At 67.1% G+C, this 57,671-nt stretch carries 49 protein-coding genes, 4 tRNA genes and 2 pseudogenes (2 of these 55 cut by a window edge); 43 read left to right on the top strand and 12 right to left on the bottom strand.

The features are described from left to right. The 11 genes from SROT_RS00380 to SROT_RS00435 form a co-directional block, all read left to right on the top strand. Window positions 1-3,096: the 3' portion of a phage tail protein gene (locus SROT_RS00380; protein ID WP_013137024.1), read on the top strand. Its footprint begins 627 nt before the window's first position; only the last 3,096 of its 3,723 coding nucleotides appear in the window; the start codon falls outside the window, past its left edge; the stop codon is at window positions 3,094-3,096. Then, on the top strand, window positions 3,096-4,358 hold the full coding sequence (locus tag SROT_RS00385; protein WP_013137025.1) for a hypothetical protein: 1,263 nt from the start codon (window positions 3,096-3,098) through the stop codon (window positions 4,356-4,358). The genes SROT_RS00380 and SROT_RS00385 overlap by 1 nt, the downstream gene beginning before the upstream one ends. Further along, window positions 4,358-6,130 carry a Gp37-like protein gene (locus SROT_RS00390; protein WP_013137026.1) on the top strand — a complete coding sequence of 591 codons (1,773 nt, stop codon included), beginning with the start codon at window positions 4,358-4,360 and terminating at the stop codon, window positions 6,128-6,130. The genes SROT_RS00385 and SROT_RS00390 overlap by 1 nt, the downstream gene beginning before the upstream one ends. Further along, window positions 6,130-6,381 (top strand): hypothetical protein, encoded by a 252-nt coding sequence (locus SROT_RS00395; RefSeq protein ID WP_013137027.1) that lies wholly within the window; start codon window positions 6,130-6,132, stop codon window positions 6,379-6,381. Before SROT_RS00390 ends, SROT_RS00395 begins: the two co-directional genes overlap by 1 nt. Beyond that, window positions 6,381-7,442: a hypothetical protein gene (locus SROT_RS00400; protein ID WP_013137028.1), complete on the top strand. Its 1,062-nt coding sequence runs from the start codon at window positions 6,381-6,383 to the stop codon at window positions 7,440-7,442. Before SROT_RS00395 ends, SROT_RS00400 begins: the two co-directional genes overlap by 1 nt. 1 nt (window position 7,443) lies before the next feature. Further along, window positions 7,444-8,709 carry a hypothetical protein gene (locus SROT_RS16645; protein ID WP_013137029.1) on the top strand — a complete coding sequence of 422 codons (1,266 nt, stop codon included), beginning with the start codon at window positions 7,444-7,446 and terminating at the stop codon, window positions 8,707-8,709. A gap of 64 nt (window positions 8,710-8,773) precedes the next feature. Continuing rightward, entirely contained in the window at window positions 8,774-10,033 is a 1,260-nt protein-coding gene (locus SROT_RS15425; RefSeq protein WP_013137030.1) for a glycoside hydrolase family 25 protein, read from the top strand. After that, window positions 10,030-10,386, top strand: a complete 357-nt coding sequence (locus tag SROT_RS00420) for a hypothetical protein (RefSeq protein ID WP_013137031.1) — start codon at window positions 10,030-10,032, stop codon at window positions 10,384-10,386. The genes SROT_RS15425 and SROT_RS00420 overlap by 4 nt, the downstream gene beginning before the upstream one ends. Beyond that, on the top strand, window positions 10,386-10,661 hold the full coding sequence (locus SROT_RS00425; RefSeq protein ID WP_041406782.1) for a hypothetical protein: 276 nt from the start codon (window positions 10,386-10,388) through the stop codon (window positions 10,659-10,661). The genes SROT_RS00420 and SROT_RS00425 overlap by 1 nt, the downstream gene beginning before the upstream one ends. Beyond that, window positions 10,661-10,867, top strand: a complete 207-nt coding sequence (locus tag SROT_RS00430; RefSeq protein WP_013137032.1) for a DUF7620 family protein — start codon at window positions 10,661-10,663, stop codon at window positions 10,865-10,867. Before SROT_RS00425 ends, SROT_RS00430 begins: the two co-directional genes overlap by 1 nt. Then, the gene (locus SROT_RS00435) at window positions 10,860-11,219 is read left to right on the top strand and encodes a putative phage holin (protein ID WP_013137033.1); all 360 of its coding nucleotides are present in this window, start codon (window positions 10,860-10,862) and stop codon (window positions 11,217-11,219) included. The genes SROT_RS00430 and SROT_RS00435 overlap by 8 nt, the downstream gene beginning before the upstream one ends. Before the next feature lie 126 nt (window positions 11,220-11,345). Here the strand turns inward: SROT_RS00435 and SROT_RS00440 are convergent, their stop codons facing one another. The 4 genes from SROT_RS00440 to SROT_RS00465 all read right to left on the bottom strand — a co-directional run bounded on the left by SROT_RS00440 (window position 11,346) and on the right by SROT_RS00465 (window position 14,779). Then, entirely contained in the window at window positions 11,346-11,645 is a 300-nt protein-coding gene (locus tag SROT_RS00440) for a hypothetical protein (protein ID WP_013137034.1), read from the bottom strand. Between the two features lie 282 nt (window positions 11,646-11,927). Beyond that, on the bottom strand, window positions 11,928-12,275 hold the full coding sequence (locus tag SROT_RS00450; protein ID WP_148223283.1) for a hypothetical protein: 348 nt from the start codon (window positions 12,273-12,275) through the stop codon (window positions 11,928-11,930). A gap of 256 nt (window positions 12,276-12,531) precedes the next feature. Continuing rightward, the gene (locus SROT_RS00460; protein ID WP_013137038.1) at window positions 12,532-13,794 is read right to left on the bottom strand and encodes a hypothetical protein; all 1,263 of its coding nucleotides are present in this window, start codon (window positions 13,792-13,794) and stop codon (window positions 12,532-12,534) included. 82 nt (window positions 13,795-13,876) lie between these two features. Beyond that, window positions 13,877-14,779 (bottom strand): tyrosine-type recombinase/integrase, encoded by a 903-nt coding sequence (locus tag SROT_RS00465; protein WP_245535324.1) that lies wholly within the window; start codon window positions 14,777-14,779, stop codon window positions 13,877-13,879. A gap of 222 nt (window positions 14,780-15,001) precedes the next feature. Between SROT_RS00465 and SROT_RS00470 the strand changes: the two genes are divergently transcribed. The 8 genes from SROT_RS00470 to SROT_RS00505 all read left to right on the top strand — a co-directional run bounded on the left by SROT_RS00470 (window position 15,002) and on the right by SROT_RS00505 (window position 22,943). Beyond that, window positions 15,002-15,074 (top strand) — tRNA-Lys (locus tag SROT_RS00470). Window positions 15,075-15,185: 111 nt separating this feature from the next. Beyond that, window positions 15,186-15,261: transfer RNA gene (locus SROT_RS00475), tRNA-Thr, on the top strand. A gap of 802 nt (window positions 15,262-16,063) precedes the next feature. Next, complete coding sequence (locus tag SROT_RS00480) at window positions 16,064-17,350, top strand: MFS transporter (RefSeq protein WP_013137040.1); 1,287 nt, start codon at window positions 16,064-16,066, stop codon at window positions 17,348-17,350. A gap of 207 nt (window positions 17,351-17,557) precedes the next feature. After that, a complete protein-coding gene (locus SROT_RS00485) occupies window positions 17,558-18,832 on the top strand; it encodes an SLC13 family permease (protein ID WP_013137041.1) in 1,275 nt (424 codons plus the stop codon). Continuing rightward, window positions 18,829-20,025 (top strand): MFS transporter, encoded by a 1,197-nt coding sequence (locus SROT_RS00490; protein ID WP_013137042.1) that lies wholly within the window; start codon window positions 18,829-18,831, stop codon window positions 20,023-20,025. The genes SROT_RS00485 and SROT_RS00490 overlap by 4 nt, the downstream gene beginning before the upstream one ends. 922 nt (window positions 20,026-20,947) lie before the next feature. Beyond that, window positions 20,948-21,637, top strand: coding sequence for an MspA family porin (locus SROT_RS00495; RefSeq protein WP_245535325.1), 690 nt, complete (start codon window positions 20,948-20,950; stop codon window positions 21,635-21,637). A gap of 122 nt (window positions 21,638-21,759) precedes the next feature. Then, entirely contained in the window at window positions 21,760-22,320 is a 561-nt protein-coding gene (locus SROT_RS00500; RefSeq protein WP_245535326.1) for a hypothetical protein, read from the top strand. After that, entirely contained in the window at window positions 22,317-22,943 is a 627-nt protein-coding gene (locus tag SROT_RS00505; RefSeq protein WP_013137045.1) for a hypothetical protein, read from the top strand. Before SROT_RS00500 ends, SROT_RS00505 begins: the two co-directional genes overlap by 4 nt. Window positions 22,944-23,075: 132 nt before the next feature. Here the strand turns inward: SROT_RS00505 and SROT_RS00510 are convergent, their stop codons facing one another. The 7 genes from SROT_RS00510 to SROT_RS00540 form a co-directional block, all read right to left on the bottom strand. Next, window positions 23,076-24,785: a sensor histidine kinase gene (locus SROT_RS00510; RefSeq protein ID WP_013137046.1), complete on the bottom strand. Its 1,710-nt coding sequence runs from the start codon at window positions 24,783-24,785 to the stop codon at window positions 23,076-23,078. Next, complete coding sequence (locus SROT_RS00515) at window positions 24,772-25,494, bottom strand: response regulator transcription factor (RefSeq protein WP_013137047.1); 723 nt, start codon at window positions 25,492-25,494, stop codon at window positions 24,772-24,774. Before SROT_RS00515 ends, SROT_RS00510 begins: the two co-directional genes overlap by 14 nt. Before the next feature lie 168 nt (window positions 25,495-25,662). Beyond that, on the bottom strand, window positions 25,663-26,337 hold the full coding sequence (locus tag SROT_RS00520) for a hypothetical protein (RefSeq protein ID WP_013137048.1): 675 nt from the start codon (window positions 26,335-26,337) through the stop codon (window positions 25,663-25,665). Window positions 26,338-26,404: 67 nt separating this feature from the next. Beyond that, window positions 26,405-27,097, bottom strand: coding sequence for a methionine ABC transporter permease (locus SROT_RS00525; RefSeq protein ID WP_013137049.1), 693 nt, complete (start codon window positions 27,095-27,097; stop codon window positions 26,405-26,407). Next, complete coding sequence (locus SROT_RS00530) at window positions 27,094-28,149, bottom strand: methionine ABC transporter ATP-binding protein (RefSeq protein ID WP_013137050.1); 1,056 nt, start codon at window positions 28,147-28,149, stop codon at window positions 27,094-27,096. The genes SROT_RS00525 and SROT_RS00530 overlap by 4 nt, the downstream gene beginning before the upstream one ends. Continuing rightward, on the bottom strand, window positions 28,149-29,000 hold the full coding sequence (locus SROT_RS00535; RefSeq protein WP_148223482.1) for a MetQ/NlpA family ABC transporter substrate-binding protein: 852 nt from the start codon (window positions 28,998-29,000) through the stop codon (window positions 28,149-28,151). Before SROT_RS00535 ends, SROT_RS00530 begins: the two co-directional genes overlap by 1 nt. Window positions 29,001-29,243: 243 nt before the next feature. Beyond that, a complete protein-coding gene (locus SROT_RS00540; protein WP_245535327.1) occupies window positions 29,244-30,143 on the bottom strand; it encodes a MetQ/NlpA family ABC transporter substrate-binding protein in 900 nt (299 codons plus the stop codon). 90 nt (window positions 30,144-30,233) lie between these two features. On the opposite strand from SROT_RS00540, the gene SROT_RS00545 reads away from it, so the two are divergent. The 24 genes and pseudogenes from SROT_RS00545 to SROT_RS17390 all read left to right on the top strand — a co-directional run. Beyond that, on the top strand, window positions 30,234-31,178 hold the full coding sequence (locus SROT_RS00545; protein ID WP_013137053.1) for a DNA cytosine methyltransferase: 945 nt from the start codon (window positions 30,234-30,236) through the stop codon (window positions 31,176-31,178). Continuing rightward, the gene (locus SROT_RS00550) at window positions 31,169-31,759 is read left to right on the top strand and encodes a hypothetical protein (protein ID WP_041406789.1); all 591 of its coding nucleotides are present in this window, start codon (window positions 31,169-31,171) and stop codon (window positions 31,757-31,759) included. The genes SROT_RS00545 and SROT_RS00550 overlap by 10 nt, the downstream gene beginning before the upstream one ends. A gap of 174 nt (window positions 31,760-31,933) precedes the next feature. Then, window positions 31,934-33,955, top strand: coding sequence for a DNA topoisomerase (ATP-hydrolyzing) subunit B (gene gyrB, locus SROT_RS00555; RefSeq protein ID WP_013137055.1), 2,022 nt, complete (start codon window positions 31,934-31,936; stop codon window positions 33,953-33,955). A gap of 76 nt (window positions 33,956-34,031) precedes the next feature. Continuing rightward, window positions 34,032-36,512, top strand: coding sequence for a DNA gyrase subunit A (gene gyrA, locus SROT_RS00560; RefSeq protein WP_013137056.1), 2,481 nt, complete (start codon window positions 34,032-34,034; stop codon window positions 36,510-36,512). 39 nt (window positions 36,513-36,551) lie between these two features. After that, a complete protein-coding gene (locus SROT_RS16905) occupies window positions 36,552-37,151 on the top strand; it encodes a DUF3566 domain-containing protein (RefSeq protein WP_013137057.1) in 600 nt (199 codons plus the stop codon). A gap of 71 nt (window positions 37,152-37,222) precedes the next feature. Beyond that, a tRNA-Ile gene (locus SROT_RS00570) sits at window positions 37,223-37,296 on the top strand. 63 nt (window positions 37,297-37,359) lie between these two features. Beyond that, window positions 37,360-37,432 (top strand) — tRNA-Ala (locus tag SROT_RS00575). Between the two features lie 93 nt (window positions 37,433-37,525). Next, complete coding sequence (locus SROT_RS00580; protein WP_187288048.1) at window positions 37,526-38,668, top strand: FUSC family protein; 1,143 nt, start codon at window positions 37,526-37,528, stop codon at window positions 38,666-38,668. 215 nt (window positions 38,669-38,883) lie between these two features. Continuing rightward, window positions 38,884-39,840: an acyl-ACP desaturase gene (locus SROT_RS00585; RefSeq protein WP_013137059.1), complete on the top strand. Its 957-nt coding sequence runs from the start codon at window positions 38,884-38,886 to the stop codon at window positions 39,838-39,840. 77 nt (window positions 39,841-39,917) lie between these two features. Continuing rightward, entirely contained in the window at window positions 39,918-41,078 is a 1,161-nt protein-coding gene (gene dusB / locus SROT_RS00590; protein WP_013137060.1) for a tRNA dihydrouridine synthase DusB, read from the top strand. 164 nt (window positions 41,079-41,242) lie between these two features. Continuing rightward, window positions 41,243-42,997: an LCP family protein gene (locus tag SROT_RS00595; protein ID WP_013137061.1), complete on the top strand. Its 1,755-nt coding sequence runs from the start codon at window positions 41,243-41,245 to the stop codon at window positions 42,995-42,997. A gap of 106 nt (window positions 42,998-43,103) precedes the next feature. Beyond that, complete coding sequence (locus tag SROT_RS00600) at window positions 43,104-43,754, top strand: phosphate signaling complex PhoU family protein (protein WP_013137062.1); 651 nt, start codon at window positions 43,104-43,106, stop codon at window positions 43,752-43,754. Window positions 43,755-43,824: 70 nt separating this feature from the next. Next, on the top strand, window positions 43,825-46,008 hold the full coding sequence (locus SROT_RS00605) for a S9 family peptidase (RefSeq protein ID WP_041407468.1): 2,184 nt from the start codon (window positions 43,825-43,827) through the stop codon (window positions 46,006-46,008). A 31-nt stretch (window positions 46,009-46,039) separates the two neighbouring features. After that, window positions 46,040-46,753, top strand: a complete 714-nt coding sequence (locus SROT_RS00610; RefSeq protein ID WP_013137064.1) for a glycosyltransferase family 2 protein — start codon at window positions 46,040-46,042, stop codon at window positions 46,751-46,753. Beyond that, on the top strand, window positions 46,753-47,241 hold the full coding sequence (locus SROT_RS00615; protein ID WP_013137065.1) for a DUF2304 domain-containing protein: 489 nt from the start codon (window positions 46,753-46,755) through the stop codon (window positions 47,239-47,241). The genes SROT_RS00610 and SROT_RS00615 overlap by 1 nt, the downstream gene beginning before the upstream one ends. Further along, entirely contained in the window at window positions 47,238-48,455 is a 1,218-nt protein-coding gene (pgfA, locus tag SROT_RS00620; protein ID WP_013137066.1) for a cell envelope lipid trafficking protein PgfA, read from the top strand. Before SROT_RS00615 ends, pgfA begins: the two co-directional genes overlap by 4 nt. Before the next feature lie 3 nt (window positions 48,456-48,458). Beyond that, window positions 48,459-50,192, top strand: a complete 1,734-nt coding sequence (locus tag SROT_RS00625; RefSeq protein WP_013137067.1) for an MmpA family trehalose lipid delivery protein — start codon at window positions 48,459-48,461, stop codon at window positions 50,190-50,192. A gap of 67 nt (window positions 50,193-50,259) precedes the next feature. Continuing rightward, window positions 50,260-50,688: a hypothetical protein gene (locus tag SROT_RS00630; RefSeq protein ID WP_013137068.1), complete on the top strand. Its 429-nt coding sequence runs from the start codon at window positions 50,260-50,262 to the stop codon at window positions 50,686-50,688. A 102-nt stretch (window positions 50,689-50,790) separates the two neighbouring features. Next, the gene (locus SROT_RS00635) at window positions 50,791-52,926 is read left to right on the top strand and encodes a RecQ family ATP-dependent DNA helicase (RefSeq protein WP_013137069.1); all 2,136 of its coding nucleotides are present in this window, start codon (window positions 50,791-50,793) and stop codon (window positions 52,924-52,926) included. 667 nt (window positions 52,927-53,593) lie between these two features. After that, window positions 53,594-54,151 (top strand): hypothetical protein, encoded by a 558-nt coding sequence (locus tag SROT_RS15435; protein WP_049773242.1) that lies wholly within the window; start codon window positions 53,594-53,596, stop codon window positions 54,149-54,151. Continuing rightward, complete coding sequence (locus SROT_RS15440) at window positions 54,096-54,992, top strand: hypothetical protein (protein ID WP_148223286.1); 897 nt, start codon at window positions 54,096-54,098, stop codon at window positions 54,990-54,992. The genes SROT_RS15435 and SROT_RS15440 overlap by 56 nt, the downstream gene beginning before the upstream one ends. After that, on the top strand, window positions 54,926-55,639 hold the full coding sequence (locus tag SROT_RS16285) for a hypothetical protein (RefSeq protein ID WP_148223287.1): 714 nt from the start codon (window positions 54,926-54,928) through the stop codon (window positions 55,637-55,639). Before SROT_RS15440 ends, SROT_RS16285 begins: the two co-directional genes overlap by 67 nt. 66 nt (window positions 55,640-55,705) lie before the next feature. Further along, window positions 55,706-56,224, top strand: a pseudogene (locus SROT_RS17385) (carbonic anhydrase); the annotation flags it as partial. A 190-nt stretch (window positions 56,225-56,414) separates the two neighbouring features. Continuing rightward, window positions 56,415-56,534 (top strand): annotated as a pseudogene (locus SROT_RS17390) (phosphoribosyltransferase); the annotation flags it as partial. A 72-nt stretch (window positions 56,535-56,606) separates the two neighbouring features. On the opposite strand, the gene SROT_RS15450 reads toward SROT_RS17390, so the two are convergent. Further along, window positions 56,607-57,671: the end of a hypothetical protein gene (locus SROT_RS15450; protein WP_013137071.1), read on the bottom strand. Its footprint extends 1,071 nt past the window's final position; 1,065 of the gene's 2,136 nt are visible here — the last part of the coding sequence; the start codon falls outside the window, past its right edge; it ends in the stop codon at window positions 56,607-56,609.

Here is a 57,671-nt window from a genome sequence, read left to right on the forward strand (position 1 = left end):
TTCGCCGGTCTCGCCCCGCAAATCACCCAACTCGGGCGGACGTATCTGCCAGTGGTGCAGCAGGGGTTCGCGGGCGTGGCGGGGGCGGCGAACCAGGCGGGCAAGTCCGTGGCGGCGTGGGCGCAGACCCCTGAGGCGGTGGGGCAGGTCAACAAGCTTTTGGGCAACACCACGGCGGGCATGAACATCCTCGCGACCGCCGCGCGCCCAGCGGTTCAGGCGGTGCTGGGGCTCGGGGCCGCTGGCTCGGACTCCCTCCCGCGCCTCTCCCAGGCCGTCGCGGACGTGTCGAACAGGTTCGCGGGGTTCGTGAAAAACGCCTCGGAGTCGGGCCGGATCACCGAGTGGATCGACGCCGGGCTGACCTCGCTCACCCAATTGGGGCACGCCATCGGCGCGGTCGGCTCGGTGTTCGCCACCGTGTTCAAAGCGGGCTCGGCTGTGGGCGGCGGCATGCTCGGGACGATCACGCAGGTTGCCGACAAGTTCAACGACTTCCTCAAGAGCGCGGACGGGCAAGCAGCCCTGTCGGGGTTCTTCACCGGCATCAGCCAAGCCGCAGCGGCGCTCGCCCCGATCCTCGGCACGCTCGCGCAGATCGTCGGCACGACCATCGTCCCGGCCCTGTCGAATTTGGGCACCGCTGTGGCGCCCGCCCTGAACGGCATGCTGCAAGGCCTCGGGGCGGGGTTGAACGCGATCAAACCGGTGTTCGAGCAACTGTCGGGGCCGCTCTCGCAGATCGGGCAGGTCATCGGGGACGTGCTGGCGAAGACCCTCCCGATCCTCGCCCCGGCGCTGGTGCCGCTCGCGCAGGCGTTCGCGGACCTGCTCTCCGCTATCGCGCCGCTGATCCCGCCGATAGCGCAGCTCGCGTCCATGTTCGTCCAGGCCGTCGCGCCCGCGCTCTCTGTAGTCTTCCAAGCCCTCGCCCCGGTCATACAGCAGCTCATGGACGCGCTCAAGCCGGTCCTCGACCAGCTCGGCCCCGTCCTCGCGCAGGTGGCGCAGACGCTCGCGGGACTTTTGGTGCAGGCGATCCAGGAGCTTCTGCCGCCGCTGATGCCGTTGGTGAAGTCGTTCGCGGACTTCTTGGCGGCGGTCCTGCCGCTGCTGCCCGCCGTGGTGAAGGTCGCCGCCGTCATCGCGGGCGCGCTGGTCAAGGCGATGGCCGCGACCCTGCCGCTCGCGGTTTCGGTGGTCAAGGCGATGGTGGACTTCTCCACGAAGATCGCGAACTTCGTGGTGCCGTGGGTGAGCAAGCTCGCGGACGGCTTCGGGTGGCTCGGGGACAAGGTCAAATCCCTCATCGGCTGGTTCAGCGGCGTGAAGGACGCGGCGGGCGAGGCCTCGGGCTCGGTGAGCTCGTTCGCGTCCGCCACGCCCGCGCCTTTCGCGTTCCCGCAGACAAGCGGCGGGGTTCCGGGAGGCGGGGAGCCTTCCGCGCTCGCGAACCGCCTGCGCCGTTCGGCCGGAACGCCGGAGGGCATGGACCGCGCGGAGGCGGGGCGGTTGGGCCAGTCGCTCGCGGCATCGGCCACACCCGACGCCAACGGGTCGCTGCTGGCCGACGCTTCGCGCCTGCTGGCGGACTACGCGACAGGGAAGGGCGATCAGGACGCGGTGGCGCGGGCTGCGGAACTCATCGACCAGGCGTCCAAGGGCGGGGCGTATGTACCCGACTCGGACCCGCCGCCTCCTGCCGTCCCGCTGCCGCCTGTTCCGGCGCCGCTGCCGGTCCCTGCCGCCCCGGTCCTGCCTGCGCCGTCAGCGGGCAAGGGCGGCAAAGCGCCCGCGCTGGCGCCGATCACGATGGCGGATTTGGACAAGTACGACACGCCGGGGTTGGAGACCGGCGCCCCTGTGACCGTGGCGCCGGGTTCCCCGGCCCGCGCGGAACAGAGCGTGCCCGCGACGATGGGCGTGGACGTGTACACCGGCATGGGGCAGACCGGGGGCGGCTCGGGCGCTCAGCAGGGAATCGACTTCGCGCACTCCATGACCGGCACCGCGTACTCGCAGCAGGTGTTCGGGCGGATCGGCATCGACTGCTCGGGGATGGTGTCCGCGACGGTGAACGCCGCAGAAGGCAAAGACCCGTTCTCCTCGCGCATGTCCACCGTCAACGAGGGCGAATGGCTCAAGGCGCACGGCGCGGTGGAGGGGATGGGCGGTCCTGGGGATCTGAGCATCGGATGGTGGAACAAAGGCTCCTCTGGCGGCAACAACGGGCACACGGCGTTGACGCTCCCGAACGGGGAGAACGTGGAGTCCGGGGGCAGCCACGGCGTCGTTGCCGTGGGGGCGGGCGCGGCCGGTGCGGGCGACAAGCAGTTCGACCATCACATGCACATCCCGAAGGAGCTGTTGGGCTCCGTGCCCACCGCTGCGGGCTACGCGCCCGCGCTCTCGGGCGCTTCGGGGGATTGGCGCTCGCGCACCGCCGACCGCGCGGTGCAGAACGCGCAGGACTCGGTGAAAGACCACCAGTGGCGCGTGGACCAGGCCAAGCGGCGCATGATCGAGGCGAAGACGCAGCAGCAGCGCGACATGGCGGAGCACGCCCTGATCGTCGCGGAGCGCGAGCTGGCGAAGTCGCACGAGAAGCTGCGGGACGCGCAGGACAAGCGCGCGGAGACGATGGCGAAGGCGCGGCAGAAGGGGCAGCGGGGCGGTTCGGACGGCGCGGAGGACTTCGGGCACTCCCTGGTCTCGGGGGCGCTCTCCGGGCTCGGTTTGGACGGCTCGCTCTTGGACAACCCGTTGGAGTGGTCCGGGGTGAAGTGGCTCACGTCGATGGTGAACGGTTTCACCAAGCCCGCGCAGGGCCAGCAGGGCCGCTACGGCTCGGACGGGGCCGCTCTGCCCGGTTTCGGGCCCCCCGCGTCCGACCCCGCCCAACTCGCCTCGCTCGGCGCGCAGGGCCTCTCGCAAGGCTTCGGCGCCGATTCCGGCTCGCAGCCCTCCCCGGCCCAGGTGGACCAGTCGATCAACCTCACGGGCCAGTTCGGCAACCCGAACGACACGGCGCGGGCGATGCGCGCGGAGATGGACAACCGCAACCGGGCGTTCTCCATGAACGCGGGGAGGATGTGATGGCCTACCAGCGCACGGACATGACGCAGTACCCGAGCCAGCACCCGGACCTGCGGACCCCGCAAGGGGACTACCCGCCGTTCGGGCGCCCGCTCACCGAGTACTTCCAAAGCTGGGAGAACGTCCCGCCCGTGCTGCGCTCGGACCAGCTCACCGTGATCTACGTCGGTGTGCCCGACGAGCGCGGGGTGCGGGCGATGTGGCATTTGGCGGGGCCGCGCCGGGGCTTGGAGGGCGTCGCTTTGGCGACGGACCTCTCCGGGCTGGTCATGCCCGAGTTCGAGCGCGCGTGGCACGAGTCGGCGTGGATGACCGGCGCCGTGCCGGGGCATTTGTCGTGGCCCAAGCGGCTCTTGAACCTCGGCGTGCATATCAGCGCGCCGCGCCTGCCGAGGACGATTCTGGCGGCGGACGGGCGCCTGGAGCGGCTGGTGGCGTCGAGCAGCGCTGACCGCTACCGGTTGACGCACCAGTTGTGGTGGAACTCGTTCTCGATGGACGCGGACGGCGACCTTTTGTGCTTCACCCGCACGACGGGCTTCCGCAATCTCAAGGTCCGTCTCGCGAAAGCCCCTGCCGGGACGTTGGAGACGGACCCCGCCGCGTTCGGCAACAACCGGATCACCGTGGATCTGCCCTTGGTCGCCTCGGACCCGTTCTTCGCTTCGCCCGCCTCGATGGGGACGTGGCGCAACAACGAGGACACCGCCACGCCGCTGGACGCGTTGGAAGAATTGGTGCGAAAGGTGATCCCGGACGCGGACTTCACGTTCGCGAAGACCGCGCTGGCTCTGGTCGCGGAGGCGCTGGGCAACCTGATACCGGGCATCGACGTGGGGCAGGGGCATATCGCGGTTCGCAACGACGGCGACGTGCCGGCGTGGCCCGAATACGTGATCCACTCCGGGTCCGGGGGGTTCTGCTGGCTCCCGGACGGGGACCGGATGGTGATGCTGCCGAGGCTGTTGCCCACGGACGGGAAAGTGCTCGTGTCCACCGACCCCTCCAAGAAGACCTTCACCGCTGAGAACGAGCCGGTGGACATCGGGTTCTTGGGCGTGGTGGCCCGCTCGCAGTTGTTGGACCTGGTGCTCAAACCGTTCTTGGAGGCCACGGAGCCGTTGTGGCGGCGCGGCGCGGAAGTGTTTTTCACCAAACCGATCCCCCCGAAGACCACCGTGCAATTGCCGGTGCGGCACTCCAACGAGAACGCCGTCATCACCGCCCGCGTCCCGCAACGCCACTACGGGCCGGGGATCTGATGCCGTCCTGGGCCGTCTCCCCGGAGTCTCTGGCCTCCACGGCGCTCTCCGTGATGACCACGCTGGTGGTGGGACCGGAGGACGACGGGGCTCCCCGCTGCGATTATTTGAAGCTCTCGGCGCGCAGGGACGCGCGCCTGGCGCAGCTCTCGCAGGCGCCGATGGTGCGGATTTGGGACCACCAAATGCGTCTTGTGGGGCAGGTGCAGGTGGAGTCCTTGAGCGCGGACGAGCTGCTGCGCGACACCGGGACGTGCCAGTTCCGGTTCCCGTTGGACTCGCATGTGGCGCGGTGGCTTCGCAACGGTCGCCGCCCGGACTCGGACGTGCATGTGACCATCGACCCGATTCCCACGGAGCGGACGTGGCGGGACCGTTGGGGCGGCAAGGCGTCCTTGGTGTCGTTCATTCGCGCCGAGGACGGGCGGGAGTGGTGCGAGGTGAAAGCCGCGCACCACTTCGAACATTTGAAACATATTATCTATAGGAATAATCCAATTACCCCACCGGAGGCGCAGGGGGTCAGGTTTTGGCTTCTGCCTGGGCCGACCCGGAGCGTCGTGTACTGGACGACGCTGCTGGCATTGGCGCAACAGTTTTTTCCGCCCCTGACCTTGGTGGACTCGTTCGCGGACCCGCTGCGGTGGGCGACGATCAACCCCCTGGATCTCTCCCCGTTGAACTGGCCGGTGCAGCCGCAGTTCGTCAACCCCTTGCTGGATCAGTCGATGTTCACGGTGCTGACCGCCTCGTTCCAGAACGCGCACGCCGCCACCGCCGATGTGCTCAAGGCGTCGGGCTGCCACATCCGCGCCTACACCTGGCTCCCCGAGGACAAGGACTCCCCGCACCCGGAGCTGGAGGCGCTGATCGGACCCTTGGCGCGCCCGTCCCGCGCGTGCGTGGTGCTGGCCTGCGAGGATTTGTCCGGGGTGACGGGGCCGACCGGGACGATATTTGACTCGGTGCTCTCCTTCGGCGCGAAGCTCTTGGACGACTCGTTGACCGAGGTGCTGCTGCCGCTGGATCTGGACGGGGACGGGCGCACGGACCCGTTCTTCCGCGCGCTCACCCTCACCGCGCCCGCTCGCCCGAAGGTGGTGTTCCGCGACGGCGACCAGACGGGGGTGATCGAGTCCAGCTATTCGCACGCCCCCGCGACCGCGCACACCGTCTCGACTGGGAAGGGCTCGCCGCCGCTGCTGAACGACGGGATTTCGTTCGGGGTCAAATATGGCTTGAGCCGTTTGCAGGATCTTTTGCAGGGCGGGCAGCTCGGCGGCACCTGGCAGGTGCCCGGCACACCGGGTTTGGACGAGCTGTACCAGGGCCAGCTGAGCAACCGTTTTTTGACGCACAAGGCGTGGACGGACGCTCTGCGGGCGTTGCGCTCGGGGGACTACGCCTACATCGCCGCGCACGAGCAGTCCGCGGTCGGGTACAGCGTGGCGGGGGCCTTGGCGATCCAGTCCGGTCTGCACAAGAACCGGCCCCGCACCACCAAGCACGTCCGCGTCCGCAACGGCGCCCCGCACTGGGTGGGCCGGGACTACACGCTGGGCACGCGCGTGCTGCACGAGCACGGCGGGGTGCTGTTCGCGGACCAGACCGGCGCGTTGGGCATCCGCATGGACCCGGACGGGCTGGTGACCAGGCCGGTGCAGATCGGGGAGGACGACGACGAGGAGAACCCCGTGGCGTCGGCGTTGCGGGCGGTGCAAGGGATTTGGGGCGCCATCGGGGCGTTCGGCGGCGCGGACGGGGGCATTTAGTGGACGACGAGGAAGAGGTCAAGGCGCTTGAGGCCGCGTGCCGCGCGGTGCCGCTGGCGTCGGGGGCGGTGCTGGATCTGCGGCTGTTCGCGAAAGAGATAGCCGAGCATCTGTTCGCGGAGGGCTGCCGCAAGAGAGCCGAGCGGGTGGAGCGGGAGTTCCCGGAACGGTTCCTCGCGGTCCCGGACAAGTTGTTGGGCGGCTGGTCGCAGCCGTGCGAAGTGGTGGACAAGAGATCGGAGGAACGCTGATGGCCGATGTGCCGCAGCCGGGGGACAAGGTGTATATGTTCTCGGCGGACGCGAGGATGGACTTCCAGGGGATCGTGCTCGACCCGGACGTGCCGTTGAACATGGCCGCGACCATGCAGATGGTCGGCATGAACGGGGTGGTGACCTTCCCGGTGCTGGTGGGGCGGCAAGGCCCGCCCGGGGTGGACCGCCCGATCATCAAATTGATCTACGACCCGCAGATAGACGACGCCTCGAAGCTGCCGCAGCTGACGAACACCCCCGAGGACGTGCAGAAGGGGTATGTCATCGGTTCGCTCTGCCACTGGTGGGACGGGCGGCAGTGGCGGGGAATCCAACTGGGCGTGCCGGGGCCAAGTGGCCCGGTGCCGATCATCTCGTGGTCGGTGGTCTTGTTGGACCCGGACGGCTCCGAGGAGTCGAACGTGAAGGTCACGGGCTCGGACGCGGCTCCGGGGGTCCAGTTGCGCCTCAAGGTGCCCAAGGGTCCGAAAGGCGATTCGGGGAGCATCCGCCTTGCGAGCGACTACGACGACGCGACGCCGCCCGCTGTCGGGGACCTGCTCACGTGGACCCCGGAGAAGAAATGGGCGCCGCGATCTTTGGGCAAGGAGGACGTGGCCTATTACACGGTGCCGCAGAGCCAGTTCAAGGCGCAATCGCTGGTGGTGGGCGCGAACGTCCCGGTCGGGTCGTTCACGATCCCCAAGCAGTCCTTCGACTGGAAGCCGTGGGTGTCGGGGTGCGTGAAGATCACCGGGGCGGAACTGGACTTGGACCCGTTCTCCTCGCGCATCGAGGTCCGCAAGGACTCGATGGACGGCCCGTTGTGCGCGGTGGGGTTCGGGACGCCCACGACGATGACCGTGGTGTCGCCGCATTTCTCCTCGCCGGGCAACAAGACGGCGGCGGTGAACGCGAACAACGACGCGATGCGCTGCGAGGCGGGCAAAGACGCGGTGTTCCACGTCGTGATCGCGATGGATCAGGGCATCGGCGGGGTGTACTCGTACAACCCGGACTGGACGGAGTTCCATGTCGAGTGCAAGCGGGTGAACTAGGGTGCCGCGCGCGCATCAGACGGCCCCGGTGGAGATCGACAAGAACCCGGAGCACCGGCTGGGGGTGAACGCCCACAAAGACCCTGTCGATTTGCAGAAGATCGCGCAAATGCAAGTCCAAGGCTTGCTGAACGCGATCAAGCTGTTCACCGGGCTCGACCTCGCGGACCCCGGCAAGCTGTTGGAGTCCGTCGTCAGCGGCGCGGCGGGGTTCGCGGGCGCGGTCCTGAACGCTTTGACTTCGGCGCTCGGCTTCGATTTGTCGGCCAAGCTCCGCGAGTTCGAGCAGGCGCTTGAGGAAGTGCCGGTGCTCGGGGACATCGTGAAGGCCCTCACGGGCAAGGCCGGGGGCGCGGGGGATTTGGAGGCGTGGGCGCAGTCGTTGCCCGCGCAAGCGGAGCAGGCCGCGCACGACGCGATAGCGCAGGTGAACACGCTCGTGGGGGAGTTGGCGCACGGCGCGGAGACGGTCGGGCAGACCCTCGCGGACACCATCGGGTCGGTGGTGGACCTGCTCGCGGGCACGCACCAGCAGACCCAGGACAACACGGCCGCGATCACGGCTTTGTCAACTATCGCCCCGACGAACGTGGTCACCAGTTTGGCGTCTTCGACGGACCCGAACGACATCCCCGCCTTCGACCGGATCCTGATGGTCCCCATCGCGGCGACGGCCTCGGCGGGGGCGCACACCCACACGTACAGCAGCGGCGGCACGGGCCAAGGCACCACCTCCACGGCGGGGGCGCACACGCACGCCATCGGCTCCGACGCGTGGGGGTACGCCCCGGAGGACAAGGAGCTGGTGCTGGTCTTCATCCGCTCCGACCGCAAACAATCGGTGAACGCGGTCAAGGTCATCACCGCCGTGACGGGCTGGTCCCTCGGCGGCGTGAGCACCGTGCAGTTGAGCCTGCACGCCTACAGCCAGCCCGACGCGGCCCTGAAACTGTTGGCGACCACCAGCAACCAGAAAGACGTCATCACCACCGCCGCGCAGGAGTACGCCATCGGGCTCGGCAGCACCTTCGACGTGCTCCCCGGCCACGTCCTCGCGATCGGCGTGTGGCAGCAGGTCAACCTCTTCGGGGCCACGCGCAAGCTCGCCGGCATCCCGCAAGTGGGGGTCAAGCCCCGCACCGGGGCGCCGGTCAAAACGATCCTCGGCAAGATCACCGGGCAGTCGTCCATCCCGGCAACGATCAAGCTCTCCGACGTCGCGTGGAACTACAACGCCGCCGTGTGGGGGGCCTTGACGCTCGCCTGAGCGTGTGCGGCTCGCGCCGCAGACGGGCAATCGCCGCATCGCGGCGCGGAAGGAGAAAAAGATTATGACGGATCCGTATGGGCTGCCGGTCGGCTCGGACGTGCGCCAGGGCGCGCGGGGGTTCCCCGAATGGGTGTACGCGCTCGGCGCGGCGTTCGGTTTGGACGCCTCCACGTATCCGGGGCACCAGGAGCGCGCGGGCCTCAACCAGGGGATCGACTGGTGGCCGAAAGGCAGAGCGGACATGACGGGGGCCTCCTACACCCCGGCGCAGCGTTTGGCGTTGGGGCGGTTCGCCCTGTGGGCCGGGACTCAGCCGGGGGTGGAGCAGGTGATTTGGTGCGACCCGGTTTCCGGGGTGAAGACGGGGTTCTTCATGGGGGAGCGGGTGGGTCCGGGCACCGCGCAGCCGGGGTACTACCGCGACGACTGGTCCGGGCACACCGGGCACGTGCACACCAGGATTGTGCGGGCGCTCGCAGCGCCCGACGACATCGGACAGGAAGGGAACAGCATGCCTTTGTGGGGCGTGGACATCAGCAACAACAACGGGGCCGTTGATCTGGCGCAGGTCAAAGCGGAAGGCTTCGATTTCGTCGCGGCGAAGGTCACCGAAGGCACGGGGTTCAAGGACTCGTATTGGCCGCGCAACCGGGACGCCGCGCGCGCCAACGACCTGATCCTGATCGGCTACCACTACGTGCGGGACGGGGACGCGGAGGGTCAGGCCGCGAACCTCGCCGCGCACATCGGGGACACGAGCGTGCCGGTCGCCCTGGACTTCGAGTCCGGCTCCGGGGGGTACGCGAACTTCCAGGCGGTGAAATCAGCGGTGGAGCGGCGGGGGATGCGGGTCGCGCTCTCCTACATCCCGCGCTGGTACTGGCAGCGGATCGGCTCCCCGGACATCTCGGACGCGCCGGGGTTGTGGGCGTCGGCGTACGTGAACGGGACGGGCTACGCCTCCGTGCTGTATCCGGGCGACGAATGGTCGGGCTGGCAGCCCTACGGCGGGGGTGAGCCGAAAATCTTGCAGTTCAGCTCAAGCGCCCACGTCGCCGGGAAGAGCGTGGACGTGAACGCCTTCCGGGGCGCCCGTGAGGAGCTGCTGTCTTTGTTGGGCGCCACCGCTCCCGCGCAGCCCACAGCGAGCCTCGACCAGTTGGTGCTTGACCAGCTCGTCGGGCCGGGATTCCACGGTTGGCCGCAGCTCGACAACAAGTCCGTCGTGGACTTCCTCGCCTCGTGGCGCGAGGAGCAGCGCACAGCGAACAAAGCCATGGCGGACGCTTTGGCGCTTCTCCTGAAAGGAACAACCCAGTGAACGTGATATCCCTCCCCTACAAGTGGCGCGTCGCCCTCTACCAGGTGCTCAAACTCGCGAGCGCCGCTGTCGGCGCGTTGTTCGTGATCGCGCCCTTGTTCGGGTGGGAGCTGCCGAACACGAAACTCGACGCCCTCGACCAACTGGTATTCGCCGTCGTCAGCCTCTTGGGGCTCGGGGCGGGTTCGGTCGCTACAGAGCACGCGAAGATCTCCACGGACGGGCCGCTCCCGGACCCCCGCGCCCAGGCGCCGCAACCGGACCCTATGGCGGTCGCCGCGCAAACCGTCGCAATGACCATTGAGGGCGTGCTGGCACAGTTGGAGCGCTTGGCGAAGCCGCAGGGCGAGTGATGCTCAAACAGATCCTCGCGGACATCGCGCCTCTCGGGCCGACAGGGCTCCTCTCTGTCATGGTGGTGTTGATCATGACCGGGCGCATGCTGCCCTTGCGGGAGGTGCGGCGGATGGAGCAGATGCTCAGCGAGCACATCGCGCGGCTTGAGCGGGCCAACGCGATTCAGGCCGAGACCATCGAGCAGCAGCACGAGACGGTGCGGGAGCTGATGGAGGGAGCGCGCCTGTCCACGGATCTGGTGTCCGCGATGAAGACCTCGGGGGGCGTGTGATGCGTTGGCCGTGGCAGTTGCGCGAGTCCGTGGAGTTCGACGGCGAGGATTTGGACCGCAGGGTGCGTGAGGCGCAGCACGCGAAAGACCGCGCGGACAAGCTGCGCGAGGAGGCCGCGCCGCTGGTCGCGCTCGCGCGCCGCCAACGGCGGGAGAACGGTTTCGGCGCGGCCGTGGAACGGACGATGAGGAGACGGCATGCGTAGCAGGGAATCAGCTGTCGGCGCGGCGTCGGCCGCAGCGGTCGCGGCGGCGTCTTGGCGCTGGCTGGGATGGGGCAGGGTGGACGACGCGCTTTTGACCGCAGCCGCCCTCGCGTCGGTGCTCTTCAGCCTCATGTACTGGCGGCAGGCCCGGGGATACATGAACCGCGCCGGGAGGGCCGTGCTGTGGGTGTTGGCCGCTCTGTCGGCGGTGTTGGCGCAAAACACCCTCAGCGTGTGGACCGAGCAGGACTACCCAGGCCGCGATCTCGTCCGCACAGTCCTCTACGGGGCGCTGCTGTTCACCCTCGCCCGCCTGACCGCCACCGCCCTCGCGTACCGCAAGAAACACTAAGACCGTCTACACTCTCATCCGGCCGCGCGCCCGTCCCTCATCCATAGGGCGCGCGGCCCTCACACACCAAGGGCTTTCCCGTGGCCGCTATGCGGTGATGTTGAACAGCCAAGGGCGCTTCTCGTCTCAGTGGTGGAGGATTGATAAGAACGCTGCGGGGATGCTGATGTAGAAGACCGGCCAGCCGAAGTAGAAGACCATACCGGCCAGCGAAGCCGCTATGACACCTCTTCCGGCGTTCCGCCATCGCTCATCGACCCTGAACAGATAGACGCCGACTCCGAGCGAGACAAGGAGGATGAACCCGAATTTTGATTCCAGGGTGAACCCCAGGAGTATGAGTGTCCCGCTGGCGAGCAGGCACCAGAAAAAGCTAATGGGGCTGTCCGCTGGTGGTGTCTTCTCGGTTTTTGTCTTGTCGTTCAAAATGTCACGTTCTCTCTCAGCACGGCAAGCGCGACTGGCACGATAAGGCATCCGATGGCCGCGCCACGCCATAGAGGGGTTCTCTTGATCAGGGGCAGCAGCAACCCCGCGCAAGCCATGATCAAGCATGTCATGATCAGCGCGGGTCGTTGGCTTGCCGCTTCATGCGGAAGGAAGTAACGGATCAGCGAGTACAGGATCTCGCAGACTGCGGTCAGGATAGGAGCGCTCCATGTCGCGGCGTTCCATGACACAGCGGGGAATCTTATAGTCGGCATCAGTTCACCACTGAATATGTGTCGCGTCTTTGGTGGAGAAGAGGGCGAGGAACATTCCGGGGATCGTGTAGAGAAACAGCCAAAAAACATATCTGAGCAGCAAAGCGGAGACTGTCGCGGCCAACATGCCCATACCGATTTTTCTTTGCTTACCGGTTGTGAGCGACATAGCGAGTCCCGACAAAAACAGAATCAGCACTGTTGGCACGTACCAAGCCATATGCAGGGCGGCGACCGCCATAAGCGCTGCGGACGTCAAGACCAGGGCCGCGAAACTTTCCGGGCCGTGAAGCCGCTGGGCAGGTGCTGTGTCGTCGCTCTCGCGGTCTCGCTGGTTCATTGCGTCAACCACACGAACCAGGCCAACACGAAGGGCACCCCGAATATGCCCAACGCCACCCCGCGCGCGGTAGGGGTCCGAACGAAGACCCACAACAACAGGGACAGCGTTGAGACGATGCCGCACAAGAGCGGGAATGTTAGGGACTTGCTCCCTGGCGGCTGCAAATTGACCAGGAAGGTTATCGCCGTCAAGCAAGCGCATACTGCCACGGGCGCGCTCCACGTCGCAGCCGCCCACGACACAGCGGGGAGTTTTATGGATGGCATCAGATGTCTCCCCTCATCGCTGGAGGTTGTTGCGGCGCTACCGGGTTGAGCTGTGGCGGCGAGTCCCCATCCTCTGGGGCGAGGGTCATGGACTCGTCGGGAACGGGAACCTGCGGTCGATTGCTCGGGATGCCGGGGCCATCCCACTGCAAGCCGGGTTGATACTCCTGTATGGAACCCGTCGGGCCATTGCCGACAGGGTGCGATTTCGGCAGATTTTCCATAGGGCCGAACTCGCTTCCCGTCGCCTGATAGGCGTATGCGGTCGTTGTCGTGCCGTTCCTGTCTTGGTAGACCTCCATCGAAGGGTAGTCGCCCACTTGCCCGTCAATGTGGACCCCGTTCGCTGTCGGTGTCAAGGTGATCTCGCCGTTGACCGACAGGCCAGCAGCATGCGAGAAGAAGGGCGCCAATGGGTTGGTCGCGTCGTAGTGGATGCGCACACGTCCGTCCGTTGTTTGCTGCACGTCAATAACGGGGTCTTGCACTTCCGTTTTTCCTTGGATATCGACTGATGGGTTTTGTCTGGCGGCGACGACGCCGTTCTCGTAGTCGATGTACAGGGACACTCGGGTCTGGCGCGGGTCGAATTGTTCTTTCGGGCCGCGCGCGTCCCCAAGGTCGTTGGGCATGTTGAACACGTCTGTGGCGGGGATGTACAGGCCGACCCGGACGATTCCTTGGCCGGGGACGGCCTTGATGCGGCCGACGTCGACGCGGGCTGGCACGCCGTGGTTGCGTCCGACCATGCTGTGGGTGTCCATGATCGCGGCCATCTTCCAGTCGGCGTCGCTCTGCGGAAGCCTGCCGTACACATGCTGGAACTGGTCCGGGTCCACGCCGTGGTGTGATCCACGATCCGGGATTTCGCCGGGGTCTTGCTTGAACGGCTCGAATTTGTCCGCTTCTTTCTTCACGCTGTCGAGTTGGTCGCCCAGTTCCTCAGCGAGGTCTTTGTCTGCGGCGAGTTCTGCGGCGTTCAGTTCGTCGGTGGTCTCGTATTGGAGGGCGGATTCGCGGGTGGCTTGGGCGTGGGCGTGCAACGCCGCTGCGGCTTCTTGTGCGTTGATGTGCTGGTTGGTGATCGCGGCCATGAACGCCGCGATGAACGGGGCTCCGATGGGGCCGAGGGCTGTTGTCATCATGCCCTGGAAGACGCTGGGGTCGAACGCTATGGTTCCGTCGAGCATGAGCGCCATTTGTTCTGTCTGCTCGGCGTGCGCGAGCATGGTTTCTTGGCTCGCGTTCAAGGGTTGGCCCATGATGCTCCGATTCCTGTACAGGGGATTGTGAGTGGACTGTAGCATTCCGGTGGGATTCCAAAAACGCGAAGGCTGTGTCCGTTCAGCCCGCTAAGGCCACGGTGAGCTTGGTTTCTGCTCCTCTGAACGGATTTAGCCGACTCACGGCCTCGGAAGTTTTATGGGTCGGCACCTGTGTGTATTGCGCCGTTGTCGAGATCGAGGCGTGGCGCATGATCTCTTGCACGACCCGTATGTCAACGCCTTCGTCTAGGAGGGTTGTTCCTTGCCAGTGCCGCAACTGGTGCGGCGTGGCTCTGACCCCGGCTCTGCGCATGGTGAGGCTTATCGTCTGAGACACCGATTTGCCGCTGATGTGCATTCCGGGCCAGCGGCTATCACGGGGGAACCACCAGCCGCGCTCGGGCATCGTGGGTGCGATTGCCTGCAAAATCGGGTGCAACGGGACGAGGCGTTCCTTGTTGCCTTTGCCCAAGACTCGGACGAAAACGCCGTCCACAATGTCTTCGCCGCGCAGTTTCGCGATCTCGAAGGCCCGTAGGCCCGCGAGACAGTACAGGAGCACCATGAGCCGGGTCCGTTTGCGGTTCACGGTCTCAAGGAGGCGTGCCAAGTCTCTGTCCGAGACGGGCCGGGGCGCGCGGTCGGGGTATCGCACGGTGCCGACCTTCACCATGGGGTCGTCTGTCCGGTGCTCATGGACTTGTAGCCATTTGAACCAAGCTTTGAGGTATTGGGAGTAGGTCGCAAGGCTGGATTGGCCGAGGCTGGACTGCTGAGCGAGCCACCGTGCCACGTCTAGGGCGCTCGCTTGGCTTGGCTCGATCCCGATGGAGCTGGCGAATGACTTGATGACACGTATCCTTTCCGTGATCGTCCGTTGCGAGAGCCTGCGGGCGAGCATGAAAAGTTCCCACTCTTGCACGAGCAGCATGGCTACGTTGTGTGCGTGGTGGGTTCCGGCGACGTTGACGGGGGACAGCACGGCGGGAATATTAGCGTCCGTTAAGGAGCTATTAACCTCTTGTTGACCTTGGTTATCTATCCGAGACGGACAGGGTGCGGATTTTTTATCGTCTTGCAGAGGGTGGGGGACCGCTCGCAGTCGGCGCTCATTCTGTCGGGGTGCCATGGTCGTTCCTTGTTCGGGTTTGCCAACATCGGCAGGTGGGGTATTGTTGGTGCTCGCGCTGCGCGCAGCGCGGATGCCTCTATAGCTCAGTTGGTAGAGCAGTGGACTTTTAATCCATGGGTCCTAGGTTCGAGTCCTAGTGGGGGCACAAGATAAATCCGCTGTTCAGAGGCTTTTTCCGGTTTGCTCGCTCGCATACCGCTTCGCCCCATGCCGTGTTGATTCGTTGGCGCTCATGCCGCTGTCCTCGCCTTCTTGAAGTTCCGTAGGTCGATTGGCGAACATACGGACTTGTAATCCGCAGGTCCTCGGTTCGAGCCCGAGAGGGGGCACCACGAGCGGCTCCGAAGATCCAGGGCCGCTTCGCCGGGAAACCGAAACGCGCGTCGACGTGCTGAGATGTTGTTCGTTCGGTGGCTTCACGCGACGAGCGCGGCTCTCGGGAGTCGCTCGTGTGACTTGCGGATTTGGCTCGCTGAGAAGGTCCTCCACATGGTCTGGGCCATGCCAGGCAGGGGCTGTCGAAGGACAAGTCGTCTTTGCGCAGAGAGTGCGATGATGGTGCAGTTACAGTCCCCTTCGAGGGGGGGTTGTCCGAAGATTTCTCGTCGCGATGCCTGGTTCATCGCCGTAAGATCGCTGCCAAACGTATGACTCCCTCAACGCCGAAGAATCGAAACCAGATGACGAACTGCAGAGACGACGCACCGCTTCGGTGGTGCAGGCTATGAGCACAGCGCCTCCGTTCGCTGTCAACGTGAGTCAGCGCGATGCTCTCGCCGACCAGGGGAAGGCACGGGGACACAGGCTGTGTTCGCTCTCTATTGTCACGGACCTCGCCATGCCCGCCTTGTTTTTCTGGATAGGGCGACACGAGCGAAACCTGTCTCTCGCGGCCGCTGCGTCTGGGACCGCCGCGCTGCTCTCAGCGGGCATGTTGTTCGAGTATTCCGCCTGGCGTCGGCCATGCTTTCGAGCATCTGGAGAACGTCTTCACCATCAACCGGCCACAAACCTTCCTGCCAGAAGACGGATCAGAGTACAAGCCAGGCAATGACATGATCGACTGGCTGATCGCCAAATGACCGATTTCGCCCTACCTCTAGGATTGCACTTCCATATGACACTGGAGGCTGAATGACCTCGCTCGCCAGATCGATCGCGCCGCTCAAGGGGCGCGACTACCGACTGCTCTTCCTCTCTTGCGTCATCAGCATGCTCGGTGACGGAGTATGGCTGGTCGCGGTTCCTTGGCTGGCGATCCAGAACGGCGCCGACTCAGCAGGGGTTGGCGCCGTGGTCGGAGCCGAGTCCGTGGGGCTCATATGTTTCGTGCTCATCGGCGGCGTGCTCACTGATCGTTTTTCCAGAAAGCTTGTGGTCGGGTGGTCGCATTGCGCGAGCTTCATCGTCCTCGCCGCCTTGGGCGCCATCACCGTCACCGGAAGCATGCGACTATGGCATCTAGCGTTGTCGGCGTTTCTGCTCGGAGCCGCCGCAGCGATCAGCGGACCCGCAACTGACGCTCTCGTGCCCGACATCGTTCCGTCAGACGACCTCCATGCGGCGAACGCGCTGGAGTCGATGGCACGCTCGGTGGCCTTACGGATCGCTGGGCCGACGCTCGGAGGACTCCTTGTCGCGCTCCTCCCGTCCGTCTCGGTCATCGCCGTGAACGCGGCGAGCTTTTTCGCGGCTGCCTGCTGTGTGGCGCTGTTGCGCACCGCGCGCGCGAACCCCGCTGCATCCGCAGAAACGGAAGCAGGCGGGGAGACGAAAGTCTCTGGTCGGCAGTTCTGGCGCTACCTCTACGGCGAGCGCTGGCTCTGGGTGCTCATCCTCTGGGCCGGGGTGCTGCTACTCCTGCAAACAGGGCCGAGACAAGTGCTCCTCCCCCTCCTTGTCCATGACCGCTTCGACAAGGGAGCCAGCTCGTACGGCATCCTCATCGCGGCATCCGGAGTCACCGCGATCCTGGCCTCGCTCTACATCGGGTCACGTGCGCTGCCGCCGAACTATCCACGACGCATGCTGCTCGCATGGATGGCCGGGGCTGTGCCGCTGGCCGCGATGGTCTTCGTCCCTTCGTTCTGGTGGCTGCTGCCGCTGATGGGCGTGTATGGCTTCTTCTCCACCATCGGCAACGTGTACTGGTTCACGCTCCTCCAAATCCATGTGCCCGACGAAGTGCGTGGACGAGTGATTAGCGTCGATTGGTTGGGGTCTCTCGCGCTCGTGCCCGCCTCGGCGGTGCTCGCGGGTGCGAGCCAAAGCCCTACCTACGCCACATCATTATTCGTGCTCGGCGGGACGCTGCCAGTTCTCTTCACAGCAGTGCTTCTTGCCCGAGTGCGCATGCCCGAGGCCAAGAGTGCTGAGACGGCAACTACCAAAATGTTCGAAGACGGTGTGGTCGTGAGTTGACGGCGATCCGTAGACGTTTTGCTGCAGGCTTGCAGTCGTCCGGTTCGCATCAGTAACCACAAGAAGACAGCTCACGAGCAAGCTTTCATAAGCCAGCTACTCCTCTGCGTTATTTCTGGTCCGGTGCAGCCGGTAAGAACACCCAGGACGACCGCGCTATGCTCGTGCGCAGCGCCATCAGCGCGCGCCGGATGGATCGGAGGAACGATGAGCGCATTCGGCGCGGAGGCGGTGGCTTTCCTGCTGCTGCTCGCGGTGTTGGTGTTCGCGGTCGCGCGTCCGAAAGGGCTGCCGGAGGCGGCGGCGGCGGTCCCTGCCGCTGGGCTCGCGGTCCTCGCGGGGACGGTGTCCTGGTCGGAGGCGGTGGCGGAGTCGGCGGGGTTGTTGCCGGTGGTGGGTTTTCTGGCGGCGGTGTTGGTGCTGGCGGAGCTGTGCGACGCGGAAGGCGTGTTCCGGTATTGCGGTTCGGTGATGGCGCGCGGGGTGGCGGACCCGGTCGGGTTGTTCGGCCGGGTGTTCCTGGCGGCCTGCGCGGTGACGGCGGTGTTGAGCCTGGACGCGACGGTGGTGCTGCTGACTCCGGTGGTGTTCTCCACGGCGGCCCGGCTCGGTTTCCGCCCGAAGCCGCACGTCTACGCGTGCGCGCATTTGTCGAACACCGGCTCGTTGCTGTTGCCGGTGTCGAATCTGACGAACTTGTTGGCTTTTTCCGCGTGCGGCTTGAGTTTCGCGGGCTTCGCGGGGGTGATGGCGGCGCCGCAGCTCGCGGCCGTGGCGGCGGAGTACGCGGTGTTGCGGTTGTTCTTCTCGAAAGATTTGGCGGGTTCGGGCTTGGCGGGCGCTGTGCCCCGGGGGCAGGAGGAGCCGCAGGGGCAACGCGCTCCGGTGTTCGCGTTGGCGGTGCTGGGATGCGTGTTGGCGGGTTTCGTGGCGGTGCAGGCGGCTGGGGCGAGTCCTGCGTGGGCGGCGCTGGCCGGGGCGGTGGCCCTCGGGGTCCGCTCGCTCGCGGCGGGCCGCACCAGTGTCGCGAAGATCGCTGGTTCGGCGCAGCCGCTGTTTTTGGTGTTTGTGCTCGCGTTGGGGGTGGTGGTGCGCGCTGTGGCGGACAACGGGCTGTCCGGGTTGTTGTCACGGACGTTGCCCCACGGCGAAGGCCTGGCCGCTTTGGCGGGGTTCGCCCTGGTGGCCGCGTTGGTTTCGAATGTCATCAATAATCTTCCAGCGGCTTTGGCGCTGGTGCCGCTGGCGGCGGCGGCGGGGCCGGGCGCGGTCCTGGCGGTGCTGCTCGGGGTGAACATCGGCCCGAACCTCACCTATGCGGGTTCGTTGGCGACGTTGCTGTGGCGGCGGGTCGCGCAGCGCAACGGGCATGCGGTGCGGTTGCGTGAGTTCACGCGTTTGGGGGCGTTGTCCACCCCGGCCGCGTTGGCGGCCGGGGTGCTCGGGCTGTGGCTTTCGCTGCGGGTCGGGGGTGTGCGATGACGGCTGTTGCGTCTGCGCGCACGGTGCGGGGGTTGGACGGGCTGGTGTTCTTCCTCGCGGATGTGCAAAGCGGGTTGGGCCCTTTCCTCGCGGTGTATCTGGCTTCGCGGGGTTGGGACGAGCAGCGGGTCGGGATCGCGCTGACGGTCGGGGGTCTTGCGGCGATCGTGTTCCAGGCCCCGGCGGGGGCGCTGGTGGACCGGCTTCGCGCGAAGCGGGCGTTGACGGCGGCGGCGGTCGCGGCCTTGGCCTGCGCGGCGCTCGCGGTGGCTTTCGTGCCCAGGTTTTGGCCGGTGCTGGGGGCGCAGGCGGTGATCGGCGCCGCTGGCACGGTGTTCGGCCCGATGATGTGCGCGCTGGCGCTGGGGGTGGTCGGCCCCGCCGGGTTCGACCGTCGGCAGGGCCGCAATCAGTCGCTGAACTCCGCTGGCAATGTGTTCGCGGCGGTGTCCATGGGTTTGCTGGGGTATTACGTCTCGAATCGCAGCGTTTTCTTTTTCGCGGCGGCGTGCGCGGTGCCGGTGTTTTTGTCGTTGCGCGCCATCCGCGCGGAGGAGATCGACCATGCGGCGGCGCGTGGTTCCGCGCCGTCGGCCAGCGGTTCCGGCGGGAGCCGGGGCATGTTCTCCGACTGGCGGCTCGGCGTGTTCTTAGTGTGCGCGGTGATGTTCCATTTCGCGAACGCGGCGATGCTGCCGCTGCTCGGCGAGCGTCTCGCGAAAGGCCAGGGGGCGAGTTCCATGATGTTCATGTCCGCCTGCGTCATCACCACGCAGCTGGTGATCGCTTGCATTGCCGCGCCGGTCGGGGCGCTCGCGGGCTCATGGGGGCGCAAACCGTTGCTGCTCGTCGCCTTCGCTGTGCTTCCGGTCCGGGGGGTGTTGTACACCTTGACGGACAGCACGGTCTCGCTTGTCGCGATCCAGGTCCTCGACGGGATCGGCGCAGGTGTGTTCGGCGTGGTTTCTGTGCTGGTCATCGCCGACCTGACCAAGGGCACGGGGCGGTTCAACTTGGTCCTTGGCCTGATGAGCACGGCGGTCGCGGTGGGGGCGTCGCTGAGCCAGACCGTCGCGGGCTCCATCGCCCACCACGGTGGGTTCGACGCGGCGATGCTTTCCCTCGCGGGGATCGCCGCCGCCGCGTTCCTGCTTTTGGCCGTGCGGATGCCGGAAACCCGCACCAGCGGCTGAAAAGCCGTTCCTGGCGTGGGCGGGCTCGTCCCGCGCACGACAACCGCTGTGGCAAAGGAGGGGAGGTTCCATGTGCCCGGCCCGAACTCGCCGTGGCGATGGCCGCGGGTTCGTTCATGGCGTTCGGCCAGCTGCTTCGCGAACGGCCTGATCTCGATGACAGCGAGGCCGCCGAACGTGTTGCGCAGAACCAGCTCCGCCTTTTCGACCGGCCCCTTCACGAGGCGCAGGAGGTGTGTTCTTGCCCGTTGCCGCAGCTCAGCGGCTTTTCTCGCCCCGCTCGTCGTCCTTGCCCCGGACGCCGGGCGCACCAGGAATTGCACATCGTTATAACAAAAATACATAGTATTTCTATATGCGTGAAACGGATAGGAAGAACGAATCTACATCGCCGAAAGTGATTCAGGACACTTTCCGCGCGTTGAGCTTGCCAAGCGGTCGCGGGGTGGTTATCGTCAAGCATCCATTAATTAACGGGTTGAATAAGTGAAAGCCCGAATTAATTGGAATCGAGGGTTTTGTCAACGACGACTCGCGAATCACTGGGGATTTGCACTGGCGAATCAGTGACGATTTGCGTTGATTACTGACGTGCTCGACCAAGGGGGTCGGACCGTTTCTTTTCTGAGCTATCCAGAAGACGTTTTTTGGTGCTCAAAATGTCTGAACAGGACTTGAAATTTATTCGTTTGCCTGGGTTTTTGCGTTGCGAGGCCGGGCGGGCTCGTTGTTGGCGCCCGCTGGGGGAATGTGAATTTCAGTTCAATTGGTGAAAGTGACAGTTGTTCAATTTTTAATTGAAAAAGTGAGGAAAAACGATATGTTTGACGCAATCTTCCGTAGCAATGAAGTGGGTGCTGTGTCCAAGGTTTCCGGGCGAACTAAACGGTATCGAGTTCGCAAAAACACTACTCTGGGAGCGTTGTCCGCCGCTTTGTTCACAGCAGTCCTGGGGGCTTCTTCGTCGTACGGACAGGGATTGCCGGACACTGTGTTGCACGATGTGTCCGAAGATGGCTGGGAAATGGTCGTTGAGACGTTGGACGAGGAAGTGAACCCGGTCGCGAACTTGGCGGACACGGCGTTCACCCGTGAGGGCTTCGTCCAATTGACCGGCGTCGGCAAGATCCTGGGCAAAGGGAAATACCCAGTGACGGCGGCGGAGCTGATTATCGGGTATCAGATCGGTTGCCAGATCGACGTGAGCCAAGGCGTCACCCTCGGCGGCAGCCTCGGAGCCAGCGCGGGAGTCGACGCCTACCAGGGCGTGGGCGTCGGCGGCATCGGCGGCGCGGGCACCCTCGTTCCTCCGATCGGCGGCGCGATCATCGGCGGCGGCGGCGCGGTCGGCGGCGCTATCCTGCACGAAGGGGCCAATGCCAGCATCGGCGGCAGCGTCCAGTTCACGCTGCGTCCCGGCGGAATCGTCGCGATCCCGATGGACCGCATCCCCCTCAAGGGCAGCGAGGCGAGGTTGCGGGTGCGGAATGTGAACGTGAAGATCGACGCCTGCGGCGGCCCGGTCAACGTGCGCTCGTTCGCCCTGCTGAGCCTGACCACGGACTACTCGCACTCCACCTTGGCCACCTACGGCACCGAGTACCCCATCTAAATCAGAAACCACTTTTGATGTGGGAATACGCCAGAGAAAGATCATGTCTTCATCCCACGCGCGGCTTCGCCGCTGAAGCGGGGATACTCAGAAAGGAAGAACTTCACATGAGGAAATGGGCCTTGAGTTCCATCTTCGTCGGATTGCTGTTCGCTCCGTCCGCAGCCGCCGACCCGGTTCTGCCGGTTCCGTCGGACCCGTACGGCGGCGGGGGAATCTACGGCGAGACCTCGCCGTACGCCCAAGGGCCGAATCCGGGCGCGGCGTTGCCACAGCCGGGTTTGATCTCGGGGACGGTCCCCGGCTCGAACGCTCCGTTGGCCACGGAATTGAGCACCGGCACCAGCGGTGTGCGGCCAGGGACGAACGCCCTGGTCCCAGGGTCGTTGAGCCACAACCCTGCCCCTGATTTCCCGGACAACTATTTCCAAGGCCCGGCGCAGAGCCTGCCGGGCCAGCCCCCGCCCAAGGTGACGCCCGCGCTGACCCAACCGGCTCCGGACCACAAGTGGGGCCCGATCGCGCAGGGCGGGGACTCGAACCCCGAGGACCCGGAGAACACCGAGTCCGCCCCGGACGCCTCGATGGCCCGCCAACTTGAGCCGGAGGCGGGCGAGGAGGAAGACGAGCCCACCGGCGACCAGTCCTTCGCCAGCCAGCTCAACTCGGACGACGACGAATGACGGGGCAGAGTCTGCGGACTGCTGCGAGCGGCGCGCTCCTTGTGGGCGCGCTGCTCGTGGCGGGCTGGTCGGGCAATTCCGCGGCCGACCCCGACTTCCCGGACATCCCGCAGGCGAATGCGGACGTGTCCCAAGAGTCAGGCGCGGCGCAACAGCGCCAAGGCTCCACGGAGCAGAGCACGGCGGAAGAGGACACAGCCGGACAGGCCACAGCGCCGGAGGACGACAACGCCCCCGCCGACGGTTTGGCTTCGCCGCAGGACTGCGTCGTCATCAAACACCTTGTCGCGCACGTCGACGTCCTCCTGCAGCGCCAAGTCTCGGTGACGCAGGGGTTCCCGACGGGCAAGGAAGGCGAACAGGCCGTGTCGCTGGACCTCGACCTGCTGAACCAAGCCCTGCCGTTCCTCGTCGGCGCGGAGACGGGCGTCCAAGACGCGGTCCAGCGCGCCAAGGTGACGAAGTACAAAAACGATCTCGGCCAGCTCAGCCTTGTCCTTGCTGAGCGAAAGACGCAGAACCTGTCGGCTCCTGCGCCGTACGCGTGGGTGGACAAGCTGTCTGCGGCGAGCAACCAGGCGGGCCGCGATTACCTGGACATCGGGAACAGCTGCGTCGTATGAGCGCTGGCGGACTTCCGAGACGTTTTTGCCCGGCCCCGGCGCTTGTCGGGGCCGGGCAAAAACGTCTCAGAACAGGTCATCCCGTCGTCGGGGACGGCTCTTTCGGCGGGAGTCCGAAGCCTTTGGCTCCGGTCACTCGTCCGCCACATACAGCTCGTCGTCCTCTTCCGGGCCGGCGGCGAGGCGGGGCAGAGTGACGCGCAACGTCGTCCCGACGCCGAGCTCGCTGCGCACCGAGGCATGCCCGCCGTGGGCTCGCACGATGGCGTTGACAATGGCCAGGCCCAGCCCGGAACCGCCGCTGGAGCGCGTTCGCGAGGGATCGACTCGGTAAAACCGCTCAAAGACGCGCTCGGCGTCCTCCGGCGCCAGCCCCGGCCCGGTGTCGCAGACCTCCACAAGCACGTCGTGGGCGTCCCCGCCCAGCGAGAGCGTGACCGTCGCGTCCTCCCCCGTGTGCAGCAGGGCGTTGCTCACCAGGTTCGAAAGCACCTGCCGCAACGAGGCGTCGTCGCCGAGGACCACGGGCGCCCCGCCGGATGGTTGGAACTCGAACCGGATGGTCCGGCTCGGGGCTATGGCCTTGGCGTCATGCACCGCGTCGGTCATGAGCTGGAGCATGTCCACAGGCTCTTTCTCCAGCGGGCGTTCCTCGTCGGTGCGGGCCAGCACGAGCAGGTCTTCGACGAGTTTGCCCATGCGGATCGCCTCGCTTTCGATCCTGGACATCGCGATTGTGGTCGAGACCCCCGCGCCTGTGCGGTGCAATTCCGCGAACCCGCGCATCGCCGTGAGCGGGGTGCGCAGCTCATGGCTCGCGTCGGCGACGAATTGGCGCATCCTGCGCTCGGAGCTTTTCGCTTTCTCCTCGGAGGCCAACGTCGCGGCGAAGGCGTGTTGGATCTGCGCCAACATCGAGTTCAGCGCCTTCGAGAGCCTGCCGACTTCGGTGCGTTCCCCCCAGTCCGGCACTCGGCGCTCCAAGTCGCCAGCCGCGATCTGATTCGCGGTACGCTCCACCTCCACCAGGGGCCGCAGGCTCCACCGCACCAAGAAGTACCCGGCGAGCCCGAGCACGAGCAGCACCCCGGTCCCGATGGCCAATTGCAGGGTCAGCAGCGAGGACAGGTTGCCGTCGACGTCGGAGAGCTCGCTGGCGACGACAATGTCGCCGTGCAGGCTCGGAACCCACACCGCGCGCCAACGGACCTGCGAGTCTCCTTCGGAAGCCACGGTCTGCGGCGTCCGCAGCTCCCAGAGGTCGGCGGGGATCTTCGGCGCGATGACTGTGCCGTCCGCCCCTCGGAAACGGCCGTACACCCGGTCGCCCACCCGGACGTAGTACCGCGCGGACGAGGCTCCTTCCGAGGAGATGGGCGCGACGGAGGGCTCAGGGGCGCCGTCGGCGGGTTGGGAAAGCTCCGGGCTCGGCTGCTGCTCCGTGCGCAGCGTCGGCGGCGTTGCCTGCGCGCTGGTCGTGCTCGGCGGCGTTGCCTGCGCGCTGGTCGTGCTCGGCGGCGATTCGGAAGGGGCGCCTGATTCGGAAGGCACGCCGGGGTAGCTGATGGACGGGATGGGCATCCCCGGTGGAATGGGCGGTTTGAGCGGGCGATCCGATATTCGTTGGGCGACGCCGGTGATGTCCTGGTCGATGCGGTCCATCACGGAACGCTGGAAGCTGATGGTGACGATCGCGTCGCTCACCAGGACGCCGCCCCCGACCAGGACCAGCATCAAAGAGACGAGTGTCAGCCACAGCGGCAGTTTCCGGGCTTGGGGGCTCCGGCGGCGGCTTTCCCCCTCCTGCGGCGTCAACGCGGCTTCGCGGTCAACGCGGCTCACGCAGCACGTACCCAACGCCCCGGAGCGTCTGCAGCATCTTCTTCTCGCCGGTGTCGATTTTCCGGCGCAGGTACGACACGTAGGACTCGACCACGTTCATGTCGCCGCCGAAGTCGTAGTGCCAGACGTGTTCGAGGATTTGGCGTTTGGACAGCACGATCCTCGCGTTGACCATGAAATACCGCAGCAGGGTGAACTCGGTGGGGGACAGGGGCACGAGGACGCCCGCCTTCCACACTTCGTGGGTCTCCTCGTTGAGCTCGATGTCTTCGAAGACGAGCGTGGGGGATTCCCGCGCGCCGTCGCTCTTGCCCGCCCGGCGCAGGATCACCCGCAGCCGTGCCACCACCTCTTCAAGGCTGAACGGTTTGGTGACATAGTCGTCCCCGCCGATGGTGAGCCCGGTGAGCTTGTCCTCCAACGAGTCGCGCGCGGTGAGGAAAAGGACCGGGCATTCCGTGCCCATCTCCCGCACGCGGCGCAGCAAGGTGTACCCGTCCATTCCGGGGAGCATGACGTCGAGGATCATCGCGTCTGGCGGCTCTTTGGTCACCACGGCCAGCGCGTCGGTGGGATTGTGCGCTTCTTTGACGCTGAACCCTTGGGCCAGGAGGCACTCGCGGAGCAGGTAGGCGATGTTCGGCTCGTCGTCAACGATGAGAATGGACGAGGTGTGGGCCGCCGAGTTGGACGCCAACGTTGCAGTCATGGTGTTTATTGTGTGGCGCCACCCCGAGAGTAGGGTGAGAGAAGTCTGTGAATCAGTTGTGAATGTCCCGAGGTTGTGCTTGGAGCCGCTGCCGGGCCCTGGCCAAGCCAGCGCGGGCTCGGCGAAGACGGGTCGAGCGCAGACTGGCCCGGTGCGCGGGTTCGCCGGTCAGGACTGTGCGGGGCAGGCCGCGAGGACTTCGTCGTGGGCCTGGTCCAGCACATCCCACATGCTGTCCCAGTGCTCCCAGGGGATGCCGACGTCCGGGAACAGGGGGGCCTGCCCGCCGCCGGTGCCGATCATCTCGTGCATGAGCACGAGCGCGTTGTCGAGTTTGCGGATCGGGTCGGCCCTGGTCTCGTAGCCCGGCACTCCGGCGAGTCCCCGCTGGATCGACGTGTGCGCCGTGTCGACGTAGAAGGAGAGTTTGTCGGCCTCGTATTCCGCGGCGTAATAGTCGTCCGTGCTCTCCACCTTCACCCGCCAGGTGAGATAGGCCGGTTCGATAGGGCCCCAGGTGTTGATGGCGCGCCGGCAGGCCTCCCCGAAGCTGCCGACGCCGGTGCGGTACTCGGCCGGCCCGGTGCGGCTGGCGTACGGCTCGCGCGAGTCGAAGACGTACGGGCCGTGGGACTCGAAGGGCTCACGGTCGTCCGTCGGGTTCCACGACGTGGGGTTCATGCGCGCCGGGCCGCCAGCCGTCCCCGGCGTCGCGTCCGCGGCGGGTCGCGAAATGGCGAACACGCTGGCGGCGATCAAACCCGCTGCCAGGCCGAGGCCCGTGAGCCTGCGGCCGTGTCGTTGCGAGGCTCCGCCCGCCCGAGGGCTTGTGGCCTTTCCCATGTGACTCCAATCGCAATGCTGTCGCAGGGCATATGCTATCACTGCGCGGCGAGGGCTGGGGCTTGGATCAGCGGCGCAAAGCTTTTCGGGCGAGATAGTTCCCGAGGAATTGGGCGAGCTGCACGAAGACGATGATGATGAGCACCGACACCAAGGTGACGTCCCAGCGGAAGCGGTTGTACCCGTAGGTGATGGCGAAATCGCCAATGCCGCCGCCGCCGACCACCCCTGCCATCGCCGACATGTCGACGACGCCGACCAGCACGAAGGTGTAGCCCAGGATGAGCGGCCCCAACGCCTCCGGGATGAGCAGGGTCACGATGATCCGCAGCGGGCCCGCCCCCACGGCGCGGGCGGCTTCGATGACGCCGGGGTCGATGGTCACCAGGTTCTGTTCCACGATCCTGGCGATGGCGAAGGCGGCGGAGACGACCATGACGAAAACGGCCGCTTGCACACCGATCGTGGTGTGGATCAGGCCGAGGGTGATCGGGCCGAGCGCTGCGACCAGCAGCACGAACGGGATGGGCCGCACAACGTTCACGGCCACGTTGAGCACGATGTGGGCGAGCCGGTTCTCCAACAGCCCGGATGGCCGGGAGCAGTAGAGCACGACGCCGAGGATCAGGCCGAGGACACCGCCGAAGACGATGGTCACGAGCACCATCCACAGTGTGTCCCCGAATGCTTCGCCCAGTTGCGGGCCGAGTCTGTTCCAGCTCGGGTCTGCCCCGAACCAACGGACAAGATGGTCGATCACGGCAAGGCCTCCTGCGCCACGATGGTTTTCGTTGCGGCTTTGAGTTCGCCGACCAGACGCGCGACCCCCTCAGGCGGCCCCTGCAATTCGAGGCTCAAGTTCCCGAACACCCGCGACTGCAAGCTGGAAACGCCGCCGTGGACCACTTCGAAGCCCACCCCGCCACGGGCCGCCTCGCTCAGCAAGCGCCCGATCTGCACATCGTCTCGGATCTCGACCGAGACAATGGTCCCTGCGTGGCGCCGCGCGATCCTCGCCAAGTCCTGACTGTCCGGGGCGTGCCGCAGGACGGTGCTGACGAAATTGCGGCTGATGTCGCTGCGCGGATTGGCGAAGATGTCGAACACCGTCCCGGTCTCGACCACGGCGCCGTTGGCCAGCACGGCCACCCGGTCGGCGAGCGCCCGCACGACGGACATCGAATGGGTGATCGCCACGATGGTCACGCCGAACTCGGTGTTGACCGAGCGCAACAAGCCCAGCACGTCCTTGGTCGTCTCCGGGTCGAGCGCGCTGGTGGCCTCGTCGGCGAGGAGGACCGAGGGGCCGCTCGCCAATGCCCGCGCGACGCCGACGCGTTGTTTCTGCCCGCCGGACAACTGGTCGGGGTAGTGCTTGGCTTTGTCGGCCAGCCCGACGAAGTCGAGCAGCTCCGCGACGCGGGCCGCGCGCTTCGCGGCGGGCCATCCGGCCACTTTCAGCGGATACGCCACATTGCCCGCCACGGTGCGCGACCGGAAAAGGTTGAATTGCTGGAAGACCATGCCCACGTCGGCCCGGATGGCTCGCAGCTGGCGCTCCGGCAGCGACGAAACCTCGGCGCCGCCCACGAGGACCCGCCCTGAAGTCGGCCGCTCCAAGCCGTTGATCATCCGCAGCAAGGTGGACTTCCCGGCCCCTGAATAGCCGATCATCGCGAAGATTTCGCCGGAAGGAATGTCCAAGCTGACATTGTCCACGGCTGTGACCAGCCGTTTGCCGGATGCGAAGGTTTTGCTGACGTTTTCGAACCGGATGCTTGTGCCGCCGCTGGCCGCGGTGTTCTGCGTCATCACTGTCCCGCCCTGGTCTTCGCCTCGATGTCCGCCAGGATCGCCTGGAGTTCCGGGCCGGATTTCTGCACGGGCACCTGCGTTCCTTTGGACTCTGTGTTGTACGCGTCCACCACGGGCCGGGAGTGGTAGATGTCTGCCAGCTTCGAATACAAGGGATTGTTTTTGTCTTCGGGGCGCACGACGACGACGTTGATGTATTGCGCCGAGCTGGGATCGTTCGGGTCGTCTTTGGCCAGCGCTGTGGCGGGGTCCACGCCCGCGTCGCTCAAATAGTTGTTGTTGATGACCGCCCCGTCGGCCGAATCGAGCGAGCGCGCCGTCTGGGCGGGGTCGACGGGGACCAGGACGACTTTCGAGGCCGCCGTGTCCACGTCGTTCGTCGTCGGGCTCAGCCGGTCCCCGACGAGCTTGACAAGCCCCGCCGCGCGCAGCACGAACAAAGCGCGGCCCTGGTTGGACGGGTCGTTCGGGATTGCGATCTGTCCGCCCTTGGGGATCTCGGCGAGTGTTTTGTGCTTGTGCGAGTACAGGCCGAGCGGCACGATGAACGTCGCCGCCACCGGGGTGAGGTTCGTGTTGTGCGCGACGTTGTATTCGGCGAGGAAGCGCAGGTGCTGGAAAAGGTTCGCGCCCACCTGCCCTTGGGCGAGCGCGTCGTTGGGCTGCTGGTAGTTGGAGAAGTTGACGGTGGCGATTTCCACGCCCTGCTGCTTCGCCTCGGCGACGAAGGCGGACCAGCTGTCCTTGCCCGCGTCCGTGGTTCCCAGGACCACGACATTCGCGCCGCCGGTGGCCGTTTTCGCGCTGAAGTTCAAGAGCGCGACGAGCGCTGCGAGCACCACCACGATCGAACCCGCGGCGGTGCCCAGCAGCACGAGCCCCTGCGCCAACGACCTTGGGAACAGTCCGTTCGCGGATCTCTTCGGGGCTGTCGCGCTCACCGAGTGCTCCTCGTGTCCTGATCCGTCATGCCGCTGTCCGTCTGTCGTGGTCCGTCTGTCGTGTTCCGCGCACACCCGCGCCGTTCTGCTCGGCTGCGCGCGCCGCCCCACCCTAGCCTGTCCGCGCCGAGCTTTCGGTTCCGGCGGCGCTCACTTGCGGTCGGCCCGGATGCGGCTCTCCAGCGCGACAAGGGCGCTTTGCAGTTCTTCGGGGGTTTTCTTCACGTCGATCTGAGAGCCTTTGGACTGCCGCGCGTAGGTGTCTTGGACGGGCTTGGCGTGGTAGATGTCGCCGAGCCGCTTGTACAGGGGGTTGTTTTTGTCTTCGCTCCGGGCGACGATCACATTGATGTATTGCTCCATCCGGGCCCGTTCCTGCGGATCGGGGGAGTTGATGGCGCTCGGGTCGTCCTTCGCCAAGGCGGCCGAGGGGTCGATCCCCGCCGAGGCGAGCCACGTGTTGTTGACGACCGCCCCGTCGTCCTCCGTGTAGCCCCGGACGAGGAAGTCCGCTTTGATCGTCTCGACGGCGACCTTCGAACTCGGGTCCACGTCGTCTTTGGTGGGCGACCACGGGTCGCCCTTGAGGACGACCAACCCCGCGCTTCGCAGCACGAACAGCGCCCGTGCGGTGTCCGGCGGGTAGTCGGGGATGGCGATTTTCGCCCCCTGCGGGATCTCGGCGAGCGTCCTGTGCTTCTTCGAGTACAGCCCGAGCGGGACGATGTAGGTGGAGGCGATGGGGGCCAGCTGCGTGCCGTGCTCGACGTTGTACCTGGCGAGCGAGCGCAGATGCTGGGCGAGGTTCACGTCCACCTGCTTGTTCTCCAGCTCGTCGTTGGGGCCGAGGTAGTCCCACGAAGGGGTTGTCTCCAGATTGATCCCCTGGCGCTTGGCCTCTTGGACAAAAGCCTTCCACCCCTCGCCCTTGTCGTCCGTGGTGCCGATCTTGACCGTCGCGGTCGGCTCCGGCGAACCGCACGCGCCGAGCGCGCCTGCGAGCAACGCCAAGGCGGCGGGGACGATTCCGAAACGAGCGGCTGTGCGCACCCGCACACTGTAACAAGCGGCTCGTCGCGATCATGGCGGCGGACCATCGAAATCCCGGTGTTCGTCCCTCGCCGCTGTTATTGTCCGGTCATGGCTCCGCACGACATCGTGGGCAGGCCCCGACTGCTCGACCTTTTCGCAGGCTGCGGGGGATTGTCCCTCGGCTTCGAGTCGGCGGGTTTCGAGGTCGCCCTCGCCGTCGACAATTGGCCCGAAGCCCTCGCGGTCTATCGGCGCAACTTCCGCCACCGCGCGGTCGAGCTCGACCTCGGCGATGTGGACCTCGCCAGCTCGGCCCTGCGCGAATGCGCGGCGGAGGTCGACGGGATCATCGGTGGGCCGCCCTGCCAGGACTTTTCTTCCGCCGGCAGACGGGTCGAAGCGGGCCGGGCGGATCTCACGGAGAAATTCGCGCAACTGGTCGCCACGTTCCTGCCGAGCTTTTTCGTCATGGAGAACGTCGAGCGCGCCGCGAAGGCGGCGGCCCCGCGCCGGGCGGTGGCGCTTTTGGAGGCGCACGGTTATTGCGTTGCGAGGATTGTGCTCGACGCGTCGCGTTGCGGGGTGCCGCAAAGACGCAAACGTCTGTTCACGATTGGTTTTCTCCACCCCGGCAGCACCCGCGCGGCGATGGGGGCGCTGACCGGGAACCTCGCGGCGGCGCCGATGACGTTGCGCGATTACTTCGGCTCCGCGCTGGATGTGGACCATTATTACCGCCATCCGCGCAGTTACGCGCGCCGGGCGGTGTTCTCGGTCGACGAGCCCTCGCCGACCGTCCGGGGCGTGAACCGGCCGGTGCCCAGGGGATACCCGGGCCATCCCGGCGACACCGCTCCGCTGACGGCGGGGTTGCGCGCCCTGACCACCGCCGAGCGGGCCATGGTGCAGACATTCCCCCCGGATTTCTGGTTCGGGGCCACCAAGACGGCTGCCGAGCAGATGATCGGCAACGCGGTGCCGGTGAAACTCGCGCAGTACGTGGCCGAGGCGGTCCGTCAGGGATTGGCTTCGGCGCAGCGGGCATGCGCATGACCATTGCGGACGAGCTGAGGGTGGTGCGCAAAAACGGCGTCGTCAACAACCTCGGCTTGGTCGGCTCGGTCGTGCTGGTCGTCGGGCTGTGCGGCCTCAGCGGCGCGTGGGGGCTGAAGGACGGGGGAGTCTGGTGGGCGGTTTTCGGGGTGGCTTCCTGGCTGTTCGGCGCCGCCGCGCTGCTTGTGATCTGGTCGCAGGCCAATCAGCTGTGGGACGCCAAGCCGGTGTTCGTGTTCCGCCCCGACGGCTTTGCCCCCGGCTCCCCCGACCCGGAACAGGACGCCTTTGTGCCGTGGGAGCAGATCGCGGCGCTCAGCGCGGTCACCGATGTCACGTATCGCGCCTTGGGCTCTGACGTCTCGGCCCGTTCCTCCCATACGCTCCTGCTCGCGCGCCAGCCCGACCCGCGGGCTGGGCGCGGCGCCGTGGAGCGCTTTGACTACCCCCGGTGGACCGTTCCAGGGTTCGACGAGGTCGCACGGTACATCGCGGCGGCGGCCCCGCATGTGGCGGTTCGCGACGAACGCGAGTACGGCATGGTCGAGCAATTCCTGCGGGACTGGGGCCTGCGGACCTGACGAAAGGCCGATCGCGCCGCACACGGCAACGTGTGGGCCGCCCAGCGGGCCGTTCGGCGCGGCAACCCCGCTTTCGGGCGACTGACTCCGGGCGGGGCGCGTTACGCGACTCACGGCCATGAGAGGTGGCAGTGCGCGGGCTTTGTCAGACCGAGGGGTTACTATAGGAGGACAATGAGCGAAAAGAAGAACGCCGACAAGTCCTCGTACGGGGCAAGCTCGATCACCATCCTCGAAGGGCTCGAAGCCGTCCGCAAACGCCCCGGCATGTACATCGGCTCCACCGGGGAGCGCGGCCTGCACCACCTCGTCCAAGAAGTGGTGGACAACTCCGTGGACGAGGCGATGGCCGGGTACGCGACGCGCGTCGACGTCACCCTCCTCGCCGACGGCGGGGTCGAAGTGGTGGACGACGGCCGAGGCATCCCCGTCGCCCCGCACGCCTCCGGCCCGCCGACCGTCGAGGTCGTCCTCACCGTGCTGCACGCGGGCGGCAAGTTCGACTCGGACTCCTACGCCGTTTCCGGCGGTCTGCACGGGGTCGGCATTTCCGTGGTCAACGCGCTCTCGTACAAACTGGAAGTGGAGATCGACGTGGACGGCTTCCATTGGAGCCAGTCCTACGACAAAGCCAAGCCCGGGCCTTTGACCAAGGGCGACCCGGTCAAGCGGACCGGGACGACCGTGCGGTTCTGGGCCGACCCTGAGATCTTCGAGACCACCCACTACGACTTCGACACCATCGCCCGGCGCCTGCAAGAGATGGCCTTCCTGAACAAGGGCCTCATCATCACGCTCACCGACCTGCGCGAGGGCCAAATCGACGCGGCGGAGGACGGCGAGGCCCTCGACACCGCCGAGGTGGCGCGCTCCGAGCAGGAAGCGCAGGCCCAGGCCCCGGCGGTCAAGCGCCGCGAATACCACTACCCCGGCGGCCTGCACGACTACGTCGGGCACATCAACCGCACCAAAACGGCGGTCCACAACTCCATCGTCAGCTTCGAAGGCAAGGGCGAGGGCCACGAGGTCGAGATCGCCATGCAGTGGAACTCCGGCTACACCGAGTCCGTCTACACCTTCGCGAACACGATCAACACCCACGAGGGCGGCACGCACGAAGAGGGCTTCCGCGCGGCGCTCACCTCGACGATGAACAAATACGCCCGCGACAAAAAGATCCTCAAAGAGAAGGACAAGAACTTGACCGGCGACGACGTCCGTGAAGGCCTCGCGGCGGTCATCTCGGTCAAGCTCGGCGAGCCGCAGTTCGAGGGCCAGACCAAAACCAAGCTCGGCAACACCGAGATCCGCTCTTTCGTGCAGAAGATCTGCAACGAGGAGCTCACCCACTGGTTCGAGGCGAACCCGTCCGAGGCCAAGCTCATCGTCACCAAAGCCCAGCAGGCCTACCTCGCCCGCGAGGCCGCGCGCAGCGCCCGCGAGACCGTGCGCCGCAAGACCGCGACCGATATCGGCGGCCTGCCCGGCAAGCTCGCCGACTGCCGTTCCAAGGACCCCAGCAAATCCGAGGTCTACATCGTGGAGGGCGACTCCGCGGGCGGTTCCGCCAAGAGCGGGCGCAACTCCGAGTTCCAGGCCATCCTGCCGATCCGCGGCAAGATCATCAACGTCGAGAAGGCGCGGATCGACCGGGTGCTCAAGAACACCGAAGTGCAGTCGATCATCACCGCCTTCGGCACCGGCATCCACGACGAGTTCGACCTCGCGAAGCTGCGCTACCACAAGATCGTGCTCATGGCCGACGCGGACGTGGACGGCCAGCACATTTCGACGCTGCTGCTCACTTTGCTGTTCCGTTTCATGCGGCCTTTGGTCGAGCACGGCCACGTCTACCTCGCCGCCCCGCCGCTGTACAAACTCAAGTGGCAGCGCGCCGAACCGGAGTACGCCTACTCCGACCGGGAGCGGGACGCGTTGATCGAAGCGGGGCTCTCCGCCGGCAAGCGGATCAACAAGGACGACGGCGTGCAGCGCTACAAGGGCCTCGGCGAGATGAACGCCAAGGAGCTGTGGGAGACCACCATGGACCCCGACACCCGGACCCTGCGCTTGGTCACCATGGACGACGCGGCCGCTGCCGACGAGCTGTTCTCGATCCTCATGGGCGAGGATGTGCCCGCCCGCAGAGGATTTATCGCGCGCAACGCGAGGGATGTGAGGTTCCTCGATGTCTAGCGCTTCCTCGATGCGCAGCGATGAAACGCGAGGCTCCTGGACGTCTCGTCCAGGCCTGTAAAGGAGCTCCCCCCCAATGACAGACCCCACGGACCCCACGCCGTCCCGCGACCGCATCGAGCCGGTCGACCTCGGCCAAGAGATGCAGCGCAGCTTCATCGACTACGCGATGAGCGTCATCGTCAGCCGCGCCTTGCCCGATGTGCGCGACGGCCTCAAGCCGGTGCACCGCCGCATCCTGCACGCCATGCAGGACCAGGGCTTCCGCCCCGACCGCGGCTATGTCAAGTCCGCGCGCCCCGTCGCCGAAGCCATGGGCAACTACCACCCGCACGGCGACACCGCGATTTACGACGCCCTTGTGCGGATGGCCCAGCCTTGGTCGTTGCGCTACCCGCTCGTGGACGGGCAGGGCAACTTCGGCTCGCGCGGCAACGACGGCGCCGCCGCCATGCGGTACACCGAGGCCCGGCTCGCCCCGCTCGCGATGGAAATGGTCCGCGACATCGACGAGGAGACCGTCGATTTCGTCCCGAACTACGACGGCAAGACCGAAGAGCCGTCCGTCCTGCCCGCGCGAATCCCGAACCTGCTGGTCAACGGTTCTGGCGGCATCGCAGTCGGGATGGCGACCAACATCCCGCCGCACAACCTGCGCGAGGTCGCCGACGCGATCTTCTGGGCCCTCGAGCACCATGACGCGGACGAGGCGAGCACCTTGGAGGCGGTCAAAGAGATCGTCAAGGGACCGGACTTCCCCACCGCCGGCCTGATCGTCGGCACGGACGGCGTCCACGACGCGTACACCACCGGGCGCGGCTCCATCCGCATGCGCGGCGTCGTGGAGGTCGAAGAGGACTCCCAGGGCCGGGCCATCCTCGTCATCACCGAGCTGCCGTACCAGGTCAACCCGGACAACATGATCACTTCCATCGCCGAGCAGGTCCGCGACGGCAAGATCGCCGGCATCTCCGCCATCGACGACGAGACTTCCGACCGCATCGGCATGCGCATCGTCGTCACCCTCAAACGCGACGCCGTGGCCCGCGTGGTGCTCAACAACCTGTACAAGCATTCCCAGCTGCAGACGAACTTCGGCGCCAACATGCTCGCCATCGTGGACGGGGTGCCGCGCACGTTGCGCCTCGACCAAATCCTCCGGCTCTACATCGCCCACCAGATCGAAGTCATCGTCCGGCGCACCCAGTACCGCCTGCGCAAAGCCGAGGAGCGCGCGCACATCCTGCGCGGCCTCGTCAAAGCGCTCGACGCGCTGGACGAGGTCATCGCCCTGATCCGCGCCTCGCAGACGGTGGACATCGCCCGAGCGGGCCTCATGGAGCTGCTCGACGTGGACGAGATCCAGGCCGACGCGATCCTCGCCATGCAGCTGCGCCGCCTCGCCGCCTTGGAACGGCAGAAGATCATCGACGAGCTCGCCGAGATCGAAGAGGCCATCGCCGACTACCAAGACATCCTCGCCAGGCCCGAGCGCCAGCGCGCCATCGTCCGCGACGAGCTCAAAGAGATCGTGGACCGCCACGGCGACGAGCGCCGCACCAGGATCATCGCCGCCGAGGGCGAGGTGCGCGACGAGGACCTCATCGCGCGGGAGGACGTGGTCGTCACGATCACCGAGACCGGCTACGCCAAACGCACCAAGACCGACCTGTACCGCAGCCAGAAGCGCGGCGGCAAAGGCGTGCAGGGCGCGACGCTGAAACAGGACGACATCGTCGCGCACTTCTTCGTCTGCTCCACCCACGACTGGATACTGTTCTTCACCACCAGGGGACGGGTCTACCGGATCAAGGCGTACGAGCTGCCCGAGACGAGCCGCGCCGCGCGCGGCCAGCATGTCGCCAACCTCCTCGCGTTGCAGACCGACGAGAAGATCGCCCAGGTCATCCACTTGCAGACCTACGAGGACTCTCCTTACCTCGTGTTGGCCACCAAGCGCGGGTTGACCAAGAAGTCCAAGCTCACCGAGTTCGACTCCAACCGCTCCGGCGGCCTCATCGCGGTGAACCTGCGCGACGAGGACGAGCTGGTCGGCGCCGCGCTCTGCTCCTCCGACGACGACCTCCTGCTGGTGTCCGAGCACGGCCAGTCGATCCGGTTCCACGCGAACGACGAGCAGCTGCGCCCGATGGGCCGCGCGACCTCCGGGGTGCTCGGCATGCGGTTCAACGAGGACGACCAGCTCCTCGCCATGAACGTGGTCCGGGACGGCGCGTACCTGTTGGTGGCCACCAGCGGCGGCTACGCCAAGCGCACCGCGCTCGGCGAATACCCCGTCCAGGGCCGCGGCGGCAAGGGCGTGCTCACCGTCCAGTACGACCGCAGGCGCGGCGGGCTGGTCGGCGCGGTCATCGTGGACGACGACACCGAGCTCTACGCCATCACCCAGGGCGGCGGCGTCATTCGCACCGACGCGCGCCAGGTCCGCCGGGCCGGACGGCAAACCAAGGGCGTGCGCCTGATGAACCTCGGCGAAGGAGACCGGCTCATCGCGGTCGCCCGCAACGACGAAGACTCCGCAGAGGTCGCGGAGTGAACGTCGGCCGAAAAGAACGTTTGGTAGTGTGACTGTCCCATGAGCAACCCTCCGGAGCAAGAGCCGCCGACCACGGCGTTGCCGAAGGTCGCGGCTCCTGCCCGCCGGCCGGCCGAGCGCATCTCCCCCGCTTCGGACTCTGTGTCGGCGGTGACTGCCCGCCTCGCGGACGCGCGCCGCTCCGGCGCGGACCGCAGTGGCTCCTCGAGACCTGCCCCAGATCCCGCGCCCAGCAGCGCGCCGAAAGCCGCCGCGGTCCCGTCGCAGCAGCCCAGCGGCCCGTTGCGGGCCCAAGTGCAGGTGCGCTGGATCGACCCGTGGACAGTCCTGAAAGTCACTGCCGCCGTGATGGTCGTCCTGTTCGTCGCATGGATGATCGGGGTCGCCGTCCTCTACGCCTTGTTGGAGGCCATCGGGGTGATGGGGAAAATCAACTCGGGGCTCGGCGACTTCTCCACCGCCGCTGCGGACCAAGGCGGCGATATCGTCACCCCCGGCATGGTGTTCGGCTTCTCCGCCCTGGTCGGCATCGTGAACATCGTCCTCGTCACCGCCTTGGCGACGGTGGGCGCGTTCATTTTCAACCTCTGCGTCGACCTCGTCGGTGGCGTGGAGATCACCTTGGCCGACCCGGAGTAGCGCCGGTCAGCAGCCAATTGTGGAAAACCGTGCGGTTGTAGTAAAGTTTCACGGTCGCCACGGCGGCATCCGGGCCTATAGCTCAGGCGGTTAGAGCGCTTCGCTGATAACGAAGAGGTCCCTGGTTCAAGTCCAGGTAGGCCCACCCGTGAGAAAAGAGATTTCGGACGCAAGGCCGCGCCGCGGCTGCTAGGCTGGCCGGGATCAAGGGGCCATGGCGCAATTGGTAGCGCAGCGCTTTTGCAAGGCGAAGGTTGTCGGTTCGAGTCCGATTGGCTCCACACTTCAATCCAGGAGCAGCGCAGGCGTGGGGGCGGGAGCTGTTTTCGGGGCGATTGCTCGATGCGGTGACTATTGCTCGATACAGTGATCAGGTGAAGAGAACCGCTGCTGAGGAGCGCCCGAGCTGGGCGAGCCGTCAGGCTTCGGTGGCGCGGAAGCATTTCTTCGCCGGGGTGGAGCGGCTCAAGCTCACCGCGCTGCCGATCGTGCAATGCTCTGTTGGCGCAGGTCTCGCTTGGTTCGTGGCGAAGAATATTGTCGGCCACGCCTCGCCGTTCTTCGCCCCTGTTGCCGCTGTGATCTCGCTCGGGGTTTCTCTCGGCAGCCGGTGGCGGCGCGCGGTGGAGCTGGTGTGCGGCGTGATGCTCGGCATCGTGATCGGTGATCTGTTGGTGCGCGTCACGGGGCATGGCTGGTGGCAGATCTCCTTTTTCGTGGCGGCCGCGATGGTTTTGGCGACGTTCATCGACAAAGGCTTGATCTTCCCGATGCAGGCGGCGTCGTCCGCGCTGCTCGTGGTGTTGTTCCCGCCCACAGTGGGCGGGGCGAGCATCGCGGGGCCGGGGAGGCTGGTGGACGCTTTTGTGGGCGGTGTGATCGGGATTCTGATCTCTGCTCTTTTGCCCGCGCATCCGTTCCTGCGGGCGCATCAGGCGGCGGCGGCTGTTTTGGCGACAGGGGAGTCGGTGTTGCGCGGGGTGGCCGAGGGGCTTGCGGCGCGGGACGCGGACCGCATCGAAGAAGTCCTTTCGCTCGCTCGGTCGAGCCAGCCCCAGATCGACACGTTGCAGAATTATTTGCGCGCGGGCGATGAGATCGTTCGGATATCCCCCTTGTTCTGGGCTTACCGGGACCGGGTGCATGAGGTGAGCGCGTCGGCCGACCACATCGACCGGATCATCCGCGACCTGCGGGTGCTCGCCCGCAGAGCGTGGATTTTGGTGAACAGCGGCGGAAAGACAGGGGCCGGGCTGACGCGCGCCATCGAGTCGACGGCGGACGCGGTCGCCCAGGTCCGGCTTCTTTGGTTGGCGAAGAAACCGGATCAGGCGCAACGGGAAGAAGTGCTTGCCGCGTTGCAGGAATGCGCCGCGCGGCTGGACCCGACGATGCTGTCGGGCGTGGCGCTCAGCGCGGAGGTGGTGTTCGCCCAGTTGGAATCCACTATTTTCGATCTTTTCCAGGCGGCGGGTTTCGATTCGGCGACTGCGCTTCGTGCGCTGCGCGAGGCCTAATCGTTATCTTGACGAGGGACTATGGAGGGGCCGGAATGTTTGACAGCGAGATTAAGTAAGGGTACCCTTACTTAAATGGCACAGCGGAATGCGCTATGATCTCGGTTCGCCGCACCGTAGGGGCTCGCAGTGCCCAAGGTCTTGATACATGCCAATGAGCTGCGTACCATCGCCCATTGGGAAAGAACGACGCGCAAGGAAGCAGAGACAAGCACATGGTTCAACGCGAACTTTCCGATAAGGAGCTCCTCCACGAGCTGTACGGCGTGGCCGAGGACAACGTCAACCGCCACCTGAAGATGGCCAAAGACTGGAACCCGCACGACTACATCCCGTGGAGCGAGGGCAAGAACTTCAAGATGCTCGGCGGGGAGGACTGGGAGCTCGGCCAGTCCCAGCTGGACGAGCCCGCCAGGATCGCGATGCTGACGAACCTCGTCACCGAGGACAACCTCCCCGCGTACCACCGCGACATCGCCGACGCGTTCTCGCGGGACAGCGCGTGGGGCACCTGGGTCGGCCGGTGGACCGCCGAGGAGAACCGGCACTCCATCGCGATCCGCGACTACCTGCTCACCACGCGCGCTGTGGACCCGGTCGAGCTGGAGCGCGCCCGCGTCGCGAGCACCGTCTCCGGGTTCAATCCGCCGATGGCGGCGCAAGACATGTTGCACACCGTCTGCTATGTGACGTTCCAGGAGCTCGCCACCCGCGTCTCGCACCGCAACACCGGCAAGGCCTGCAAGGAGCCGATCGCGGACAAGCTGCTCCAACGCATCTCCGCGGACGAGAACCTGCACATGATCTTCTACCGGAACTTGGTCGAGCAGGCGCTCAATGTCTCTCCCAACCAGACGATGAAGGCGATCGCCGACATCTTGACGATGTTCCAGATGCCGGGCGCGGGCATGAAGAACTTCCGCCGCAACGCGGTCATCATCTCCAAGAGCGGCATTTACGACCTCAAGCAGCACATGGAAGACGTGGTCATGCCGGTCCTGCGCCACTGGAAGATCTTCGAACGCGACGACTTCTCCGGCTACGGGGAGTGGGAGCGCGACCGGCTCGCGGAGTTCCTGCGGATGCTCAACGGCAAGGTGCAGCAGATCGAGGAGAGCCAGGCCCGCCGAGCCGAGCGCCTCGCCGCGCGGGACGCGGCCCGCGCGAGCTGACCCTCCCCCGCGGGTTGGGCTGAGCGCTCCCGGTCCTGGAACCGCGTCGTCCCGCCCGGACTGCGTATTCTGAAACAATGACCACAACATTCGCCGCGCCCGCGCTGCGCATCGGGCCGTTCGAGCTCGCGTCGCCCGTGGTGCTCGCGCCGATGGCCGGGGTCACCAACCTCGCGTTCCGCACAGTGTGCCGGGAGCTGGAGACGCGGCTGACCGGCCAGGCCCGAGGCCTGTACGTCAATGAGATGGTCATGGCCCGCTCGCTGGTCAACCGCAACCCCAAAGCGATGCGGATGATCGAGTTCGGCCCCGAGGAGCGCCCGCGGTCGATGCAGCTCTACACCGTCGATCCCGAGGCGGTGGGGGAGGCGGTGCGGATGATCGTCGCCGAAGACCTCGCCGACCACGTCGATTTGAATTTCGGCTGCCCTGTTCCGAAAGTCACCCGCAACGGCGGCGGGGCGGCGCTGCCGTACAAGCGCCGGTTGTTCGCGCGCATCATCGAGGCCGCGGTCAACGGCGCGCAGGGCGCGGTGCCCATCACGGTGAAGTTCCGCGTCGGCATCGACGACGAGCACCACACCTACCTCGACGCCGGGCGGATCGCGCAGGACAGCGGCGCCGCGTCGGTGGCCTTGCACGCCCGGACGGCGGCGCAGCTCTATTCCGGCACCGCGGACTGGTCGGCCATCGCACGGTTGAAAGAGCACGTCACCGAGATTCCGGTGTTGGGCAACGGAGATATTTTCGCCGCCGCGGACGCGAAACGGATGATGGATCAGACGGGGTGCGACGGTGTGGTCGTCGGGCGTGGCTGCCTGGGGCGGCCGTGGCTCTTCGCGGAACTCGCGGCCGCGCTCTCCGGCGGGGCGATCCCCGCCCCGCCCCCGCCGAACTTGGGCGAAGTGGCCAGGATCGTGCTGCGGCACGCCCAGCTCTTGGTCCTGCACGCGGGCAGCCACGGGGTCGCGGAGATGCGCAAACATTTCGCCTGGTACTTGCGGGGCTTCTCCGTGGGGTCGGAGTTGCGCGGCAAGTTCTCGACCGTTGGCTCTCTCGCGGAAATCGAAGACCTGCTCGGCCAGCTGCCGCAGGAGGAGCCGTTCCCCGAGGAAGCGGAAGGGCCGAGGGGCCGCAAGGGCTCCCCGCAGAAAAAGGTGGCCCTGCCGCAGGGCTGGTTGGACGACCCGCAGGACTGGGCTGTGCGCCTCGACGACGTCGAGCACTCCGGGGGCTGACGCGCGGCGAGCGAAAAAGCGCCTCCTCCTGCGGTTCCTCGCGTTGGCGCCCAGCGGGGCGTTCGCGCGTTACCGATGTCGCCCGCGCCCAGGTACAATTTCCTCCGAGTCAGTCGTGAGGGCAGCCCAGGCGACCATGCGGATCACGGGAAGCACACAGCACTTTGAGGATTCCAGACCTTTCTGACGAGACGACCCGGCGTCGTCTCGCGGCGAAGGCTGCCCGCGCCAACCGGATCCGAATCCCCGAACGGGCAGCCGCTGCGGAGCGGTCGTCCTCTTCCATTCTGCGCCCGCTCAGCGGCAAGGCGGAACTTCCGCCGGTCCCGAGCAAGCCAGCCCGCGCCCGTTGGGAAGCCGCCTCGCGGCTCGTCGCCCGCGCGGCGGTGGTCCTGCTCGCCGTGTCGAGCCTCGCCGCCACCGGCGCGTTCTGGGGCGTGTCCCGAGGCGCGCTGGAGGGCAAGGGCGTTTTGGCCCTCCTGCTGAACGATCCGAACATCAAAGACCCAGGCCAACAGCAGGGCGATGAGAACTTCTTGCTCATCGGCGCGGACACGCGCGAAGGCGACAACGGCAAGCTCGGAGCCGGGGACGTGAACGATGTGGAGGGCTCCCGCTCGGACACCATTATCCTGGTGAACATCCCCGCGAGCCGCGCCCGCGTCGTCGCGGTCTCCTTCCCCCGCGATCTGCAGGTCGACCGGCCCGCGTGCGCGAAGTGGAACTCCACCACGAAGCAGTACTCCAAAGAGATCCAGCCCGCCGAGACGCACTCGAAGATCAACAGCGCGTACATGTACGGCGGGCCCAGGTGCCTGGTCCAGGTGGTCCAGAAGCTTTCAGGGCTCAAGGTCAACCATTTCATCGGCGAGGACTTCGAGGGCTTCTCGAAGATGGTGGACGCGGTCGGCGGGGTGCAGGTGTGCTCCACCAAGCCGCTCTACGACGACGAGCTCGGCACGGTCCTGGCGAAGTCGGGCAGCCAGACCCTGGACGGCGCGCAGGCTTTGCAATACGTCCGGGCCCGCCAGATCGAGGCCGAAGGCACCGGGGACTACGGCAGGATCAAGCGGCAACAGCGATTCATCTCGTCGCTCTTGCGGAGCATGTTGAGCCAAAAAATCCTTGCCAACCCGACGAAGCTCAACGGCCTGCTCGAAGCCTTCACCGACCGCGCGGTCATGGACGGGGTGAAGGTGGACGACCTGCTCAAGCTGGCCCAGTCGATGCAGAGCATCCAGACCAACAAGGTCACCTTCATCACGATCCCGACCACGGGCACCTCGGAAGACGGGATGAACAACGAAGTGCCCAACGACGACGGCGTGCGTGCGATCTTCGACGCGATCATCTACGACAAGCCGTTGCCGGGCGAGGGCGGCTCGAACACCTCCTCCGCGTCGGTGGTGACTCCGTGGACGGTGGAGACCACTGGCAAACCGGCGACGAAGACCACGACGAGCTCCACCCCGCAGCCCGGCCCGCCGCCGGAGACCCAACCGGCCGAGGGCGTCAAAGCGGTCAGCGTGAAAGGATTCACGGTGCAGGTGGTCGCGCCCACTTCGACCATCCTCTACAAGGTGGCGATGGCGCTGTCCAAGCAAGGGTTCAAGGTCGACATGACGTCGAGCGGGGTGGCTCATTCCGACACGGTGGCGACCATTGCGCGCTTCTCCCCCGAGAGCCGTGACGCCGCCGCCACCGTGGCCTCCGCGATACCCGGCGCGATCATCGAACTGGGCTCGACCCCGGACGCGGACGTCGAGCTGGTGGTCGGGTCGGGCGGCGACGTCCCGACGGTCGTCGAGCCCGCCGCGCCCGGCGCGGGCATTGTCGCGAACGAGGTCAAGGCGGTCGACGGCGTCGTGCGCCTCCCGGAAAACCTCACGGTGACCAACGGGGCCGACACGACGTGCTGACGCCGCGGCGGCGGCTGGCGTCGCGCGGGCGCTCCTGGCTGGGAATTCATCACGATTTCATCGGGCTCGCTCTGCCGGCGGGGACCGGGAAGCGTATGGTGGAGTGATGCGGGCGGTATTTCACGAGCAGCTGAGCGACCTGACTGGTCAGCTGGGTTTGACCTGCGCGTTGACCGGTGAGGCGATGCGTCAGGCCACCCTGGCGCTGCTGTCCGCGGATTTGGTCCTCGCGGAGACCGCCATCAGCAAGGACGATGAGATCTCGGCCCTTTCCAAAGACAGCGAAGAGCGGGCGTTCGCCCTGATCGCAGCAGGTCCGACCGAAGAGGACCTGCGGGCGGCCGTCGGCCAGATGCAGGTCGTCGTCGATCTGCGCCGCATGGGCGCCCTCGCCAGGCACGTCGGCAATGTGGCCCGCCGCCGCCACCCGTTGCACGCGGTGCCGGTCGACGTGCACCGCCAATTCGAGCAGATGGGGGAGATCGCGGTCGCCCTCTCGGCCGCCGCGCGGCAGGCTTTGCTGACGCAGAACCCGGTCGCCGCTGCGAAATTGCAGGCCGAGGACGACGCGATGGACGCGCTGCACCAGCAGCTTTTCTCCTTGCTCCTCGGTTCGCAATGGCAGCACGGCGTCGGCCCCGCCGTGGACGTGGCGCTCCTCGGCAGGTATTACGAGCGTTTCGCCGACCACGCGGTGCAGATCGGCAGGCGGGTGCGCTTCGTCGCGACCGGGGCGACCCTTTCGCAAACAGGCTGACCTGATTCGAACGCGCTGTTCTGTCTCAGCGGCCCCTGCTGCAGGCGGAGCCACAGGAGGATCTGCCATGATGGTCGCGATGAGTAGCCCTGTTCCGCCCCCTGTCCCGAAAACCGTCCCGACCACGCGCGCGCATCACGGGGAGGTGGTGACCGACGATCTGGCCTGGCTCGGCGACGAGGAAGACCCGGACACAATCGCCTATTTGGAGGCGCAGAACGCGCACACGGAGGCGTTGACGGAGCACCTCGGGCCACTGCGGGAAGCGATTTTCGACGAGATCAAATCCCGGACGTTGGAGACGGACATGTCCGTCGCGACCCGGATCGGCGATTGGTGGTATTTCACCCGGACGCAGGCAGGCGAGCAGTACGGGGCCCATTGCCGCGCCCCGGTCGCCTCCCCGGAGGATTGGACGCCGCCGCAAGTCTCACCAGATGCGGCGCTGCCTGGGGAAATGGTGCTCCTTGACGGGAACGAGCGCGCCCAGGGCCACGAGTTCTACTCGCTCGGGGCGTACGAGGTGAGCCACGACGGGCGGCTGCTGGCGTTCTCGGAGGACGTGAAGGGCGACGAGCGCTACGACCTGCGGGTCAAGGATCTCGCCACCGGCGAGCTGCTTGCCGACGAGCTGACCGGCGTCGCGCCGGGCGCGGTGTGGTCCTTGGACGGGCACTACCTCTTTTACCAGCGGGTGGACGAGGCGTGGCGCCCGGATTCGGTGTGGCGGCACCGCCTCGGGGACGACAGCGCGAACGATGTCCGGGTCTACCACGAGCCGGACGAGCGCTATTGGGTCGGCGTGGGCTCCTCGCGCAGCGAACGCTGGTTGTTCATCGCCTCCTCGTCGAAGGCGACCAGTGAGATGTGGGCGCTCGACTCCAGCGACCCGACCGGCGCGTTCCAGGTTGTGGCCGAGCGCCGCGAAGGGGTGGAGTACGAGGTGGAGCACGCCGTCGTGGACGGGACGGACGTGTTTTTGATCCTGCACAACGACGAGGCGGAGAATTTCGCACTCGCGCAGGTCCCCGCATCGGACCCGGCGCGTTGGGGCAGGGAGCACTGGACTTCGGTGCTGGAGCACGACCCGGCGCTGCGATTGGAGGGGGTGGACGCGTTCGACGGGTATCTCGCGCTTTCCTACCGGCGCGAGGGCCTGCCGAAATTCGCGGTCTGCGCATACGGCGACAGCGTGCGGCCCGCGGACCAGGCGGCTCCTGCCGAGGCGTTCTCGTTCGGCGAGTTCCACGGCGGACAGTTCCAGGAGCTCGCGTTCAGCGAGCAGCTTGTCGCGGCAGGCCTCGGCGCGAACCCCGAGTGGGCTTCGCCGAGGCTGCGGTTCGGGCGCAGCTCGTTCACCACGCCCGCGCAGGTGTACGACCTCGACGTGCCGACCGGCGAGCGGATTCTGTTGAAGACGCAACCGGTGCTCGGCGATTTCGATCCGAGCCAGTACGAGGCCTACCGGTTGTGGGCTGTTGCCGATGACGGGGCGCAGGTGCCGATCTCGGTGGTGCGCAAACGCTCCGTCGCCAAACCCGCCCCGACCCTGTTGTACGGGTACGGGGCGTACGAGTCCAGCATCGACCCCGGATTCTCCGTGGCCCGGCTGTCCTTGCTCGACCGGGGCGTCGTGTTCGCGCTCGCGCATGTGCGCGGCGGGGGGGAACTGGGCCGCCACTGGTACGAGCAGGGCAGGTTCACCGCGAAGCCGAACACGTTCACCGACTTCATCGCATGCGCGAAAGCGCTCGTCGACCAGGGGGAGACCGCCCCGGGCCGATTGGTCGCCGAAGGCGGCAGCGCGGGCGGCTGGCTGGTCGGGGCGGCCGCCAACCTCGCGCCGGAGCTTTTCGCGGGCGTCCTCGCGGTGGTGCCGTTCGTGGACCCGCTCACGACGATCCTCGACCCGAGCCTGCCGCTGACGGTGACCGAATGGGAGGAGTGGGGCAACCCGCTCGAGGACAAAGCCGTGTACGACTACATGAAGGCGTACTCGCCGTACGAGAACGTCACGGCCAAGGCGTATCCGAAGATCCTCGCGATCTGCTCGCTCAACGACACCAGGGTGCGGTTCGCCGAACCGGCGAAATGGGTGGCGCGGCTGCAGCAGGCCACGACGTCCGGCGAGCCGGTGCTGTTGAAGACCGAGATGAACGCCGGGCACGGCGGCCGTTCGGGGCGTTACGAGCGGTGGAAAGAGGCCGCGTTCGAGCAGGCGTGGATCCTCGACGTCCTCGGCGCGCGGGTATGACGCCTGCGGATCAGCAGCTAGAGTGTGCAGTATGACGACCCAGGACGACGTGTGGCTCGTCATCCCGGTGTACAACGAGGGCTCGGTCATCACAAGGGTGGTGGGCCAGGCGTTGGCGGTCTTCCCGAACATCGTCTGCGTGGACGACGGGAGCCGGGACGACACCGCCGCGCAGATCGGGCAGACCGGGGCGCACCTCGTGCGGCACCCGGTGAACCTCGGGCAAGGCGCGGCAATCCAGACCGGAGTCGAATACGCCCGGGCGCAGCCGGGCGCGACGTACTTCGTCACCTTCGACGCGGACGGGCAGCACCGGACCGAGGACGCGGCGCGCATGGTGGCGCGGCTCCGCGCCGCGGACCGGGGCGAAGGGGAGCCGGTGGACCTCGTGCTCGGCAGCCGTTTTCTGGCCGAAGAGGCCCGCAAAGGGGTGCCAGTGGTCAAACGCGTCCTGTTGCGCGTGGTCGCGGCGATCAGCCCCGAGGGCCGCAGGCTCAAGCTCACCGACGCGCACAACGGCCTGCGGGCGTTCAACCGCGTCGTCGCCGAGCGGCTGGACATCCTCCAAAACGGCATGGGCCACGCTTCGGAGTTCGTCAAACTCGCCCTGCATCACCATTGGCGCGTCGTGGAAGAGCCCGTCGTCATCCTGTACACGGACTATTCCAAGGCCAAGGGCCAATCCTTGCTCAACGGCGTGAACATCCTCGTCGACAACGCGCTCCGGCCCGCGAGGGGACGCTGATGAGCCCCCTTCTCACGCAGCTGCCGATCAAACTCGTGCTGCTCGCCGCAGGCGCGACGCTCGCGTTCTACCTCGCCCGAGCCCGAGGCACCGCCCGTGCTTCGGCGGCGGTCAAGCTGCTTTTCCTCGGGTTCCTCGCGTTCGGGGCATTGGCGGTGCTGCGCCCGGACGACGTGTCCGCGTTCGCCCGGCTGCTCGGCGTCGGAGCTGGTATGAACCTTTTGCTGTACGCGCTGGTCATCGCTTTCGCGTTCACGACGGTCTCGACATATTTGCGGTTCAAGGAGCTCGAAGGCCGTTATGTCTCGCTCGCGAGGGTGATCGCGCTGTCCACGGCTTCCCCGCCGTCGACGCGCGGCCCAGCCGCCGACCCCTCGGCGGGGGCCGGTACGATCTCCCGGTTGGCAGACGGTCCATCCGGTCAGAACGAAGAACAAGAGAACGCAGCCCCCGATGCGCGGGGCTCGTGGGAGGTGCCCCCAGCATGACGCAGCCGCAGCCCGGAAAGGCTCAGAACCTTCTTCCTTTGGCGCTCATCGCTTTCGGAGCCGCGCTTCTCGCCATCGCGGTCCTTGTCCCGCTCTACAGCGAGGACGAGTTGGTCAAAGCCTCGCTGTCCGACCGGATCACGCTGGTGTCTCCGGCGCAGAGCACCGGCGAGGACGGCCCCGGCCTGAGCCAGGAGTTCCCCGCGCAGGTCATCGACCGCTGCTCGGTTTCCAGCGACGCGGCGAAAGCGGCCGTGCTCCAAGCGAAGGCGACAATCCGGACGTATGTGACCGTCGAGGAGCCGTCGACGGACAGCACGGTCACCTACCAAGCCGGCACCAGCGTCCTCGTCTCCGAGGTGAAATCGCAAGGCGACGGCCAGCCGAAGACCTTGGTCCCCACCGCGTTGCAGCGTTCCGCGTCTGGCGCTCCTGCTCCCAAGACCCCCTGGTCGGACGGCCAGTGCGACAACGGGCTGCTCCTCGCCACGGTCGACAGGGTGACGGTGGGCAGGCACAACGGGCTGCCCACCGCGAAGGGCCTCTCGGAGGTGCAAGTGGAGCCGGAACAGCAAGCCCACCTGTTGCCGAACCGCTCCGGCCAGCAATACCGATTCCCGTTCGACACCAGCAGCAAAGGCAAGTACCAGTATTTCGACGTGACCACGGGAACCTCGTTCCCGGTGACGTACGTGGAGAACACCGAGATCTCGGACATCAAGACGCTGCATTTCCACGTCGACGTCCCAGAGACAGACCTCGCGCTGGTGAACATGCCGGTCGGGTATGACGAGAAGGAGTGGACGGCTCCGCCTGGCACCACCCTCACCAAGCCGCTGAACTGGTGGAACATTCCGAACAGCCCTGGCGGGCAAGACCAGACGATGCACCGCTTCTACCGCAACGGCATCGACCTCTACGTGGACCCGGAGAGCGGCGTCATCGTGCGCGAGCGCCAAGACCTGCGCCAATACTTCGCCGAGCCGTTCTCGGCCCGCGAAGCGGCCAGCCCGGACCTGAGGAACTTCACGTTGACGATCTTGTCCGGCGTCTTCGACTACAACCAGCAGACCATCGAGGCGACGGTCAAGCAGGCGAAGTCCTACCAAGACGACATCGCGCTGTACGGCCGGACCATCCCCATCGGCTCGGCGGTGCTCGGCTTGGTCCTCCTCGCTGGCGGCGGCGTGATTTATTACCGTCTCACGCGGTAGCCAATGCCCCTGGTCTGGCTCTGGTCCCTGACCCTGAGCCTGGTTGCGCTCGGACCGCTGCTGGGCGGGGGGCACTGGTTGTGGGCGGACGCGGTCAGCGTCCCGCGCTCATTCCTCGTCGACCAGGCTTTCGGCCTGGCGGACGCGGCGCCAAGGGCGACCCCGCAGGACGCGGCGCTCGCAGCGGTGTCGAACATTCTCGACGGCGGGCTCGTGGTCAAAGCGATCACGGTGCTCGCGTTGTTCGCGGCAGGGACCGGCGCGGCGCGCCTGGTGCGCGAATTCCTCCCCGAATCCTCGTGGGCGGTCCACATTGTCGCGGCGACCTTCGCGATCGACAATCTCTGGGTCGTCGAACGGTTGCTGCAAGGCCAATGGAGCTTGCTCGTCGGCTATGGGGCTCTCGGGCATGTCGCCGTGGTCGCGGCGAGACTGCGGAACACGCCCTCGGCTTCGGGGTGGGCGGAGCTCGGGTTCTGGCTCGCGGCCGGTGGGCTGGTCCCGACCGGGGCGTTGCTCGTCGCGGTGCTCGCCGGACTTGTGCTGGCTGCGCCGGGGGGCGCGCGCTGGTGGCGGCGGACAGCCGCCTTCACCGGGTTGGCCATCGTCGCTGCGAGCCCGTGGGCGGCTGCGGGATTGTTCGGGCTTTGCGGCCCCGAGCTCGCCGACGGGGGGGCCGCCGGGGCCCATGCGTTCGCGACCCGGCCCGATCGCGCGGGTTGGCTCGCCCTCGGCGGGATCTGGAACGCGGGCTCGACACCGGATTCGCAGCGGGGGGCGTGGGGATTGGCCGCCGATCTGGCGCTGGTGGCGCTGGTGGCCGCAGGCGCTTTCCTGCTCCGCCGCAGGCTCCGGCAGGACCGGGCGTTCGCGCTGCTTTTCGCGCTCGGGCTCGCCGCAGTGGCCCTCGTCGGGCTTTCCGCCACGGGGTTCGCCCAGTCGTCGCTGGCGGAGGCGATGGCGACGACGCCTGCGCTCGGGGTGTTGCGCGACGGCCAGAAGTGGGCCGCGTTGGCCTGGCCCGCCTACGCCCTCGCCCTTTCCTGGATCGCGATGCGCGCCAAGCAGTGGGCGTGCGCGTTGGTCCCGGTCGTGCTGCTGCTGGTCCCGGACGCGCTGTGGGGCGCCGGGGGCAGGCTCGCCCCGGTGCGTTACCCGAACGACTGGTTCGAGGTGCGCAGCCTCGTCGCGGCCGACCCGTCGCATGGGGCGCTGCTCACCGTGCCGGTGGGGATCACGCGGCAATACGATTGGGCCGGGCGGCGCACCAGCATCGACCCGGCTCCGAGGTTGCTGCCCGTCCCGGTGGCGCAGAGCGGCGACCTGGTCGTCGCCGGGGCTGTGGTGCCCGGCGAAGGGGCGTTGGCCCGGCGCGCGGCGGCGCATGTGCGGGCGGGCGCCGGGCCGGAGCGCTTTGCCGAGGACTCGATCGGCTGGGTGCTGGTCGAACGAGATCAGCTCTCCGCGTTGCCGCCGGCGGCGCTCGCCGCGCTCGCCCGGTTCGAACTGGTGCGCTCTGACCAGCATTTCGATCTGTATCGAAATCCGTTGACCCCGTGGCCGGTCCCCGCCGTCCCGGACGCGGCGCGCCGTGTCGTCGTCGCCGCCCACCTCGCTTGGGCGGCGTTGTTGGCCTGTGGGGCGGCGGGCGCGCTGTGGCGCAGGCGAGCGCCGGGGGCACGGCTTGGCCGGATCGGCGGAACGTGTCCGGACGGCTTTCGGGAAAAGGCCCTCTGATGAGTAGAATAGGAGGCGAAGGGTCAGAACACGAAAGATCCGACGGCTTGAGCAGATGAGGAAAAACATGATGAGACACACGGCCCTCGCCCTCCCGGCGGCATTGGCGGGCATGTTCGGCTTCGCCGCCCACGCGCAGGCCCAGCCTGCGATCTGGTCGGCCAGCAGCGCGCACCTGAACGTGAGCAGCGCCCAGTACGACGACCCAGATGAGGACGACACGGCGGACGACGCCGATGACGAGGACGAGGCGGCTCCTGACCGTCCCGGCGGGAACACGCACTTCCCGCGCAACGGGATCACCCACGACGACGACACGGTTGCGCCCGACGACGACGACGCGGCTCCTGACCGTCCCGGCGCGAAGACCCACTTCCCGCGCAACGCGACAAAGCTCGACAACAGCGGCCACCCAGTCACAGGCCAAGGCCCGAACAAGGGCACCAAGCCGCTCAACGACACTTTGGACGCCGCCGGAGGCAAGCACCACTGCTGACCCGTCCGACAGACAAGGACCGCCGAATCGAATTCGGCGGTCCTTCGTCGTCCCGGCCGCTGCCGCGCCCAGACGTCAGACCGCCCTGGCAGGATGAAGAAGATGACCACAGCATTGCGGGAAACGGCACAGCACGCGCTGAGGGCGTTGGTCGGACGCGACGACGCGGTGTTGCGCGAGGACCAATGGGCCGCGATCCAAGCGCTGGTCGAGGGCAAACGCCGCGCGTTGGTCGTGCAACGCACCGGATGGGGCAAGTCGGCGGTGTACTTCGTGGCCACAGCGTTGCTGCGGGCACGCGGAGCCGGGCCGACGGTCATCGTCTCGCCCCTGCTCGCGCTCATGCGCAACCAGATCGACGCCGCGGCCCGCGCCGGGATCTCCGCGCTCACCGTGAACTCGACCAACGTCGACGAGTGGGGGCTCGTCCACGCCCAAGTGCGCGCTGGCGAGGCGGACGTCCTCCTTGTCTCCCCGGAGCGGTTGAACAACCCCGGATTCCGGGACGAGGTGCTGCCCGCGCTCGCCGCGGGCGCGGGCCTGGTCGTGGTCGACGAGGCGCACTGCATCTCGGATTGGGGGCATGACTTCCGCCCCGACTATCGGCGTATCCGCACATTGCTCGCCGACCTCCCTGACGGCGTCCCGGTGCTCGCCACCACCGCCACCGCGAACGCCCGCGTCACCGCCGACGTCGCCGAGCAGCTGTCCGGCTCGGACCAGGCGCCTCTGGTGCTCCGGGGAGCGCTGGACCGCGAGTCGCTGCATCTCGGCGTGCTGAAACTGCCGGACCATGCGGCGCGACTGGCGTGGCTTGCCGCACGGCTGGGCGCATTTCCCGGTTCCGGCATCGTCTACTGCCTCACTGTCGCGGCGACGGAGCAGGTCGCGGAGCATTTGCGCCAGGCGGGCCACACGGTGGCGGCCTATTCGGGGCAGACCGACCCCGGTGAGCGCGAGGCTGTGGAGCGGGACCTGTTGGCGAACCGGGTCAAGGCGGTCGTCGCCACGTCGGCCCTCGGCATGGGGTTCGACAAACCGGACCTCGGTTTCGTCGTCCATTTCGGGGCTCCGCAGTCCCCGGTCGCGTACTACCAGCAAGTCGGCCGCGCGGGGCGCGGCGTCGACCAGGCTTCGGTGGTGCTTTTGCCGGGGGCAGAGGACAAAGACGTGTGGCGGTACTTCGGCTCGCTCGGATTTCCTCCGGAAAACGATGTGCGCGCCGTCCTCGACGCGCTCGCCCAGGCGGAGCAGCCGTTGTCCATCGGGCAATTGGAGACGGTGGTGGGCTTGCGGCGCAGCCGTCTGGAGACCATGCTCAAAGTGCTCGACGTCGACGGGGCGGCGCGCAGGGTCCAGGGCGGCTGGACGGGCACGGGCTCGCCGTGGCGCTACGACCATGAGCGATACGCCAGGGTGGCGCAGACGCGACTGGCCGAACAGCGGCTCATGCTCGACTACCAGGACACCGAGCAATGCCGGATGCGGTTTTTGCGTGAGGCTTTGGACGACGAGGTGTCCGAGGACTGCGGGCGGTGCGACAACTGCGGGGGGCTGGAGGTCGCGCCAGCGCCGTCGGCGCAGGAGGTCGAAGCCGCGCGCGAGCATCTGCGACGGCCGGGGGTCGCCGTGGAGCCCAGGAAGATGTGGGCGCCCGGAGCCCCGGGCCTCAACCCCGCGCGCGCGGGGGGCTCCGCCAAGCGCATACCGCCGGATGAACAGGCTTCGCCGGGTCGCGCGGTCGCCCGTTTGGACGCAGTGGGGTGGGGGCCGCAGTTGCGCGCGGTGTTCGCCTCGGGCTCCCCGGACGGCGAGTTGCCTGTGCCGTTGCGCTACCCGGTCGCAGAGGTGCTCAAGAGCTGGTTCGCCCCGGTCTCGTCTGATGCTGGCCCGTTTGCTGCTGGCGCGCCGGACTCGGTGGTGTTCGTCGATTCCTCGGCCCGTCCGAAGCTGCTCGCGCATCTTGCTGCTGGTGCGGCGAAGGTGCTGGGTGTTCCAGTGGCAGGCCGGTTCGTCCCGAACTCGCCGGCCGCGCCGCACGACGTCAACTCGTCATTCCGGTTGCGCTCCGTCGCGCAGCGCTTCGCGCTGGAGCCTTCCGCGCCGCTGGGCCGACGTGTGCTGCTGGTGGACGACTGGTCGGATTCGGGTTGGACCTTGACGGTGGCCGCGCGGCTGCTGCGCAAGGCAGGCGCGGACGAAGTCGCGCCGTTCGTCCTGGCGGTGGGTTCGGTTTGATGCTTGCGCCCCCCAAATAAAAAGTGTGGGCTCCGACCAAAGAATCTGGTCGGAGCCCACACTTCTCATTGCTCAGAGGCCGCTCGCGCCGCCGGTATGACCGCTCGCACCGCCGGCATGACCGCTCGAGCCGCTCGAGCCGCTGGAGCCGCTGGGGCCGCTGGCGTGGTCGCTTGCGCCGCTGGGACCGCTGGGGCCGCTGGCGTGGTCGCTTGCGCCGCTGGGACCGCTGGAGCCGCTGGGGCCGCTCGAGCCGCTGGAGCCGCTGGAGCCGCTGGTATGGCTGCTCGCGCCGCTGGGGCCGCTGGCGTGGTCGCTTGCGCCGCTGGGGCCGCTCGAGCCGCTGGAGCCGCTGGAGCCGCTGGTATGGCTGCTCGCGCCGCTGGGGCCGCTGGCGTGGTCGCTTGCGCCGCTGGGGCCGCTCGAGCCGCTGGGGCCGCTGGGGCCGCTGGAGCCGCTGGAGCCGCTGGTATGGCTGCTCGCGCCGCTGGAGCCGCTGGAGCCGCTGGCGTGGTCGCTTGCGCCGCTGGGACCGCTCGAGCCGCTGGAGCCGCTGGAGCCGCTGGTATGGCTGCTCGCGCCGCTGGGGCCGCTGGCGTGGTCGCTTGCGCCGCTGGGGCCGCTCGAGCCGCTGGGACCGCTCGAGCCGCTGGAGCCGCTGGGGTCGTTGGTGTTGCCGCTGGGGCCGCTTGAGCCGCTGGGGCCGCTTGCGCCGCTGTTGCCGCTGGCGTGGTCGCTCTCGACGCTGTTGCCGCTGGCGTGGTCGTTCTCGACGCTGTTGCCGCTGGCGTGGTCGCTCTCGACGCTGTTGCCGCTGGCGTGGTCGTTCTCGACGCTGTTGCCGCTGGCGTGGTCGCTCTCGACGCTGTTGCCGCTGGCGTGGTCGCTCTCGACGCTGGGGCCGCTGGCGTGGTCGCTCTCGACGCTGGGGTCGGGAGGGGCGCTCGCGTCGCTGGGGTCGGGAGGGGCGCTCGCGTCGCTGGGGTCGGGAGGGGCGCTCGCGCCGCTGGGGGCCGTTGGTGTTGCCGTTGGCGTGGTCGTTCTCGACGCTGTTGCCGCTGGCGTGGTCGCTCTCGACTCTGGGGTCGGGAGGGGCGCTCGCGTCGCTGGGGTCGGGAGAGGCGCTCGCGTCGCTGGGGTCGGGAGGGGCGCTCGCGCCGCTGGGGCCGTTGGTGTTGCCGTTGGCGTGGTCGCTCTCGACGCTGGGGTCGGGAGGGGCGCTTGAGCCGTCAGGAGGGGCGCTCGCGCCGCTGGGGTCGGGAGGGGTGCTCGCGCCGCTGGGGTCGGGAGGGGTGCTCGCGCCGCCTGTTTGGTCGCTTACGCCATCGGGGCCGCTGGGGCCGTTGGTGTTGCCGCTGGCGTGGTCGCTCTCGACGCTGGGGTCGGGAGGGGCGCTCGCGCCGCTGGAGCCGCTGGCGTGGTCGCTGGTGTTGCCGCTGGCGTGGTCGCTCTCGACGCTGGGGTCGGGAGGGGTGCTCGCGCTGCCGGGGCGGGGTTGTCCGCTGTTCGCGTTCGGGCTGCCGGGGCCGTTGGCTTGGTTGCTTGCTTGGTCGCTCGCGCTGCCGGGGCCGGTTTGTCCGCCGATCTGGCCGTTCGCGTTCGCGTTGCCGGGGCCGTTGGCTTGGTTGCTTGCTTGGTCGCTCGCGCTGCCGGGGCCGTTGGCGTTGCCGGTTGCTTGGTCGCTCGGGCTGCCGGGGCCGTTGGTGTTGCCGGTTGGTTGGTCGCTCGGGCTGCCGGGGCCGTTGGTGTTGCCGGTTGGTTGGTCGCTCGGGCTGCCGGGGCCGTTGGTGTTGCCGGTTGGTTGGTCGCTCGCGCTGCCGGGGCCGTTGGCTTGGTTGCTTGCTTGGTCGCTCGCGCTGCCGGGGTCGGTTTGTCCGCCGATCTGGCCGTTCGCGTTCGCGTTGCCGGGGCCGTTGGCTTGGTTGCTTGCTTGGTCGCTCGCGCTGCCGGGGCCGTTGGTGTTGCCGGTTGGTTGGTCGCTCGCGCTGCCGGGGCCGGTTTGTCCGCCGATCTGGCCATTGATCTGCTCGTCGACCTGGCCGCCCCGAGCCGCCGCAACAGGCTGATTCGGCTGGATTGTCGGTTCTGGTGGCTCTGGTGGCGCGATCTCAGCCTGGATCTGGGTCTTCGCCTCTGCGGACACGCGCTGCTGCCGCTGTTGTTGTTGCGACTGCTGCACCTGCAGCAACTGTTGCACATTGGCCCCGGCGCCGAAGATCGGCGGCGTTGTGATCGCGGCGGCGGCCTCCACCGAACTGGAAAGGCTCGCTTGGCCGTTCTGCCCAGGCCGCGGGTTCGGTTGACCGGGGTCCGGCCGCGTCGCAAGACCGCCGGAGGCCTGAGCGTTGAACTGCGCGTTCAAACTCCCGGCGACCGGGATGTCCAGGGCGACTTTCGCGTTGGCCTCAGCGGCCCGCCGGTCGAAGAACTGCTCCTGTTGCTGGCGGACCCGCACGATCGGGACGGCCTCCTGGGCGATGTGGGCGACGATGTCCGCGGCCACTTGCTGCGCGTGGCTGGAGAAGACAGTCTTCTGCAGGCCCCACAGGGCGTCGCCCGGACCGGAGTTGTACGTTGCGACGCCGGTGCCTGCGACGGCAGTTGCGGCGACAGCGACGCTCGCGGCGAGCTTCGGTTTCGCCAAGAGGAAGGCCAGTGCTTTGCTACTGGTCCCAGCCATAGGAGTCTCCTAGAATTGTTGGTTACCCGATGATATGAGTCTCACAAGTTATCAGATGAGATAATTCTCATAGACGAGAGTCGCGGGTCGGGAGCCGACGTGCGCGAGATCATTGAGGGATTTCTGACTTTCCAGCAGGAGATTTATCCGAAACGGCTGGAGCTGTTCAAAAAGCTCGCCGCCGCGCAGAGCCCGAAGGCGCTCTTCATCAGCTGCTCGGACAGCCGCGTCGTGTTGGAGTTGTTGACGCAGCAGGAGCCGGGAGACCTGTTCGTCATCCGCAACGCGGGGAACATCGTCCCGCCCTACGGCCCCGAGCCTGGCGGCGTCACGGCGACCGTCGAATACGCTGTCGCCGTGCTGCAGGTGACGGACATCGTCGTGATGGGGCACTCCAACTGCGGCGCGATGAAGGCCATCGCCGCCGGGCAGCCCCTGGACTCGCTGCCCGCGGTCAGCCACTGGCTGCGGTATTCGGACGCGGCGAAAGCCGTCAACCAGGCGCGCGAGTACGGGTCGGACGACGAGAAGCTGACCGCGTTGGTCCACGACAACGTCGTCGCCCAGATCTCGAACCTGAAAACACACCCCACGGTCGCCCTCGCGCTGGCGGAACAACCGTTGTCCATCGGGCAATTGGAGACGGTGGTGGGCTTGGATTCCCCGGACGGCGAGTTGCCTGTGCCGTTGCGCTACCCGGTCGCAGAGGTGCTCAAGGGCTGGTTCGCCCCGGTCTCGTCTGATGCTGGCGCGCCGGATTCGGTGGTGTTCGTCGATTCCTCGGCTCGTCCGAAGCTGCTCGCGCATCTTGCTGCTGGTGGACGACTGGTCGGATTCGGGTTGGACCTTGACGGTGGCCGCGCGGCTGCTGCGCAAGGCAGGCGCGGACGAAGTCGCGCCGTTCGTCCTGGCGGTGGGTTCGGTTTGATGCTTGCGCCCCCCAAATAAAAAGTGTGGGCTCCGACCAAAGAATCTGGTCGGAGCCCACACTTCTCATTGCTCAGCGGCCGCCGGGTCCGGCCGGAATCGTCGCGCCGCCAGGTCCACCCGGACCTGCTTGCCCGCCTGCTTGTCCGCTCGCGCCAGCGCCGCCGGCAGGACCGCCGGGGCCACCGGCTTTGCCGCCTGCTTGTCCGCCGATCTGGCCGTTCGCGCCAGCGCCGCCGGGGCCGACTTGTCCGCCAGCTTGTCCGCCTGCTTGTCCGCCGACCTGGCCGCCTTGTTGCGGCTGCGGCCGCTCCTGACGCGGTTCTGGTGCGGGGCTCGCGCCGGCGCGTCCGTCGGCCTGGCCGTTCGCGCCAGCGCCGCCGGGGCCGACCTGTCCGCCAGCTTGTCCGCCGATCTGGCCGTTCACACCGCCAGCGCCGCCGGCTTTTCCATCGGCTTGTCCGCCGATCTGGCCGTTCACACCGCCAGCGCCGGCTTGTCCGCCGACCTGGCCATTGACCTGCCCGCCGACCTGGCCGCCCTGAGCCGGCGCAACAGGCTGCTTCGGCGGGGTTGTCGGACGCGACTTCTGCTCCTGTGCGATCTCAGCCTGGATCTGGGCCTTCGCCTCTGCGGACACGCGCTGCTGCCGCTGTTGTTGTTGCGACTGCTGCACCTGCAGCAACTGTTGCACATTGGCCCCGGCGCCGAAGATCGGCGGCGTTGTGATCGCGGCGGCGGCCTCCACCGAACTGGAAAGGCTCGCTTGGCCGTTCTGCCCAGGCCGCGGGTTCGGTTGACCGGGGTCCGGCCGCGTCGCAAGACCGCCGGAGGCCTGAGCGTTGAACTGCGCGTTCAAACTCCCGGCGACCGGGATGTCCAGGGCGACTTTCGCGTTGGCCTCAGCGGCCCGCCGGTCGAAGAACTGCTCCTGTTGCTGGCGGACCCGCACGATCGGGACGGCCTCCTGGGCGATGTGGGCGACGATGTCCGCGGCCGCGAGCGTCGCGATGACCCCGTTGCGCACGAAGTCCCTGGTCTGACGGGGCACTTGGATGTCCACGAACTGGCCCAAGGAGACATTGAGGTTCACCACCGGCAGGAATGGCCTGAGCCGGGCGGTCTCGACGTACACGTT

It is taken from the genome of Segniliparus rotundus DSM 44985, assembly GCF_000092825.1.
Taxonomy (GTDB): Bacteria; Actinomycetota; Actinomycetes; order Mycobacteriales; family Mycobacteriaceae; genus Segniliparus; species Segniliparus rotundus.

Excerpts from the sequence above, each read along its gene's own strand:
- dusB (WP_013137060.1), top strand. The coding sequence starts at position 39,918 with ATGACCACAACATTCGCCGCGCCCGCGCTGCGCATCGGGCCGTTCGAG.
- SROT_RS00515 (WP_013137047.1), bottom strand. The coding sequence starts at position 25,494 with ATGACTGCAACGTTGGCGTCCAACTCGGCGGCCCACACCTCGTCCATT.
- SROT_RS00520 (WP_013137048.1), bottom strand. The coding sequence starts at position 26,337 with ATGGGAAAGGCCACAAGCCCTCGGGCGGGCGGAGCCTCGCAACGACAC.
- SROT_RS00545 (WP_013137053.1), top strand. The coding sequence starts at position 30,234 with ATGGCTCCGCACGACATCGTGGGCAGGCCCCGACTGCTCGACCTTTTC.
- SROT_RS00430 (WP_013137032.1), top strand. The coding sequence starts at position 10,661 with ATGCGTTGGCCGTGGCAGTTGCGCGAGTCCGTGGAGTTCGACGGCGAG.
- gyrA (WP_013137056.1), top strand. The coding sequence starts at position 34,032 with ATGACAGACCCCACGGACCCCACGCCGTCCCGCGACCGCATCGAGCCG.
- SROT_RS00460 (WP_013137038.1), bottom strand. The coding sequence starts at position 13,794 with ATGGGCCAACCCTTGAACGCGAGCCAAGAAACCATGCTCGCGCACGCC.
- SROT_RS00630 (WP_013137068.1), top strand. The coding sequence starts at position 50,260 with ATGATGAGACACACGGCCCTCGCCCTCCCGGCGGCATTGGCGGGCATG.
- SROT_RS00600 (WP_013137062.1), top strand. The coding sequence starts at position 43,104 with ATGCGGGCGGTATTTCACGAGCAGCTGAGCGACCTGACTGGTCAGCTG.
- gyrB (WP_013137055.1), top strand. The coding sequence starts at position 31,934 with ATGAGCGAAAAGAAGAACGCCGACAAGTCCTCGTACGGGGCAAGCTCG.
- SROT_RS00485 (WP_013137041.1), top strand. The coding sequence starts at position 17,558 with ATGAGCGCATTCGGCGCGGAGGCGGTGGCTTTCCTGCTGCTGCTCGCG.
- SROT_RS00385 (WP_013137025.1), top strand. The coding sequence starts at position 3,096 with ATGGCCTACCAGCGCACGGACATGACGCAGTACCCGAGCCAGCACCCG.
- SROT_RS00615 (WP_013137065.1), top strand. The coding sequence starts at position 46,753 with ATGAGCCCCCTTCTCACGCAGCTGCCGATCAAACTCGTGCTGCTCGCC.
- SROT_RS00530 (WP_013137050.1), bottom strand. The coding sequence starts at position 28,149 with ATGACGCAGAACACCGCGGCCAGCGGCGGCACAAGCATCCGGTTCGAA.
- SROT_RS00635 (WP_013137069.1), top strand. The coding sequence starts at position 50,791 with ATGACCACAGCATTGCGGGAAACGGCACAGCACGCGCTGAGGGCGTTG.
- SROT_RS00480 (WP_013137040.1), top strand. The coding sequence starts at position 16,064 with ATGACCTCGCTCGCCAGATCGATCGCGCCGCTCAAGGGGCGCGACTAC.
- SROT_RS15425 (WP_013137030.1), top strand. The coding sequence starts at position 8,774 with ATGACGGATCCGTATGGGCTGCCGGTCGGCTCGGACGTGCGCCAGGGC.
- SROT_RS00605 (WP_041407468.1), top strand. The coding sequence starts at position 43,825 with ATGGTCGCGATGAGTAGCCCTGTTCCGCCCCCTGTCCCGAAAACCGTC.
- pgfA (WP_013137066.1), top strand. The coding sequence starts at position 47,238 with ATGACGCAGCCGCAGCCCGGAAAGGCTCAGAACCTTCTTCCTTTGGCG.
- SROT_RS00625 (WP_013137067.1), top strand. The coding sequence starts at position 48,459 with ATGCCCCTGGTCTGGCTCTGGTCCCTGACCCTGAGCCTGGTTGCGCTC.
- SROT_RS00400 (WP_013137028.1), top strand. The coding sequence starts at position 6,381 with ATGGCCGATGTGCCGCAGCCGGGGGACAAGGTGTATATGTTCTCGGCG.
- SROT_RS00425 (WP_041406782.1), top strand. The coding sequence starts at position 10,386 with ATGCTCAAACAGATCCTCGCGGACATCGCGCCTCTCGGGCCGACAGGG.
- SROT_RS00550 (WP_041406789.1), top strand. The coding sequence starts at position 31,169 with ATGCGCATGACCATTGCGGACGAGCTGAGGGTGGTGCGCAAAAACGGC.
- SROT_RS00505 (WP_013137045.1), top strand. The coding sequence starts at position 22,317 with ATGACGGGGCAGAGTCTGCGGACTGCTGCGAGCGGCGCGCTCCTTGTG.
- SROT_RS00610 (WP_013137064.1), top strand. The coding sequence starts at position 46,040 with ATGACGACCCAGGACGACGTGTGGCTCGTCATCCCGGTGTACAACGAG.
- SROT_RS00585 (WP_013137059.1), top strand. The coding sequence starts at position 38,884 with ATGGTTCAACGCGAACTTTCCGATAAGGAGCTCCTCCACGAGCTGTAC.
- SROT_RS00490 (WP_013137042.1), top strand. The coding sequence starts at position 18,829 with ATGACGGCTGTTGCGTCTGCGCGCACGGTGCGGGGGTTGGACGGGCTG.
- SROT_RS00435 (WP_013137033.1), top strand. The coding sequence starts at position 10,860 with ATGCGTAGCAGGGAATCAGCTGTCGGCGCGGCGTCGGCCGCAGCGGTC.
- SROT_RS00390 (WP_013137026.1), top strand. The coding sequence starts at position 4,358 with ATGCCGTCCTGGGCCGTCTCCCCGGAGTCTCTGGCCTCCACGGCGCTC.
- SROT_RS16905 (WP_013137057.1), top strand. The coding sequence starts at position 36,552 with ATGAGCAACCCTCCGGAGCAAGAGCCGCCGACCACGGCGTTGCCGAAG.